General features: G+C 73.3%; 41 protein-coding genes (2 of these 41 only partly in view). 21 read left to right on the plus strand and 20 right to left on the minus strand.

Annotated elements, in window-relative coordinates; genetic code table 11:
* From LGQ04_RS11555 to LGQ04_RS11575, 5 genes are all read left to right on the plus strand, one after another.
* On the plus strand, positions 1-993 hold the 3' portion of the coding sequence (locus LGQ04_RS11555; protein WP_229243850.1) for a phosphomannomutase/phosphoglucomutase. The gene continues 474 nt to the left of window position 1, outside the view; only the last 993 of its 1,467 coding nucleotides appear in the window; its start codon lies off the left edge, out of view; the stop codon is at positions 991-993.
* Positions 990-1,178: a Trm112 family protein gene (locus LGQ04_RS11560; RefSeq protein WP_229243852.1), complete on the plus strand. Its 189-nt coding sequence runs from the start codon at positions 990-992 to the stop codon at positions 1,176-1,178. Before LGQ04_RS11555 ends, LGQ04_RS11560 begins: the two co-directional genes overlap by 4 nt.
* 58 nt (positions 1,179-1,236) lie before the next feature.
* Positions 1,237-2,151 carry a TylF/MycF/NovP-related O-methyltransferase gene (locus tag LGQ04_RS11565; RefSeq protein WP_229243853.1) on the plus strand — a complete coding sequence of 305 codons (915 nt, stop codon included), beginning with the start codon at positions 1,237-1,239 and terminating at the stop codon, positions 2,149-2,151.
* 182 nt (positions 2,152-2,333) lie between these two features.
* The gene (locus tag LGQ04_RS11570; RefSeq protein ID WP_229243854.1) at positions 2,334-4,925 is read left to right on the plus strand and encodes an N-acetylmuramoyl-L-alanine amidase; all 2,592 of its coding nucleotides are present in this window, start codon (positions 2,334-2,336) and stop codon (positions 4,923-4,925) included.
* 20 nt (positions 4,926-4,945) lie between these two features.
* On the plus strand, positions 4,946-6,694 hold the full coding sequence (locus LGQ04_RS11575; RefSeq protein ID WP_229243855.1) for a glycosyltransferase: 1,749 nt from the start codon (positions 4,946-4,948) through the stop codon (positions 6,692-6,694).
* Between the two features lie 148 nt (positions 6,695-6,842).
* Here the strand turns inward: LGQ04_RS11575 and LGQ04_RS11580 are convergent, their stop codons facing one another.
* A complete protein-coding gene (locus LGQ04_RS11580) occupies positions 6,843-8,030 on the minus strand; it encodes a carboxypeptidase-like regulatory domain-containing protein (protein ID WP_229243856.1) in 1,188 nt (395 codons plus the stop codon).
* Positions 8,031-8,215: 185 nt separating this feature from the next.
* Between LGQ04_RS11580 and LGQ04_RS11585 the strand changes: the two genes are divergently transcribed.
* Positions 8,216-9,493, plus strand: a complete 1,278-nt coding sequence (locus tag LGQ04_RS11585; RefSeq protein WP_229243857.1) for a CDP-glycerol glycerophosphotransferase family protein — start codon at positions 8,216-8,218, stop codon at positions 9,491-9,493.
* Here the strand turns inward: LGQ04_RS11585 and LGQ04_RS11590 are convergent.
* Both LGQ04_RS11590 and LGQ04_RS11595 read right to left on the minus strand, forming a co-directional pair.
* On the minus strand, positions 9,483-11,069 hold the full coding sequence (locus tag LGQ04_RS11590; protein ID WP_229243858.1) for a SpoIID/LytB domain-containing protein: 1,587 nt from the start codon (positions 11,067-11,069) through the stop codon (positions 9,483-9,485). The genes LGQ04_RS11585 and LGQ04_RS11590 overlap by 11 nt on opposite strands.
* 48 nt (positions 11,070-11,117) lie before the next feature.
* Positions 11,118-12,281, minus strand: coding sequence for an acyltransferase family protein (locus LGQ04_RS11595; RefSeq protein ID WP_229243859.1), 1,164 nt, complete (start codon positions 12,279-12,281; stop codon positions 11,118-11,120).
* A gap of 152 nt (positions 12,282-12,433) precedes the next feature.
* On the opposite strand from LGQ04_RS11595, the gene LGQ04_RS11600 reads away from it, so the two are divergent.
* Entirely contained in the window at positions 12,434-13,183 is a 750-nt protein-coding gene (locus tag LGQ04_RS11600; protein WP_229243860.1) for a hypothetical protein, read from the plus strand.
* An 83-nt stretch (positions 13,184-13,266) separates the two neighbouring features.
* On the opposite strand, the gene LGQ04_RS11605 is transcribed toward LGQ04_RS11600, so the two are convergent.
* The 5 genes from LGQ04_RS11605 to LGQ04_RS11625 are packed head-to-tail and all read right to left on the minus strand — an operon-like array spanning position 13,267 to position 20,715.
* Positions 13,267-14,853, minus strand: coding sequence for a glycosyltransferase (locus LGQ04_RS11605; protein WP_229243861.1), 1,587 nt, complete (start codon positions 14,851-14,853; stop codon positions 13,267-13,269).
* A gap of 43 nt (positions 14,854-14,896) precedes the next feature.
* The gene (locus tag LGQ04_RS11610) at positions 14,897-16,666 is read right to left on the minus strand and encodes a CDP-glycerol glycerophosphotransferase family protein (RefSeq protein ID WP_229243862.1); all 1,770 of its coding nucleotides are present in this window, start codon (positions 16,664-16,666) and stop codon (positions 14,897-14,899) included.
* 26 nt (positions 16,667-16,692) lie between these two features.
* A complete protein-coding gene (locus LGQ04_RS11615) occupies positions 16,693-17,403 on the minus strand; it encodes an SDR family NAD(P)-dependent oxidoreductase (protein WP_229243863.1) in 711 nt (236 codons plus the stop codon).
* Positions 17,396-18,085 carry an IspD/TarI family cytidylyltransferase gene (locus LGQ04_RS11620; protein WP_229243864.1) on the minus strand — a complete coding sequence of 230 codons (690 nt, stop codon included), beginning with the start codon at positions 18,083-18,085 and terminating at the stop codon, positions 17,396-17,398. The genes LGQ04_RS11615 and LGQ04_RS11620 overlap by 8 nt, the downstream gene beginning before the upstream one ends.
* 35 nt (positions 18,086-18,120) lie before the next feature.
* Entirely contained in the window at positions 18,121-20,715 is a 2,595-nt protein-coding gene (locus LGQ04_RS11625) for a glycosyltransferase family protein (protein ID WP_229243865.1), read from the minus strand.
* A gap of 349 nt (positions 20,716-21,064) precedes the next feature.
* On the opposite strand from LGQ04_RS11625, the gene LGQ04_RS11630 reads away from it, so the two are divergent.
* From LGQ04_RS11630 to LGQ04_RS11640, 3 genes are all read left to right on the plus strand, one after another.
* A complete protein-coding gene (locus tag LGQ04_RS11630) occupies positions 21,065-21,991 on the plus strand; it encodes an ABC transporter permease (RefSeq protein WP_229243866.1) in 927 nt (308 codons plus the stop codon).
* A complete protein-coding gene (locus LGQ04_RS11635) occupies positions 21,984-22,868 on the plus strand; it encodes an ABC transporter ATP-binding protein (protein WP_229243867.1) in 885 nt (294 codons plus the stop codon). The genes LGQ04_RS11630 and LGQ04_RS11635 overlap by 8 nt, the downstream gene beginning before the upstream one ends.
* A gap of 147 nt (positions 22,869-23,015) precedes the next feature.
* Positions 23,016-24,662, plus strand: a complete 1,647-nt coding sequence (locus LGQ04_RS11640; RefSeq protein WP_229243868.1) for a stealth family protein — start codon at positions 23,016-23,018, stop codon at positions 24,660-24,662.
* Positions 24,663-24,668: 6 nt separating this feature from the next.
* Here LGQ04_RS11640 and LGQ04_RS11645 read toward each other — a convergent pair whose 3' ends face one another.
* Entirely contained in the window at positions 24,669-25,472 is an 804-nt protein-coding gene (locus LGQ04_RS11645; RefSeq protein WP_229243869.1) for an acyltransferase, read from the minus strand.
* A gap of 141 nt (positions 25,473-25,613) precedes the next feature.
* Between LGQ04_RS11645 and LGQ04_RS11650 the strand changes: the two genes are divergently transcribed.
* From LGQ04_RS11650 to LGQ04_RS11660, 3 genes are read left to right on the plus strand one after another with little or no spacing between them, the layout of a single operon-like run.
* Positions 25,614-28,331, plus strand: a complete 2,718-nt coding sequence (locus LGQ04_RS11650; RefSeq protein ID WP_229243870.1) for a bifunctional glycosyltransferase/CDP-glycerol:glycerophosphate glycerophosphotransferase — start codon at positions 25,614-25,616, stop codon at positions 28,329-28,331.
* On the plus strand, positions 28,312-29,967 hold the full coding sequence (locus LGQ04_RS11655) for a stealth family protein (protein WP_229243871.1): 1,656 nt from the start codon (positions 28,312-28,314) through the stop codon (positions 29,965-29,967). Before LGQ04_RS11650 ends, LGQ04_RS11655 begins: the two co-directional genes overlap by 20 nt.
* A gap of 8 nt (positions 29,968-29,975) precedes the next feature.
* Positions 29,976-30,434 carry a hypothetical protein gene (locus LGQ04_RS11660; protein WP_229243872.1) on the plus strand — a complete coding sequence of 153 codons (459 nt, stop codon included), beginning with the start codon at positions 29,976-29,978 and terminating at the stop codon, positions 30,432-30,434.
* Here the strand turns inward: LGQ04_RS11660 and LGQ04_RS11665 are convergent.
* From LGQ04_RS11665 to LGQ04_RS11680, 4 genes are all read right to left on the minus strand, one after another.
* Positions 30,425-32,896, minus strand: coding sequence for a glycosyltransferase family A protein (locus tag LGQ04_RS11665; protein WP_229243873.1), 2,472 nt, complete (start codon positions 32,894-32,896; stop codon positions 30,425-30,427). The genes LGQ04_RS11660 and LGQ04_RS11665 overlap by 10 nt on opposite strands.
* 63 nt (positions 32,897-32,959) lie before the next feature.
* Positions 32,960-34,408 (minus strand): DUF6395 domain-containing protein, encoded by a 1,449-nt coding sequence (locus LGQ04_RS11670; RefSeq protein ID WP_229243874.1) that lies wholly within the window; start codon positions 34,406-34,408, stop codon positions 32,960-32,962.
* Positions 34,409-34,513: 105 nt separating this feature from the next.
* A complete protein-coding gene (locus tag LGQ04_RS11675) occupies positions 34,514-35,773 on the minus strand; it encodes a nucleotide sugar dehydrogenase (protein ID WP_229243875.1) in 1,260 nt (419 codons plus the stop codon).
* A gap of 174 nt (positions 35,774-35,947) precedes the next feature.
* Positions 35,948-36,991: an ATP-grasp fold amidoligase family protein gene (locus LGQ04_RS11680; RefSeq protein WP_229243876.1), complete on the minus strand. Its 1,044-nt coding sequence runs from the start codon at positions 36,989-36,991 to the stop codon at positions 35,948-35,950.
* Positions 36,992-37,170: 179 nt separating this feature from the next.
* On the opposite strand from LGQ04_RS11680, the gene LGQ04_RS11685 reads away from it, so the two are divergent.
* Positions 37,171-38,655 carry a polysaccharide pyruvyl transferase family protein gene (locus LGQ04_RS11685; RefSeq protein WP_229243877.1) on the plus strand — a complete coding sequence of 495 codons (1,485 nt, stop codon included), beginning with the start codon at positions 37,171-37,173 and terminating at the stop codon, positions 38,653-38,655.
* Between the two features lies 1 nt (position 38,656).
* Here LGQ04_RS11685 and LGQ04_RS11690 read toward each other — a convergent pair whose 3' ends face one another.
* On the minus strand, positions 38,657-40,576 hold the full coding sequence (locus tag LGQ04_RS11690) for a glycosyltransferase family 2 protein (RefSeq protein ID WP_229243878.1): 1,920 nt from the start codon (positions 40,574-40,576) through the stop codon (positions 38,657-38,659).
* Positions 40,577-40,621: 45 nt separating this feature from the next.
* A complete protein-coding gene (locus LGQ04_RS11695) occupies positions 40,622-42,583 on the minus strand; it encodes a hypothetical protein (RefSeq protein WP_229243879.1) in 1,962 nt (653 codons plus the stop codon).
* Positions 42,584-42,887: 304 nt separating this feature from the next.
* On the opposite strand from LGQ04_RS11695, the gene LGQ04_RS11700 reads away from it, so the two are divergent.
* Positions 42,888-44,849 (plus strand): sunset domain-containing protein, encoded by a 1,962-nt coding sequence (locus LGQ04_RS11700; RefSeq protein ID WP_229243880.1) that lies wholly within the window; start codon positions 42,888-42,890, stop codon positions 44,847-44,849.
* Positions 44,850-44,936: 87 nt separating this feature from the next.
* On the opposite strand, the gene LGQ04_RS11705 is transcribed toward LGQ04_RS11700, so the two are convergent.
* The 3 genes from LGQ04_RS11705 to LGQ04_RS11715 all read right to left on the minus strand — a co-directional run bounded on the left by LGQ04_RS11705 (position 44,937) and on the right by LGQ04_RS11715 (position 48,127).
* Complete coding sequence (locus tag LGQ04_RS11705) at positions 44,937-45,878, minus strand: glycine betaine ABC transporter substrate-binding protein (protein WP_229243881.1); 942 nt, start codon at positions 45,876-45,878, stop codon at positions 44,937-44,939.
* A 93-nt stretch (positions 45,879-45,971) separates the two neighbouring features.
* Positions 45,972-46,841: an ABC transporter permease gene (locus tag LGQ04_RS11710; protein ID WP_229243882.1), complete on the minus strand. Its 870-nt coding sequence runs from the start codon at positions 46,839-46,841 to the stop codon at positions 45,972-45,974.
* A complete protein-coding gene (locus LGQ04_RS11715) occupies positions 46,838-48,127 on the minus strand; it encodes a quaternary amine ABC transporter ATP-binding protein (protein ID WP_229243883.1) in 1,290 nt (429 codons plus the stop codon). Before LGQ04_RS11715 ends, LGQ04_RS11710 begins: the two co-directional genes overlap by 4 nt.
* A gap of 464 nt (positions 48,128-48,591) precedes the next feature.
* Here LGQ04_RS11715 and ahcY point away from each other — a divergent pair, with 464 nt between their 5' ends.
* The 5 genes from ahcY to LGQ04_RS11740 all read left to right on the plus strand — a co-directional run bounded on the left by ahcY (position 48,592) and on the right by LGQ04_RS11740 (position 54,974).
* Positions 48,592-50,163: an adenosylhomocysteinase gene (gene ahcY / locus LGQ04_RS11720; protein ID WP_229243884.1), complete on the plus strand. Its 1,572-nt coding sequence runs from the start codon at positions 48,592-48,594 to the stop codon at positions 50,161-50,163.
* 71 nt (positions 50,164-50,234) lie between these two features.
* The gene (locus LGQ04_RS11725; protein WP_229243885.1) at positions 50,235-51,293 is read left to right on the plus strand and encodes a hypothetical protein; all 1,059 of its coding nucleotides are present in this window, start codon (positions 50,235-50,237) and stop codon (positions 51,291-51,293) included.
* A gap of 77 nt (positions 51,294-51,370) precedes the next feature.
* A complete protein-coding gene (locus LGQ04_RS11730) occupies positions 51,371-52,861 on the plus strand; it encodes a sensor histidine kinase (protein WP_229243886.1) in 1,491 nt (496 codons plus the stop codon).
* A gap of 26 nt (positions 52,862-52,887) precedes the next feature.
* Positions 52,888-53,547: a response regulator transcription factor gene (locus tag LGQ04_RS11735; RefSeq protein ID WP_229243887.1), complete on the plus strand. Its 660-nt coding sequence runs from the start codon at positions 52,888-52,890 to the stop codon at positions 53,545-53,547.
* Positions 53,548-53,693: 146 nt separating this feature from the next.
* Positions 53,694-54,974, plus strand: a complete 1,281-nt coding sequence (locus tag LGQ04_RS11740) for an acyltransferase family protein (RefSeq protein WP_229243888.1) — start codon at positions 53,694-53,696, stop codon at positions 54,972-54,974.
* Here the strand turns inward: LGQ04_RS11740 and LGQ04_RS11745 are convergent.
* Positions 54,886-55,704: an RDD family protein gene (locus tag LGQ04_RS11745; protein WP_229243889.1), complete on the minus strand. Its 819-nt coding sequence runs from the start codon at positions 55,702-55,704 to the stop codon at positions 54,886-54,888. The genes LGQ04_RS11740 and LGQ04_RS11745 overlap by 89 nt on opposite strands.
* 93 nt (positions 55,705-55,797) lie before the next feature.
* Between LGQ04_RS11745 and LGQ04_RS11750 the strand changes: the two genes are divergently transcribed.
* Positions 55,798-56,787 (plus strand): stage II sporulation protein M, encoded by a 990-nt coding sequence (locus LGQ04_RS11750; RefSeq protein ID WP_229243890.1) that lies wholly within the window; start codon positions 55,798-55,800, stop codon positions 56,785-56,787.
* A gap of 94 nt (positions 56,788-56,881) precedes the next feature.
* On the opposite strand, the gene LGQ04_RS11755 is transcribed toward LGQ04_RS11750, so the two are convergent.
* On the minus strand, positions 56,882-57,671 hold the 3' portion of the coding sequence (locus LGQ04_RS11755) for a winged helix DNA-binding domain-containing protein (RefSeq protein WP_229243891.1). The gene runs 512 nt beyond the window's last position; 790 of the gene's 1,302 nt are visible here — the last part of the coding sequence; its start codon lies off the right edge, out of view — the gene reads right to left on this strand; it ends in the stop codon at positions 56,882-56,884.

Consider the following 57,671-nt stretch of genomic DNA (forward strand, 5'->3'; position numbering starts at 1 on the left):
ACCGACACGGACACGCTCACCGACTACGCCGCCTTCCTGCGCGGACTCGTGGACCTCGCCGCGGTCCGGCCGCTGCGCGTCGTCGTCGACGCGGGCAACGGGATGGCCGGGCTCACCGCCCCCGCCGTCCTCGGCACCGCCGCGGGCCTCCCCGCGCTCCCCCTCGACGTCGTCCCTCTCTACTTCGAGCTCGACGGCACCTTCCCGAACCACGAGGCGAACCCTCTCGACCCGAAGAACCTCGAGGATCTCCGTGCGGCGGTCGTCGAGCACGACGCCGACCTCGGTCTGGCGTTCGACGGCGACGCCGACCGGTGCTTCGTCGTCGACGAGCACGGCGACCCGGTCTCGCCGTCGGCGATCACCGCGCTCGTCGGGCTGCGCGAGGTCGAGAAGGAGAAGGCAGCGGGCCGCACGCCCACGGTCATCCATAACCTCATCACGTCGCGCTCCGTGCCCGACTTCCTCGACGCCGCCGGGGCGAGGACGGTCCGCACACGAGTCGGACACTCGTTCATCAAGGCGCAGATGGCCGAGCACGACGCCGTGTTCGGCGGCGAGCACAGCGCCCACTACTACTTCCGCGACTTCTTCTTCGCCGACACCGGGATGCTCGCGGCGCTGCACGTCCTCGCCGCGCTCGGGTCGCAGCCCCACCCCCTCTCGGCGCTCGCGGAGATGTACGAGCCGTACGTCGCGTCCGGGGAGGTCAACTCGACCGTCGGCGACGTCGCGGCGGCCCGCGCGCGCGTCGTCGACGCCTACGTGGCCCAGCAGGGCGCCGGCCCGGTCGAGGTGGACGAGCTCGACGGGCTGACGGTCTCGCACTGGGCCTCCCACCCGCAGTGGTGGTTCAACCTGCGCGCGTCGAACACCGAGCCGCTGTTGCGGCTCAACGTCGAGGCCGCGGACCAGGACATCATGGAGAAGGTGCGCGACGACGTCCTGTCGCTCGTGCGCGAGACGGGCACCCCGACCGAGGAGCGAGCATGAGCCTGCAGATCGACCCCTGGGTGCGTGAGGCCCTGCGCTGCCCGGTCACCGGGGCCACGCTCGTCGACGGCACCGACCCCCAGGGCGAGCCGGAGCTGCGCTCGACGGATCCCGAGCGGCCGATGGCCTACCCCGTGCGAGACGGCGTGCCGGTGCTGCTCGAGGACGACGCGCGCCCGCTCTGAGCGACGTCTCCCGGCGAGGCGGCGCGACGTCGGGGGTGCGAGGTGGTTGGCTGGGGCGATGGGAGCCGCCGGCCAGTTCCGTCGCCTAGTCACCGCACCATCGCGTCTCCTGGCCCTGCGGCGGGAGGTCCCCGAGCTGCGGCGAGAGCTGGCGGCCGAGCGCGACCGGGCCGAGGACCTGCGGCGCCGGGTCCGCGCGGCCCGGACGCGCATCCAGCAGAAGGACGCGACGATCGCGACGCAGCGGCTCGAGATCGAGAGGCTGCGCGCACGCGCGCACGAGGCCGAGACGACCATGGCGACGGACACCCTTCCTGATGCGGTGGTCGAGCGGATCGGCGCGGTGATCCGGGAGAACCTCAGCTATCTCAAAGGGCCACAGCTCGCGGCGCTCGCGCGCGCGGCGCTCGACGCCGAGGCGCAAGAGATCCCAGGCCTGTTCATCGAGGCAGGAACCGCTCGTGGTGGCTCCGCCATCGTCCTGGCGGCCGCGAAGTCGCCGGAGCGCAGGCTCGCGGTCTACGACGTCTTCGGGATGATTCCGCCCCCGAGCGACGCCGACGGCGAGGACGTCCATCGGCGCTACGAGAAGATCGCGTCCGGGGGAGCGCGCGGCGTGGGCGGCGAGACGTACTACGGCTACAGGGACGACCTGTACGGCGAGGTGACCGAGAGCTTCGCGCGGCACGGGTACCCGGTGGGCAGGTCCAACGTCGAACTCGTCCAGGGATACTTCGAGGACACCATCCGGCTCGACGAGCCGGTCGCCCTCGCGCACCTCGACGGGGACTGGTACGAGTCGACGAGGACGTGCCTCGAGCGGATCGTGCCGCACCTCGTGACAGGTGGACGCCTGGTCGTCGACGACTACTTCGCCTGGTCGGGCTGCCGCACCGCGGTCGACGAGTACTTCGCCGGTCGTGCGGGCTTCCGACGCGAGCTGCACGGGCGTCTGCACATCGTCAGGACCTGATCGGCCGGGTCGGGCGCCGCGCGGACTGATCAGGGGCGATGGGGAAGCCGCGTGCGCGTCAAGGTGCCCCGGGCTACCGTGGCCGGGTGCGTAGAGCGGCGCGAGGCGCGGTCGTCCTTGTCCTGGCGACCGGGATGGGGGTCCTCCCGGTCGTCTCGTTCCCGGTGCCCGAGGCCCGTGCGGTGCCACCCGACGTCCGGGCCGTCGAGATCGACGACGTGGTCGAGGAGGCGGTCGAAGACCCCACCGCGCTCGAGCCGGCCGTCGTCGGCGGGCTCGACGTCGAGGACGCGGCACAGCCCGAGGAGCGACCGACCCGCTCGGGAGCTGCGGCCGAGAGCACGGGCACACCGAGCGGTACGGGGTCTCCGGACGGCGTGGACGCGGACGAGAGCGCCGAGGAGACGGACGGGGACGGAACGGCGGACCCCGGCGAGGTGACCGTCGACGGTGCGGAGGGCCGGGTCGCTGGGCTCACGGCGCTCACCGCGACCGAGCCGTTCCTCGTCGCGGGCGTCACGTGGGACGACGAGGCTGACAGCGCGGATGTCGTCGAGGTCGCGGTGCGTGTGCTCGCGGACGGTTCGTGGTCCGACTGGACTCCGCTCGAGGTCGAGGACCTCGGGATGGCGGGGGAGAGGCCGGGGACCGCGCCCGTCGTGACCGGAGGCTCCGAAGGCATCCAGGCCCGCGTCGTCACCGAGAGCGGGGACACGCCCGACGGCGCCCGTATCGACCTCGTGGACCCCGGCACGTCCGCGGCTGACGGGAGAGCGACGGGTCGACCCGCTGCGAGCGCTGACGCGGCGACGGGTGACGAGCTGCGGCCGGCGATCGTCACGCGCGCGCAATGGGGGGCGGACGAGAGCAGGGGGAGCGCCTGGCCCGACGTCTCGGCACAGCTCAAGGCCATGTTCGTGCACCACACGGCGGGCACCAACAGCTACTCGAAGGCGCAGGCGCCGGCGATCGTCCGGGGCATCTACGCGTATCACACGGGGTCGCGGGACTGGCCCGACATCGGCTACCAGTTCCTCGTCGACAAGTACGGGACGATCTACCAGGGTCGGCGCGACGCCCTGCAGGACCTGCCGGTCGGCGCCCAGGTCGGCGGCTTCAACACCGAGACGATCGGCGTCTCGGCGATGGGCAACTACGAGACGGCGCGGCCCAGCAGCGGGCTCGTCACCTCGATCGAGCGGGTCCTCGCGTGGCAGGCGTTCCGTCACGGTCTCGATGCCACGGGCTCCGTCACGCTCACCGGCGGCGGGTCGTCGTCGCGGTACCAGCCAGGCTCCCGGGTCTCGGTGCGCGTGATCTCCGGCCACCGGGACACGAGTTACACGACGTGCCCGGGCCAGTACCTCTACGCGAAACTGTCCTCGATCCGCTCGAACGTCAAGAGCAGGGTCGCGTCGGCGACGACGTCGTACGGGCCGGCGAGGCCGACGACGTGGGCGGTCCAGCCGGGCGCCACACCCGCCACGCTCGGACCAGCGCAGCTCCCCTATACGGCGGCGTACGAGTGGTCGTCCGTCCCGGGCGCGGTGGGGTACAAGGTCTACCAGCGCAACGCGCCGCACGGCGCGGCATCGCCGGACTCCCGCTCGTGGAAGACGCTGCGGACGGTGACCGGGACGCGCACCTCCATCAGCACTCCAGCCGGGTACACGCGCAGCGTCGCGGTGCGCCCCGTCGACTCCGCCGGTCGGCTCGGCACCCTGACCCAGGTGCGCACCTCGACGCGACCCATCGGCCTGACGTCCATGACTTTCAGCCCGTCCTACGCCAAGGTCTCGGACTCCGCGTACCTGTGGGACGCCGCGATGCGATCCACCTCGAGCACCGCCGCCGTCACCGTCCGCGGCGTACGTCAAGCACGCCAGGTCGTCATCATCGGTCCGACGGGACCGGGGAAGGGACGTCTGCAGGTCGTCGTCGGCGGTCGGGTCGTCGGCACCGTCTCGATGGCGTCGTCGACCATCTCGAAGCAGGGGCAGCGCGTCGTGACCCTTCCTGGTAGCACGTCGGGCACCGTCACGATCCGCTCGATGGACGCGGGCAAGGACGTGCGCATCAGCGCGCTGTCCTTCCCCCGAACCGAGCCCGCCGCCGCCACGCCCGGGAAGCCCCGGGTCAATCAGCTCTCGACGGCCTACAGCCCCATCAGCATGGGGACGTCGACGCCGCTCCGCTGGGCGGCCTCCCCGGGAGCCGTGCGCTACGACGTCTACGTGCGCGCGGCGTCGTACCGCACCGGGCTGCCGGACTCCTGGACCAAGCTCACCTCCACCACTCGGACGACGCACACCGCACGGTCCGCGACACCGGGCGGCCTCTACGTGTACGGCGTGCGGGCCGTCGGGCGCTCCGGAACGAGCCCGCTCGCGACCTTCTACTCGGTGGCGCGGCCGTTGCCCTCCACCGACTGGGAGCTCTCCACGGGCTCGCGGGCCTGGACGAGGGTCGACAGCTCCCGCTACGTCCGCGGGTACGTGTACCGGACCGAGGCCCGGGGAGCGACGTTGACCGTCCCCGACGCCGTCGAGGTGCGCCGGGTGCGGGTGATCGGCAAGGTCGGACCAGGCGGCGGTGCCGTCGACGTGTACGTCGGCGGGACCCGGTACGGCCGCATCGACCTCTCGGCGTCGAGCACCGTCGACCGCCGCAGCGTCGACCTCTACCTGCCGCGCCTCGTCTCCGGGGACGTCGAGCTCCGTACGGTCTCGACAGGCGTGGTCAGGATCTCCGCCGTCGCACTCGGCCACCGCTGACGAGCGGCTACGATCGCCGGATGCCCGACCTGCAACGCCTCGCCCTGCCGCGCCCAGGCTCACCGGAGGGTCGTCTCCCGGCCTACCTGCGCGGCGGGATGCCGGTCGACGGCGTCGTGCGAGTGTCCGCCGGCGGGGTCCTCGACCTCGGCACGTGGTTGAACGCCGCGCCTGTCGGGTGGTGGAGGGAGCTGCTGGGCATCTCGACGGTCCGGCTCGAGGTTCGAGGGTCGGGGCGACTGACGGTGCGGGGCGGCCGAGGCGCCAGAGCCGTCGTGATCGCCGAGGCGTCGTTCGAGGGCGGGCACGTCGTCGTCGTGCCGACGCACGGTGTGGACTGGGCGTGGATCGAGGTCGAGGCGCCGGACCGCGGCGACGGCCTGGTGGACACCGTGACCTGGTCCACCGAGGGCGGCGAGCCGTCGTCACCCGCCACCGTGGTCGTACCGACCTTCCGCCGGGAGGCCGACTGTCGGGACCAGCTCGCCCGGCTCACCGCGCCCGAGGCTGTCGGCACCGTCGGCCGCGTGGTCGTCGTCGACCAGGGCGGGACCCTCGCCGCGTCGGACGGTGCGCGTGAGGTCATCGAGGCCGCGGGGGATCGCGTCGTGCTGCTCGAGCAGGCGAACCTCGGCGGGTCCGGCGGCTACGGGCGGGGGATGGTCGAGTCCCTGCGATGGCCCGACGACCCGGTGCTGCTCCTCGACGACGACGCCGAGATCGACCTCGAGGTCCTGCGGCGACTTCTCGTCGTCTCGGAACTGGCGCCCGCGCCGACCGTGCTCGGTACCGGCCTGCTCTCCGCCGAGCACCCCACCCGGTTGGAGGCGCTGTCGGAGGGCGTCGCGCCGCGTTCCTTCCGTTGGGGTCCGCTCGACGGCCTCGGGGACGCCGGGGCCGACCTGGCTGACGGTGGGCCGCCGTCGTGGACCTTCACGCACCCGCGGGACCGGGCGCAGTACACCGGGTGGTGGGGGACGCTCCTCCCGGCCGGGGCGGTGGCACGGGTCGGTCTGCCGGCGCCGTACTTCCTCAAGTGGGACGACGCCGAGTGGGGCCTGCGTGCGCAACGCCGAGGCCTCTCGAGCGCGACGCTGCCCGGTACGGCGGTATGGCACCCGACGTGGGCCGCCAAGGGAACCATCTCCTCCTGGTCCGCGTGGCCGCTCCATCGCAACCGTCTTGCCACCGCCGCCGCCTACGGCGCTGGGCGAGGTGTTCTCGTCGACTCGCTGCTCCACCAGGTGAAGCACGTGCTGGCGCTTCGGTACGACACTGCCGAGCTGTGGAACGCGGCGCTCGGTGAGGTGGTCGGCGGCCCGGGCTGGCTCGGCGGCGATCTCACCACCGTCCGGCCACGAGCGCAGGCCGTGCTCGACGCACGTCCTGCGGCGCCGCGTGTCTCCGGGGCGCCTGCCGCTACCGGCTCTCTGCCTCTTCCCCGCGCGCTGTTCCGTTCAGCCACTGGTGTGGTGCGCCGGGCACGGGTGCGCGGCACAGCAGGCTCGGTTCTGGTCGACGACCTGGCGGTGCTGACCTGGCGGACCACGCTCGGCAGGGACCTCGTCGAGCTCCCCGGGGGAGGGAGGCTCGTGCGCGACCCTCGGCGCGCGCGCTCTCTCCTGCGCGCGACGTGGCGGCTGCACCGCTCCGCGTGGTCGCGCTGGTCAGTGCTGCGCGCCGCCTACGCGGACGCCCTCCCGGAAGCGTCCTCGCGACCCGCGTGGGCCGCCAGGTTCGGCGGACGCCAGGACGTGTCTCCCGAGTGACTGGTCGCGCCGCGAGTCCGTGCCTGCTCGCGCCGGCACCCGATGCGTACAGTGGGCTGGTCGGCGCTCGACGGTGCGAGGACCGAGCGCTGCCAGCGGAGCTCCGCGTCGTCGTGGCGGCGCGTCCTCGGAGACACGCCCCTCCTCGTCAGTACGGCGCGGCGTAGAAGACCACTGCGCTCGTCGGCCGCACGCGCTGCGCGACGACCCTCTCGTTCGTGAACCCGCCGCTGTACGTGGTGTTCCCCTCGATCGTCACGATCGAGCTCCCGGAGCGGACCTCGACGATGTAGCCGGTGTGCGTGGGAGAGCGGACGCCGTCGTTCGGGTTGAAGTCGAAGAAGGCGAGGCGCCCCACGGCCGGGGTCGAGCGTGTCATGCCCCGGGACTTCACAGCGCTGACGAGACCCGTGAACGTCGTGGCCTTCGGCACCGCCGAACCGTTCCCGGACGCGGCCGAGGCCCAGCTCTGGAAGACCCCGCACCAGGCATTGCGGGCGCCGACCCACGTGTTGTACTTGTTGACCCGCCAGGTCGGTTCCTCGTAGCCGACCTGGGACTTCGCGACCGCGGCATGCTCGGTCCACTTGCCGCTGCCGTAGGCGATCGTCACCGTCGGCGAGGTGGAGCTGTAGTAGAGCGTCCCGCCGACGAAGCGCTGGATGCACCCGGACTCCAGCAGGCTGCAGCGGATGTCTTGCAGGGGTCGTCCGAGCGGCCCCTTCAGCCCCCCGGCGTTCTTGTACGCCGTGAGCATCTTGCCCTGGACGAGCCAGGTGCGTTGCGACCCGGTGTCGCCGCGTCGCACGAGCAGCCCGCCGCTGTAGTACTGCCAGGCGGTCGATCCGGAGGTTGCCATGTGGCTCGTCGCCCTGCCGATGACCGGGGCGAGCTGCTGGGCCCGATAGCCGAGCGACCGCGTCCCGGAGGGGAGCAGCCGCACGGTCTTCGCTGCCCCGTAGACCTGGACGACCTTCGAGTTCCCCTTGATCACGGCACGGTAGTGGTAGCTGCGGCCGGGCCGGTTCGGGTAGAGGCCGACGCCGCTCGCGCCGGTGGTTCGGTAGGCGAACGTGGACCACGAACCTCCCGACGGCCTCCTCTGGAGCGCCACGGTGACACCGTCGACGGGCTTCCCGCGCGAGTCCGTGACGGTGCCCTTCACCCAGACCGCCTCTCCTCCGAGCACCCGGGTCGTCGAGACCCAGGTGGAGATCCGGTACCGGGTCGCCGCGTCGGCCTCCGGGGCCCCCAGAGGGACGAGCCCGACCGCGAGGACCAGCGCCACGAGGGCCGTGAGGAGGACGTGCGGCGCACGACGGTGGGTCAACGTCATCGACAGGCTCCCTCGTTCGTCCGTGGACATCGCCGCACGGTTCCGGACACGGTAGACGCATGTCGCGTCGCTCGCGCGTCGATGGCGGCACGAGCGCACCGTCCTGGCCGCGCCGCGCGTCGTCGCCGTGCTCCGTTCACCTAGACTGCACCAGACGGCGCCGCGCAGGCGCAGGAAGGACGGACATGGCGAAGGCACGCGGGACGAGCGTGCGGCGCACGGTGCGCTCGCTGGGGGGCAGAGTCATCCGCCGGTTCGGGCTCCTGCCGGGTGGGATCCCCGACGGGCTCGGGGACGACGACCGGTTGCTGGGCACCACCCTGGAGCAGCAGGTTGTCGTCTTCTTCGCCGACACGGTCGACGGTCTGTACCAGCTGCGTCAGTGGTACGGGCCTTTGCGCGCGCTCGACGAGCGCCGCGGCGTTCTCGTCGTGACGAGTGACTCGCGCACCGGGCGCGCCGTCCGCGCCGAGTCCGGCCTCGACGTCGTGACCGTGGCCCACTACGCGACCCTCGACGACCTCTTCGGGCGCGGCGACGTGCGGCTCGCGCTCTACGTGAACCACAACCCGCTGAACTTCTCCATGCTGCGGTTCGGGTCGATGGCCCACGTGTCGCTCCTGCACGGCGACTCGGACAAGGTCGTCTCGGTCTCGAACCAGGCGAAGGCCTACGACCTGTCGTTCGTCGCCGGCCAGGCCGCGATCGACCGGCTCGGGACGTACCTGCACCACTTCGACGCCGTCGCACGCTGTGTCCCGGTCGGCCGCCCGCAGCTCGACGAGGAACCCCTCGTCGTCGGTGCGCGCCCGGACGCCGGCGCGCGCACGGCCGTGCTCTACGCGCCGACGTGGGAGGGCGCGCAGCCCTCGGCCGCGTACGGGTCTGTCGGGGTGCTCGGCACCACGCTCGTCCGCGCGCTCCTCGCCGACGATCGCTTCCGCGTCCTGTACCGCCCGCACCCGCTCTCCGGCGTGCGCCTCCCGGCGTACGGCGAGGCGGACGCCCAGATCCGCGAGCTCGTGGCGCAGGCGGCGGCGGCCGACCCGGCCGCGGGCCACCGCGTATCGACCGACGAGAGCCTCGCGGCGGCCTTCGACGCCGCAGACCTCCTCGTCTCCGACGTCTCCGCGGTCGCGATGGACTGGCTCCCCACGCGCCGTCCGCTCGTCGTCACCGACGCGCGCCACGCGGGTGTGCGGACCGCCTCGACGCGCATGCTCGAGACGGTCCCGCGCCTGTCGCCCGACGACGTGGCGGGTGCGCCCGACGTCCTGCACGCCGAGGTCGCGGACGACCCCGGGCGCGCAGGACGCGAGGCGATGGTCGAGTACTACCTCGGCGACACGACGCCCGGCGCCGCGACCGACCGCTTCCTCGAGGCGTGCGACGAGACCGTCGCCTGGCAGTCGGAGGCGCTGGGCCTGCCCGTGCCGCCCGCGAGGTCCCGCGTCACCCCGTGACCGAGGTGACCCACGCGGCAGGCAGGTTGCCCTGCGTGGTCGCGGCGCCCAGGCGCGAGCGCAGGCTGTCGGCCTTGCCCGTGACGGTCTTCTTCACGCCTGCGGACGACGTCGCGGTGAGCGCCGCCATCGTGCCGCCCGTGTATTTCTTCGAGACGGTGATGGTCTTGACGTCGGGCAGGCCGAAGAACGTCCGGGCCTTCGCCTGGCTGAGCGTCCGCGTCCAGGCCACGTACGAGTTGCCCGGTGCCCGCGCGCTCCACGGGTCGGCGACGCTGCGCTCGTAGGGGATCGCCGAGGACCACACGTTCTCGCTCGACTCCGTCCGGCCGCCGGACGACGAGTAGTAGTGCGCGGCCACGGGCTCGCCGCCGTAGGTGAGGACCTTCGCGGACGTGCGCGAGCTCACCGTCGCGTCGACGCCCTTGACCCAGATCCTGCCCCACTGCTGGTTCGTGCCCTCGCTCTGCTTCTTCCAGCCGGTGTAGTGCTGGTCGCGCACGTCGTCGACGACGTGGCACGCGCACGCGCTCTTCCACGGCTTCGTCAGGGCGTAGCTGCGCGCGACGATCGCCTGCGCGGCGAGTGCCGAGAGCCCGTTCGTGCCCCACGAGGAAGGCATCTCCGCGATGCCGTAGAGGTACTCGGTGTTGAGCAGGACGTCGTTGACGATGTTGACCTTCCCCGTGCGCGGCCGCATCGTGAAGCGTCCGTTCTGGTAGCTGCCGTGAGCGCCGCCGACCGTCGCCACCGCCTTCGGGCCGGTCGTGTAGTAGTAGCGCGTACCGCTCCAGTGCAGGCGAAGCAGGGTGTCGCTGTACGTCGTGCCGCCGACCGTCGCGCTGATCCGCGTGCTCGTCGTGCGCAGCGTGAGGGTTGTGGCGCTCGTACCGCTCGCGAGGGTCGCGCCCGCCGCGCTGCGAAGGCGCCAGCTGCCCCCGCTCACGCGCACGGTCGTCGAGGTCTTCTCGTCCGAGTAGGTGCCGGGCGTGTAGCCGTACGGCTCCGGGCCGAAGACCTGTACGGCGACCGTCTCGGGGGTGGTGCGGTACGCGACCTTCGCACCGGTGTAGTAGCTCGGCAGGATCGTGGACGAGCTGCGCCCGGCGAGCGCCTGAGCATACGCGCCGTACTGCGGCATCCCGACCCCGTGCCCGAACCCCGAGCCCTTGATCGTGAAGCTCGACGGGACGGCCTGCACGGTGACCTTGAACGTCGAGCTCACCGCGCTCGCGTTGTAGTTGACGATCCGGTACGTCGTCGTGCCCTTCGGGTAGATCGTCCGCGACCCGACCCCGTTCGTGATGCCGATGTCGGCTGCGTCGGTCCATCTTCCCGACACGACCTTCTGGAGCCTCACGGTTGCCGCCGGGACCTTCACCCCGTCCTTGGTGTACGTGGCGCGGACCACCGTCGAACCGCCGGGCGCGACGGACGTCGGACCGGTGATCGTCCCGGTCACCGCGGGAGTCGCCGCCTGTGCGGGCGCTCCCGTGAGGACGAGGGGCAGGGCGAGGAGGACCGTCCCGACGCCCGCAGCGAGACGTCGTCCCCAGAGCACGTTGAGTCGCCGCATGGGTCCAGCCTGCGCCGTGCCGACCGCCCTGGCAACGGGAGGACCCGGTCAGTCCCGCGTCCGCTCCGGTGCCGGCGCGGCGTCCCGCCGTCCGGGCGGAGCGTCCTGGTCCGAGACGGGCGCCGGTCCGGGGTTCCTCGCGACGACGTGCGCGGGGCGAGTGAGCCCGGCCTTCACGGCTCGGCGGAGACGTTCGTGGAAGCGCTTCTCGACGAGGTAGTGGATGGCGGCCGCGAGCGCGAGGCTCACCACAACGGCGAGCGCAAGAACCACGTAGGCGGGGAGCGAGTCGTACGCGACGTCGATGACGAAGAAGCCGAACTGCCCGTGCACGAGGTACAGCGGGTAGGTGAGCGCGCCGAGGACCGTGAGCCAGCGCCACTCGATCCCGGCGAGCGGGCCAGCGCTGACCGCCCAGATGGCCAGGACCATCACGAGGAGGATGAGCGCGGTCACGGTCGGGGACACCGGCTGCCCCACCAGCTCGGTGGCACGCCCCGCGTACGCGGTGACATGGACGAGGCACAGCACCAGGTTGAACGCGACGCCGAGCCAGACCACGAGGTCGCCCCCGTCGCGGTAGACGAGGAAGAGCATCATGCCGAGCGCGAAGTAGGGCGCGTACGTCGGGATGAGGAGCGACGTGAGCAGGGCCTGGTTCGTCACGTCCGCGAGCTCGGCGAGCAGCGGCCAGAGAACCGCGAACGCGATGACACGACGCCGGGTGATGCCGACGAGGATGAACGCTCCGACGAGCAGGTAGAACTTCAGTTCCGGCCACAGCGTCCAGAAAGCACCCTGGGCGTTCGGGACGTCGAAGGCCTCCTGGATCATGGTGAAGTTGAGCAGCGCCTCGCGCGGGCTGAGCTGGCGTCCTGACGTCCAGAAGTACTGCAGGACGAGGGTGACGACCACCGCGGTCCAGTAGGCGGGAAACAGCCGCGAGACGCGGGACGCCGCGAAGTCCTCGACCTTGCGCCCGTAGGCCGTCATGAGGATGACGAACCCGCTGATGATGAAGAAGAACTCGACCCCGAGGAAGCCGTACCGCGTCACCTGGTTGAGCGTGGGGAAGACCGTGCTCGGCTCCGTCCCCCAGTAGGGTGTGCTGATGCCCGTGAAGTGATAGCCGACGACGAGGGCGGCCGCGAGGAAGCGGAGGCCGTCGAGTCCGCGCAGCCGCGAGGCCGGACGAGCGGGTGGTGGGGTCACCGGAGCACTCTAGCGCGCGGGTGCTCGAGGCCGTTCGGCGGGCGACTGCGTCGAAACCTGAGGTGCGGTGTAGATTTCGCGCACGCGTGCCGACGACGGTGCGCCGCGGGAGGAGCGCATCGTCTGTCTCCCGCCGTCCTCTGGGAGGTCCAGTGTTCAAGGTTCTTTGTCGGGGTGCGTGCACCGCAGCCGCCGCCACGGTCGCCGCGCTCGCGATCGGCGCGTCCGTCCCGGCTGTCGCCGCGGCGGCGCCGAGCACCCCGTCCGTCGTCGTTGCCGCTGCGGCGCCGGCCAAGCCCACGGGCCTCAAGCACGTGCAGATCACGTCTGGCCAGACCGCGACGTTCTCCGTGAAGAAGGTCAGTGGTCTGACGTACACCTGGCAGTACCGCCCGTACGGCGAGACGCAGTGGCGAACCCTCGCCGGCAAGACCGGGTCGTCGATCTCGATCAAGGGGACTTCCGCGCGCGACGCATGGCAGGTCCGTGCCGTGGCACGCAACGGCTCCGGTCAGACCACCCCGTCCGGGTGGGCCTTCCTCCTCGTGCACTCGACGATCACGGACCCGTACGCGGTCGGGACACCCGCGTGGTTGACCCGGTGGACCACCGGCATGCTGGACACGACGTACGGCTCCTCGACCGTCGTCGGCTCGGGCGTCGCCCTGCGGGATCCGGCGGATGCCGACCCGTTCTCGAACCTGCGCTTCGCGTTCCGCGACGCGTCGGGCGCCTGGAGCACCGCGACGGTGAAGAAGACTGCCGTCGACACCGCGTCCGGGACGATCGAGTACACGCTCACGGCCAAGCCCTCCGCCGCGGCGCGGGCCTCCGCGGTCGGCGACGTGTGGAAGGTGCGCGACGCGAGCACCAACGAGTACGAGTACTTCGCCACGGAGTGACGTCGTTCCACCCCTGCGGCGGGTCGACCCGTCGCAGGGGTGGGCGAGGGCAGGGAGGCCGGCCGGCCCGCACCGGCGACGCCTCAACGTCGCGCCGCGAGGCGCTCCCTCGACTCGTCGATCACGGCCTTCCAGGTGGCGAACACCTCGGCGTTCGAGTACCGCCCCAGGATCGTCCGCCGGCCCTCCTCGCCCATCACCTGCGACCGGTCGGGGTTCTGGAGGACCTCGACGATGCGGTCCGCGAGCAGGGAACGCTCGCCGAACGGAACCACGAATCCCGTTCTGCCGTCGTCCACGAGGTCCTTCGGGCCGTACTTGCACGCGTAGGAGACCACGGGGGTACCCACGCGGTAAGCCTCCAGGAAGTTCACGGGCAGTCCCTCGTACAACGAGGTGCACAGGACAGCCGCAGACGCAGCCATCTCTGCCGAGGCGTTCGTCGCGTACCCCCTGTACCGCACGGAACCGCCCATCCCTGTCTCCTTGATGTGCTCCTCGAGGGCCTCGGTGAGGCGGCCGGCGCCGAAGATGTCGAGCGTGGCATCGGGGACGCGCGCGACCACCTCGCGAAAGACGTCGACGGCCTCGAGCACGTTCTTCTGCGCCACCATCCGGGCGAACATCGTGACCCGCAGCGGGTCGCGCGAGGCCGTGACCACGGCCTTCTCGTCGACCGAGTTCGGGACCACGCGGATCACGTCGCGGGCCGGGTACTCGGAGGCGATGTCCGTCGCCTGCTCCTGGGTGAGCACCACGAGAGCGTCCATCTCGGCGCTTCGCGCGAAGATGCCGCCGTAGTCGGTGCGTACGGGGGCGCCCGGGTGGAAAGGAGCCTTGTAGTGGTTGTTGTGGACCATGAAGAGGGTCGCAGCGGCCCGACGGGGGATGCGGAAGACCTTGCCGGCGCTGCCCGGCCCGTCGCAGATGAAGACCGCGTCGCCCGGCACGGACTCCGCGAGCTGCGTGAGCCAGTCGGCGAGCCATCCGGTCTGGCCCCCGACCTGACGGTCCGTGCGCCGGCCACGCTCGTCGGTCTCGTGCGCGGTGGCGGGCTTCCCCGTGGTGCGGTGGTAGGTGCGCACGAAGTACGGGTGTCCGGTGACTGTGAGGAAGCGTTCTTCGATGAGCTGCTCCGACCCGGGGACCACGTCGCACTCCCGGAGCGCACTGCCGTCACGGTCGTAGTGCACGACCCGGTCCGCCCCCGGGCCGTCCGTGTGCCACCGCACCCAGGAGACCGTCCCGTCGTCCCGTCGTGCTCGCGACATCACCACCGTCTCCCGGGTGTCGACGAAGTGCTCATGCCCTGTCGCGGGGTCGGTCCGGCTCCGCGATCCGCGCGGCGCGCGGACCTTCGTGGCCACCCGGTCTCGCACACGTCCGCGGAACCTCGCCGTGCGGTGCGAGGCACGACGCTCCTTGAAGGCGTTGAGCACCCGGACCCGTGGGTCGAGCCAGCCCATCTCCAGGTACTCCGCGTTGCGCAGTGCGTGATCAGGGTCGTGCTGCAGTGTCACGACGGTCGTCGGGATGCCGTGCTCGACGAACATTCGGGCGCGGTTGAGCATCGCCGCGGTCATGCCGCCCTTGCCCAGGATGCCGACGACCATGAAGACATGGAGCTGTTCCTGGTCGTCCGCACGAGCGCCTGCCGCGCCGGGATGCATCACGGTCGGTATACCTCCGAGATCTGCTGGATGAGTTGCTGGGTCAGAATTCGTCGGCGGTGCGCTCGTCGACCGCGACGGGCATGTCGAGATCGGTGGGGCCGAGGGTGTCCGACGACGGGGCGGCGGCCGCCCTCGGGCCCGCGGCGACGAGTACACGGATCGCGGTGTGGAACGTCTGCTCGTACCCCTCGTAGGGCAGGTCGCCCAGGTAATAGGTACGCAGCTCCTTGCGCGTCTCGGCGAGCGGGTCGTCCCCGACGGCGCTGCGGACCGCGGCGCCGATGGTCGACGGGTCGCTGCCGTGGGCGAGGTAGCCGGCGCGCGCGAGGGGGAACTCGGCGAGGAACTCCGCGGTCGAGCCCGGCTGCATCTTGAGGATGACGAACGGCTTCTCGGAGAAGAGGAAGTCCGCGGGCACCGACGAGACGTCCGTGACGAGCACGTCGGCCTCGTTGAAGCACTCCTGCAGAGTGCGGCCAGCCGACGCCGCCTCGCCGAACACGTGGGCACGCCCGGAGGACGCGGCGTCGGTCGCGAGAAGCTCCTCGATCTCGGAGATCTGCTGCGCCGAGGACGGTTGGCCCGCCGAGTACGGGTGGGGTCGGAAGGTGACCGTGAGGCCGTGGTCGATCAGCGCGCGCACGATCTCGGTGCCCACGGGGAGCGAGCCGTAGTTGGCGTCAGCCTGGAACCCTGTCCACGTCGGCGCGTAGAGCGCGGTGGTGGCAGGACGTCGGACGACGGGGCGCTCGATGCCGACGACCTGCGGTCGGCCGACGATCTCGAACTTGTCGAGCGGGATCCGCACGCCGTGGTTCGCATAGCGGTCGATCCCTGCCTGGCCTGCGACGAAGATCTTGTCGAACATCGCGGTGACGGGGTTGTAGCTCGCGGGCTTGTCGCTGTCACCGTGCAGGAGCTGCACGTGGGTCATGTCCTGGTACCGCACGTTGTGCGTGTTCTTCGCACCGTTGTTCACGTACAACGCGACGCGGAAGCTCGGCACGTGCAACGCGTCGAGCTCGGCGAGCGAGGGGGACGCGACGACGGGTAGCGACGTCGTGCGCGCCGCAGCCTCGGCGAGGGCGTGCTCCCGCGCGACGACGACGGTCCTGGCGTCGATCCGCTCGAGCACGGAAGCCCACGCGGCGAGCTGGTACTCGGTTCCACCCGGGCCCGTGATGTAGAGCATCACCTGTGGGGCGTACGCCTCGAGGGCAGCCCGCAGCTCGCGCTCACGCCGGGCCCGGACGCGCGGCGCGGTGAGGACGGAGACGGCTTCCGCGCCGGCGACGACGAGGATGGCGACGAGCAGCAGGACGAGCACCGGAGCCGGTAGCCACGGCGTTCCCGCGAGGAGCGCTGCTGCCGCCAGGGAGAAGGCGACCTGCCATGGGCCGAGCCGCGCGCTGCGGGGCATCGCTGGGCCACCCGGGACGCCTCGGACGAGACGTCCGACCTGGCGCCAGGACCGTGCGACGACCGCCTCGACCGCGACGGTGAGCGCGACCAGAGCCCCGGCGACGACCGCAGGCCAGTCGCCGGGGTCTCGTGCCGCGAGGACGGTGACCGCGGCCGCCAGGAGGATCCGCGCCGCACCGTACGTCCCGAGCAGCCCCGGCGTCGGCCGGGCGATCCGGGTTCGGAGCACCCAGGCGATCGAGAGCACTCCCGCCACGACCAGCGCGCCGGCCCACGCGTCGGGCGTCGCGGTCGCCGCGACGACGAGAGCCGTCGCGGCGACCAGGTTGACGAGCACGGTACGAAGAGTCGGCCAGATCGTGCGGACCGTGTCGACAAGAGCGTTCATGGGGCGTTCCCTCGCGAAGGCGCGGACTACTGACGGACGACCAGGTTTCGTGAGTCGACGTAGCGCCCGACGGGGGAGGCAAGCATCTCGATCACCGCCGCGACGTGCTCCGGCTGCATGATCGTGCTCGGATCCTCCTCGGGCGCGAGCACCCGACGCAGCGCGGTCGCCGTGCGACCGGGCGAGATGCACACGACCCGGGTGCCGTAGATGGCGAGCTCCTCGCGCATGACCTCGCTCATGTTGATCATCGCCGCCTTGGACGCCGAGTAGGTCAGCCAGCCCGACCTGCCGTTCATCCCGGCCGTCGAGGCGATGTTCACCACGAGGTCGAACTGGTTGCCCCCGTGCAGCAGCTCCTGGACGAGGGTGAACGGCGCATAGAGGTTGACCGCCATCGTGCGCTCGAAGTCGGAGAAGTCGACCTGCTGGAGCGGCACGGGCTTGGTGTACCCGGCGTTGTTGACGAGGACGTCCACGTTGCCGTGGTCACGGACGATCTCGCCCACGAGCGCGATGATCGCCTCACGATCGGCGAGGTCGATCTCGTAGGGCACGAGCATGACGTCGCGGGGGTTGTCGGCACGCAGGTCGTCCAGCGCCGCGGTGAACTCGGTAGAGGCCCTCGCGAGCATGAGCACCGTCGTGACCTGGGCGTCGCCGTTCGCCATGAAGCGGCGCACGGTCTCGAGGCCGATGCCCTTCGACGCGCCGGTCACCAGGAGTGTCTTACTCATTCCAGTCGTCTTCCCCACCTGTCAGGAGGTACGTCGCAAGGCGGACGTCGGTCGGTGTCGTCACCTTGATGTTCCGGTCGCTGCCCTCCACGAATCGCACGTCATGACCCGCGACCGCCACGAGGGTCGCGTCCTCCGTGAACTCCTTCTGCTCGCGCCGGGCGAACGCGTGCGCGTCCTCGAGGTCGGCGCGGGAGAACCTCTGGGGGAGCTGGACGTTGCGCAGCGTGGAACGCTCGAGGTACCCCGTCACGCGCTGCGACGCCGGGTCCACGGGGGCCACGGTGAAGGGGATCGGGAGCATGAGCGACACGTTGCGGTGCTCGGACGCGACCAGACGGGCGAAGTCCGCGGTCTCCACGAGCGGTCGGGCCGACTCGTGAATGACGACGTCGCCGTTCGTGACGTGCTCGAGCATGCGCGCGACCGAGTCGTGACGGCTGCTGCCAGCGGGGACGTAGGTCACCGGCGTCTTGATCGCGTAGTCGGTCACGACCTTCTCGACCTCGTCGCGCCACCCCTCGGGGTAGTTGAGGACGATCTGATCGATCTCGGGCACCGCGTCGGCGGCGACGAGGGAGTAGACGAGGATGGGGATGCCGTTGACCTTGATCAGCTGCTTCGGCTGTCCGGCCGCGACGCGGGCGCCCACACCCCCGTTCAGCAGGAGCAGGGAGTACACGGTGTCGTACCTCCGTGGGTCTCGAGGGGGAGTGGTCAGCCCTGGTGGGCGAGCCAGTGGTCGCGGCCGGGCACGAAGTCCGCAGACCACGGCTTCGTCGAGTCCGCCCAGTGCCAGAGCAGCGGGGACTCGACGTGCTCGCGGCCCGGCACGTGCGCCCAGGCGGCGTCGATCACGGCGCGCGACGGCCCGGCGAGCAGGTGCAGCGCCGCGCGGTCGTCGAGCCGGTACGTGCGCATGGCGGGGATGAGCTCGTCCGCGACGTGGTTCTCGCGCAGGCGTGCGAGGTCGAGGACCATGACGTCCGTGTCGAACGCGTCGAAGTCGAACACGTGCCGCGAGTGGATCACGCGGTAGAACTCGTACGCCGTCGCGGGCTCCGGGTCCAGCGCGCGGGCGGCACCGTACAGCACGGCAAATCCGCTCGACGACCTCCCGGACGCGTCGCGTGCCGCGAGCAGGGAGTCGCCGAGGTCCGTCGCGGCGAGCGTCGCGACGTCGCCGACGACTGCGGCCGCGACAGGCAGCAGGACCGCGCGGTCGACGGGGACGAGCTCGGCGAGGAGCACGCGGTCGACCGCCCGCCCGTCGGACAGGCCGAGCGGGGTGGTGTCGAGCGCGGTCGTGTCGACCCACGTGACCGTCGCGCCCTCGACATCGAGACCGGAGGGGCGTGCGCCGCGGGCGACGACCCAGGCGCGCACCGGCGCCGACGTGCCCGCCACGACGGAGCGGAGCACCGGGGCGACCCGGGCGACCTCCGACGCGGTCGGCGTGAGGACGACGTCGACCGCGCCCTCGGCCGCCGCCGGCACGGCGGGACGGAACGGCAGCGCGAGGTCGTGCGCGGCGGTGCCGTGCGGCTCGAGCGGGGACGTCCTCGCGTGGCGCGCCTCGGCAGCGGCGACCTCGTCGGCGACGGTCTCGCTCCACAGCGCGTAGACGTCCTCGCGGGACCGACCCTCGAAGATCGCGGCGAGGACCGGCTGGAGGCGGTCGCGCATGCGGGACCTGATCGCGTCGAAGTCCGGCTGGGAGAGGCGGAAGAGGCCGTTGAACCGGACGTCCGCGTTGTTCTTCGGCTGGAAGTCGACGGCGAGCCCGAGCGAGCGGGTCGGCAGGTAGCAGTGAAGGCGCGTCGTGACGACGTCCGTGTAGTTGCGGCGGTAGCGCTCGAGCAGCGCGACCGCGTCGCGCATGTTCGCGGTGAAGTCGCGCTTCTTCACCTCGCCGTACGACTGCTTGACGTTCTCGTGGCCCTTGGGCACGGGGGTGCGCGCGACGTCGACGTAGACCGTGGCGGGCGCCGGCTTCGCGTCGAGGTCGGGGAAGACGGTGTTCACCGTGGTCGTCAGGCAGCCGGAGAAGAACGCCGGCACGCCGAGCGAGAGGAGGAGGTCGACGGTGGTCCAGTCGCGGCAGCCGATCGGCCCGTGGGCCTTGAGGTACTCGACGCCTTCGGGCGTGAGGAGCTCACGCTTGTTGCAGTGGAAGGAGACGAAGATCGGGTTGAGGTTGGGGTGCAGCGGGAAGTCGAACCGGTCGAGACCGAAGATCGCGTGCATGTGCCACCCGAACTCGAGCAGCCACGTGTTCTCGGGGAACGCCTGGTAGGTGGTCGAGTCGCGGTCGACGGTCACGAGCTCGACGTCCGCGGAGACGCCGCTCAGTCGAAGCTCCGGGCGCACGCGCCGCTGCATGTCCTCGACGAAGCCGACGACGTCGTCGTCGCCGTGGAAGCGGAGGTCCTGGTGGCGGACGACGTGGCCGAGCGACGCGAGCGTCTGGATCTGGTCGCCGATGTTCTGCGACGCCCGCACACGCCCGGGCTGGACGTAGTCGATCAGGCCGAAGACCACGCGACCCGGTTCCGGTGCGGGTGCGGTGAGGTTGCGCTCGACGCCGACCCACTTGCGGTCCCACTCGATCTCGGCGCGCCCGACGGGCCACACGTCGTCGCCCGCGACCGCCTGCCGCTCCTCGAGCCGCGTGTAGGCCTGGTCGGCGAGGCGGAGCTCGTCGGCGTCGAACAGGTACTTGTACAGCTCGAACCACTGGCGGGGCTCGAGGGAGTCCGCGGGGCCGGCGAGCGCGGCGCGGCCGAGCTCGACCCCGCGCGCGCGGTCGACGGAGAACAGCGAGCGCACGCGCTCGAACCACGCGTGCTCGAGCGCGAGCTCGTCGCCCGCGGCGTCGAGGTGGTGCACGGCGAGGTCGTCGAAGCCGCGCTTCTGCGCGACCACGCCCGCGGCGAGGTGCCCGACCGTCGCGGACTCCGGGTCGGCGACGAGCGCGTCGGCGAACGCCTGGGCCGCCGCGGTGCGCTTCTCGCCGAGGAGCGTGCGCGCGGTGCGGACCGACGACGCGGCGAGGCCGCGGCCGTGCCGCACGTCGTCGAACAGGGGGGTGCCGGGGCGCTTCGCGGCCCTGCGCACCTTCTCGGCGGGATCGGGGGAGGGCAGCTCCCTCGGTGCGCGCTTGCGCACGGGCCGGTCCTCGGTCGCCGCGAGGAGTCGTTCGTAGGCCTCCGACCACCGCGTCGAGCGTGCCGCGACGGCGCGCACCTGGTCCTTCGTGGCGATCGGCAGTCGGCTCGCGGCCAGTCGGCGGAGCTTGCGGAAGCGGGGCAAGCGAACACTCCTCGGTCGGTGGGTGCAGCGTCGGCGACGATGTGGTCCGCGGCTCACCGCGCGGGTGCCGCCAGGCGGACGGGGCGAGGGCGAGCGCCCTCGGGTGCCGAGTGTACGGGCAGAGGTCGGGACGGGTCGTCAGCCCGTCCGGCGTGCACGGAATCTCTACGTCGGCGTCAGGCCTGCGGCTCTTGCCGTCGACGGCGGCGGATATAGTGGCCGAGGCGCAGGCCGCCCGACTCTTCGCCTGGCCCGATGCCGACCCCGTTCCCCTTCCAGATGGGTGCAGACGTACGTGAGCGCGACCCCGTCCACGCAGGCCGACGCCGCGGTTGGCGCCCGGAGGCGGGTGCACCAGGAACCGCAGCCCCCGGAGCCGATCGAGCGCAGGTATGACGCGCGATGGGTCGAGGCGACGGTCGGCGCGAACGCGCTCGCGCCCATGGGCGTCCGGCCGCGCCTGCCCGAGTATCTGCGGCAGCTCTGGGCCCGCCGCTCGTTCATCCGCGTCCTCGCCTCGTCCAAGGCGTACGCACGCAACCAGAACAACTACCTCGGTCAGGCGTGGTCCATCCTCACCCCCGTCCTCAACGCCGCGGTCTACGTCCTCATCTTCGGCTTCATCCTGCAGGTCGCACGAGCGGGGATCGAGAACACGATCGCCTTCATCGTGGTCGGCACCTTCATGTTCCGCTTCTTCGAGTCGTCGATCACCGCGGGTGCCAAAGCGATCCGGAGCAACCTCAATCTCGTACGATCCGTCCACTTCCCGCGTGCCGTGCTGCCGATCTCCGGGGTGCTCGCCGAGCTCACCGTGCTGGGCCCGGCTCTCGTCGTCATGTGCATCATCTCCTGGGCCTCGGGGCTCCTGTCGTTCGAGGGCGACGTGCCCGTCACCTGGCGCTGGCTGCTGCTCGTCCCGGCGGTCCTCCTGCTCTGGCTCTTCAGCACCGGCTGCGCGTTCCTCGTGGCGCGCTGGGTCGCGATCACGCCCGACCTCAACAACATCATCCCGTTCGTCATGCGGTTCGCGATGTACGGGTCCGGCGTCATCTTCAGCATCGACCGGTTCGTCGGCGCCTACTCGTGGGGTTGGATCCTCGAGTACCAGCCGGTAGCCGTGTACCTCTACCTCGCGCGTTCGTCGATCCTCGACGAGCCGGCGTACCCGCCCGACCCCACGATGTGGGCGTTCGGCGCGGGCTGGGCCGTGCTGTTCCTCGTGCTCGGGTTCCTGGTGTTCTGGCGCGGTGAGGAGAGGTACGGCCGTGACTGACACGAGCGACGCAGAGATCGACTTCGAGATCGACCCCGAGGACCTCGAGGGAGGCCCTCCGGTCAGCACCGAGATCGGCGCGCCGTCCCTCCTCGTCGACGACGTCCACATCACCTACCGCGTGTTCGGTGCCAAGCGCGTCGGCCACGCGACGGGCGACGAGGGCGGATCCGTCGTGTCCCGCGTCCTGCGCCGGGGGCGCCGCCGCCCCGCGGCGGTCCGCGAGGTGAAGGCCGTCCGTGGCATCTCCTTCGTCGCGCACCACGGCGAGTCGATCGGCATCGTCGGGATCAACGGCTCGGGAAAGAGCACGCTGCTGCGCGCCATCGCCGGGCTCATCCCGCCCGCGCAGGGCGCGGTGTACGTCGCCGGGGAGCCCGCGCTGCTCGGCGTGAACGCCGTGCTCATGGGCGACCTCACCGGCGAGCGCAACATCATGATCGGCGGGCTCGCGCTGGGCCTGACCCCCAAGCAGGTCCAGGAGCGCTACGACGAGATCGTCGACTTCGCCGACATCGGCGACTTCGTCAACCTCCCGATGAAGGCCTACTCCTCCGGGATGAGCGCGCGTCTGCGGTTCGCGATCTCCGCGTCCGCCGTGCCGGACATCCTCATGATCGACGAGGCCCTCGCGACGGGCGACGCGACGTTCCGGCAGAAGAGCAAGGCGCGGATCGACGAGGTGCGCCAGGGTGCGGGCACGGTGTTCCTCGTGAGCCACTCGATCGCGACCATCGAGAGCATCTGCTCGCGCGTCCTGTGGGTGCACAAGGGCCAGCTCGTCATGGACGGTCCCGCGGACGTCGTGTGCGAGGCGTACAAGGACTTCGTCCGCAGGATCAAGCGCTATCGCCAGGACGTCGCGGCCCGCGCCTGAGGCTCGCTGCCCGCGTCGCGGGCCTGCGCGCGCCCGCGGGCTAGACTCTGACCGTCTCCTCGACGGCCGAGGAGCCACCGAGAGCGAGCCGGACCGGGGGCGACGTCGCGCAGGGTCCGGTCCGAACCGACCGACCGAGGACGACCGATGAGTGTGAGGACCGCCGTCGCGGCGCACATGACCGTCGGCGCCCGCCTGCACGCGTCGCGGCTCCTGCACGGTCAGGCCGGCTGGCAGACGACCCTGCGCGACGCGGCGCGCCGGCTCGGGCATGTCGCCGTGCCGCGCGGGTACCGACCGGTCGGACCACGACGAGTCCTCGGCCGCGTCGTGGACCGGTTCGACTCCTGGCAGGCGCGCGAGGACACGCTCCGCACCGTCCGCGCGGCGCTCGACGAGCACGCCGTCCCGTACGCGATCCTCGAGGACGCGCCCGCGCTCCTCGTCGTGCCCGCCGTGCACGAGCCCGACGTGCGCCGCGCGCTCGCGCAGGTCGCCGAGCCGGAGTGGTGCGTGCGCGTCGACGGCGCGCGCCACCGGACCCCGCTGAGGGGCTGGGCGGTGCAGGGCGGCCGCGCGTCCGCCCTCGCGGTCTTCCGGGTGCTCGTGGCGCCACGCGGGACACCGCTCGGCGGCGAGGCGGAGCGCGTCGAGATCGAGCTCTGGACGGCCGTGACCGGGACGGACGTGCCGCGGCTCGACGGCGGGACCCACGTCCCTGGGACGCTCGTCCCGCCGCGGCCCAACGGCACGGCGGCCTACGTGACCCCCCGCGCGTGGCACGGGGCGCAGCAGCGGGAGGACCGCCGGCTCGTGCCTGCGGCGCGGCTGCAGGCCGTGCGCGAGCCCGTCGACGTCGTCTACACGTGGGTCGACGGGACCGACCCGGCGTGGCAGGCCGAGCGCGACCGCGCCGAGGCGGGGCTTCCCGCCGGCGCCGTGAACCCCAACGCCCTGAGCGCGTCGCGGTTCCTCGGGCACGACGAGCTGCGGTACTCGCTGCGCTCGGTCGAGATGTACGCGAGCTGGGTGCGGCACGTCCACGTCGTCACGTGCGGGCAGGTGCCGGGCTGGCTGGACACGTCGAGCGGGCGCGTGTCCGTCGTCGACCACCGGGACATCTTCAGCGACACGAGCGCGCTGCCCGTGTTCAACTCGCACGCGATCGAGTCCCAGCTCCACCACGTGCCCGGGCTCGCCGACCGCTACCTGTACCTCAACGACGACGTGTTCTTCGGGCGACCCGTCACGCCCGAGCTCTTCTTCGAGGGGAACGGCCTGTCGCGCTTCTTCGTCTCGCGCTCGTTGCTCGACCTCGACCCGCCGAGCGTGCGCGACCTGCCGGTCCTGTCGGCCGCGAAGCACAACCGCGAGCTCGTCGAGCACCTCACGGGGCGGACCGTGACGAACAAGGTCAAGCACACGCCCCACCCGCAGCAGCGCGCGGTGCTCGAGGAGCTCGAGGCCGCGTACCCCACGATCTTCAAGCAGCTCGTCGGGTCCCGGTTCCGCGACCCCGCGGACCACTCCGTCGCGTCCGCGCTGCACCACTGGTACGCCTACGTCACGGGGCGCGCCGTCGAGGGAGCCATCGCGTACGAGTACCTCGACCTCGCGAGCGACGAGGCCGCGCTGACGCTCAACCGGATCTCGCGGTCGCGCGAGTTCGACGTGTTCTGCCTCAACGACACGAACCTCTCGCCGGAGGACCGCGAGCGGCACTCGCGCATGCTGCGGCGGATGCTGCAGGAGTACTTCCCGCTGCCGTCGGCGTTCGAGCGCCCCGGCTCCTGACCGGCGTCAGGAGCGCAGCGTGTCCCGGGCCGCCCGCGCGGCGTCGGCCAGCCGCGTGGTGAGGCTGCGCCGTCCGCTCGCGGGCGCGCGCCCGACCACGGGGGCGCCGTCGTCGTCCGTGAGGTCCCAGTACGGCGACCGGGTCACCGTCGAGGCGTCGGGCTTGTAGAACGGGCGGTGCAGGGACAGGTGCGGGCGCTCCCACGCGACGTCGCGCCGCAGGACGCGGGCCGGGACACCGGCCGCGACGACGTTGTTCGGGATCCGGCCGGTGACGAGGCTGCGGAAGCCGACGACGCTCCCGCTGCCCACGCTCGCGCCGCCGAGCGCGACGGCCTCGCGCCCCATCCACACGTGGTCGCCGATCGTGATGTCCCGCGCGGGGTTGACGCGGAGCCCGGAGCGCACGTCGAAGATCGGGTGCCCGTCGTCGCTGCGGAGCTGGTTCGCGCTCGCGAACATCACGTCGTCGCCGACGGTCACCGTCGCGCCCTCGACCGCGGAGATCAGGAGGACCGACGTCGTCGTCACGCGCTCGCCGAGGGTGACGGTCGCGTCCTGGCCCACCCGGATGGTGACCTCGATCGCGCGGCCCGTGCCGCCGCCGAGGTGCACGGTGCCGTCCGAGCAGTCGAAGCGCACGCTCAGCCGCTTGAACCGCGCGCTCGGGTCGACGACGAGCACGTTCCGCTCGCCCGCGAAGAGCACGTCCACGCGCGTCGCCGGCCCCGTGGGGTGCTCGCCCGCGAACTCGATCCGGTTCCCGAGGTCGTCCGCGTAGGGGGCGAGCTCCCTGATCGTCGTCGGCATGGACCGGGAGTCTAGCCCGACGACGCGCGCCGGCACCGGCCCGCGTCGCGCGCAGGGCGGCCTAGACTGACGGGCACCAGGGGCCGGTCGAGGCCGCGTCGTCGGGAAGGGGAACCGCATGTCCGGAGGGGGCGCCGTCGCGTGACGGGCGGAACCTTCCCACCGCGTCTCGCCGCCGTGCTCGTCACGCGGGACGACGCGGGCACCGTCGTCGAGCTGCTCGACTCGTTCGCGGCGCAAGGGCCGGAGTGGGCCGCGCTGCGCGTGGTCGTCGTGGACACCGGCTCGGCCGACGGCACGCCCGACCTCGTCGCCTCCTGGGCCGCGTCGCACCCGCAGGTCGTCGTCCTGCCGCCCGCCGCGGACGTCGCGGCGGCACGCAACGCGGCGGTCGAGCACCTGCGGGACGAGGACGCGGGACCTGCCTGGGTCACCTTCCCCGACGCGCGCGACGTCTGGGAACCGGGTTACCTCACCGCGGTGGCGCACAGCGTCTCGACCGCGCGGCCCTCCGTGGTGCTCGCGCGCCCGGTCGTCTGGGACCCGGTCGCAGGCACGCTCGAGCCCGCGCGCGGGGGAGAGGGGCCGTTCGAGGCGCGGGGTGCCGTGGTCGACCTCGACACCCGGCCCGCCCCGGTGACCGACTCCCTGCGCACTGCGTTCCTGCCCCTGGACGCGCTGGCGGCCGTGAGCTCCGACCCCCGGCTCGTGCCCGGCTTCCTCGACCAGGACGTGCTCGCGCGCGTCCTGCTCGCCGCGCCCGACCGGCGCGTGGGCCTCGCCCGCCGCGCCGTCTATCGCTTCCGCGCCCGGCTCGTCGAGGCGACCGGCGCGCGCGAGCCGTTCCGCGACCCGGCGCGGTTCACCACCGTCCTGCGCGTCGGTCACCTGCGCCTCCTCGACGACGCGCGCGCCGCGACGGGCGCGGTCCCGCGCTGGGTCCAGCTCCTCGTGCTCGACGACCTCGGCACGTGCTTGCGGCCCGACGAGACCCTCTCGGGCCAGATGAACGCCGAGATGCACCACGTCCACGAGACGTTCCACGCGCTCGTCGAGCAGGTCGTGGCGCGCGTCGACGTCGACGTGCTCGACTCGCTCGACCCCGCGACCTTCCCGCTCGACCGCCGGATCGCCCTGCGCCGCGGGTACCGCGGCGAGACGTGGCACGAGGAGCCGGTCGTCCTCGAGAAGCACGACGCGCGGCGCCGCCTCGTCCGGCTCTCCTACCGCTTCACCGGCCCGGCTCCGCGCGAGGAGCTGGTCGTCGACGGCGAGCCCGCCGCGCCGCACCACGCCACGACGCGCCAGCACGTCTACGCGGGCCGCGTGCTCCTGCGCGAGCGGATCCTGTGGGTGAGCAGCGAGGGGGGGTTCGAGCTGCGGCTCGACGGCCGCGCCGCGCCGGTCGCCCGCGTGCGGACGCCCGCGTCGCGCCGGTCCTGGCAGCCCCCGGCGCTCGCAGCGTCGTTCGCGCGCAAGGAGCAGGGTCCGGACCTCTCGGCGCCGGCGCTCCTCGCGCGCCTGCTCTCGCCCCGGTGGTGGGCGAACCGTCTCGTGCGCACGGTCGCGGGCTCGCCGCCCGTGCGCCGGCGCTACGGGGGCTCCTGGGTGCTCATCGACCGCGTCGACGCGGCGCACGACAACGCCGAGCATCTCTTCAAGCACCTGCGGCGCGAGGGGAGGGACGTCCGCGCCTGGCTCGCGCTGGAGCGCGGCACCCACGACTGGCGCCGGCTGCGCGCCGAGGGCAACCGTCGGCTGCTCGCCTACGGGTCCCTGCGGTGGAAGCTCGTGTGCCTCAACGCGACGCACGTCGTGTCGTCGCAGGCGGGGCCGTACGTCTACAACCCCGAGCTGCTCCGCCCGGTCGGCACGCCGTCGTGGCGCTTCGTGTTCCTCCAGCACGGCGTCATCGCGACCGACCTGTCGCGCTGGCTCAACCGGCGCGAGTTCGACCTGTTCCTCACGACGACGACGGACGAGTTCGCGTCGATCGCCGGCGACGAGTCGCTGTACCGCTTCACGACGCGCGAGGTCGCGCTCACGGGCCTGCCGCGGCACGACCGGCTGTTCCGGCTCGCGGCCGCGGCCGGCCCGGCGCAGCGGTGGCGCATCCTCGTCCTGCCGACGTGGCGCGAGTACCTGCTGGGGAAGATCGGGCCCAAGGGCGAGCGCGAGCTCCTCGACGACTTCGCCGGCACGACGTACGCGCAGGCCTGGACCGGGCTGCTCCGGTCGCCGCGGCTCGCCGCGCTCGCGCGCGAGCACGACGCGACGATCGCGTTCATGCCGCACCCCAACGTGCAGCCGTACCTCGACCAGCTCGACCTCCCGGACCACGTCGAGGTGCTGAGCTACGGCGGCAACGACATCCAGGAGGTCCTCGTCAGCGCGCAGGTCGTCGTCACCGACTTCTCCTCCATCGTGTTCGACGCCGCGTACGTCGGCCGCCCGATCGTCTACTACCAGTTCGACCAGGCCGAGGCGTTCGGCGGCACCCACACCGTGCGGCAGGGGTACTTCTCCTATGAGCAGGACGGGTTCGGTCCCGTGGTCGCGACGCTGGACGGCGCGCTGGACGCCCTGGAGGACATCGCCCGCGCGGGCTTCGAGCCGTCGCCCGAGCACGCGGCCCGCATGGAGCGCACCTTCCCGGTGCGCGACGACGGGTCGTGCGCGCGCGTCGTGGACGCGATCGCCGCGATCGACCGTCCGGAGCCGCTCCGCGCGGCCGTGACGGCGCCAGTGGCGCCGCCGAACCGCCCGACGCCCGGACCGGCGCACGGTCCCCGGACCGGCGGGCACCGCCCCGCCCCGACCCCAGGAGGTGCCCCGGCCGATGCCGTCGTCATGGACTGACACCGCGCGCCGCGCAGCGCGCCGGCTGCTGCGGCGCGGGCCGGCAGCGCCGGCCGCGCCGGCGCCGCCGTCGGAGACCGCGCGCCGCCTGGCCGCGCGCGAGGGCCTGGAGCTCTCCGTGTACCAGGGCGGCACCGTGCTCACCGCGCTCGACGACGACGCCACGCCGTGGCGGATGCCCGCCCGCGCGGCCGACGCGGTCGCGGCGGCGCTGGACGCCGCGGCGGTGCCGGCCTTCACCACCCAGCCGGCCTGGTCGCGCACCACGCAGTGGGGCGTGCGGCGGGCGGACCTCCCGGCCGTCGCGCGCGCGCTGCGCGACGTGCTCGGTCCCGACGGCTTCTACGTCGCCTCCGACGGCCTCGACGGGTCCCCGCGCCTCCTCGCCGACGGGATCGCCGACGACGAGCTCGCGGCGCTGCGCCGGCTCTCCCTCTTCCGCTACGTGCGGTGCACCGCGACCCGGCGCCTCTTCGGCCCCGCGCAGGGCACGACGCTCGTCGTGTGGGACGAGGAGGACGGGACGCTGCGCGCTGCGGCGCGCTCCGGCGTCGTGCAGGAGGTCGAGGCGAGCGCCGCGCTCGAGCTGGTCCCGGCGCCGCGGTGGGACGGCGTGGCGCAGCCGCGGCTCGCGGTCACCGAGCGGCCCGACGCGCACGAGATCGACTTCCCCGTGGACGCGGTCTACCTGTGGGTCGACGACTCCGACCCGCGCTGGCGGGCCCGCCGGGACGCGGCGCGCGCCGAGGCGGGCGCGCCCCCTGTCGACGCCCCCGGCGACGAGACGCTGGCCGCGCACCGCTTCCGCGACCGCGGCGAGCTGCGCGCGTCGATGCGCTCGCTCGAGACGAACGCGCCGTGGATCCGCCGGATCTACCTGGTCACCGACGACCAGCGACCGGACTGGCTCGACGCCGACCACGGGCGCGTGCAGGTCGTCGACCACCGCGAGGTGTTCGCCGACCCCGGACTTCTCCCGAGCTACAACTCGCACGCGATCAGCGCGCAGGCGCACCGCATCCCCGGCCTGTCGGACCACTACCTGCTCATGAACGACGACGTGATGATCAACAGGCCCGTCACGCCGTACGACTTCTTCACGCCGGAGGGCCACCTGCGCATCAGCTTCTCGCGCGTCGTGCGGCCGAACGTGCCCCGCGAGCGGCAGACCGCGCTCGAGCAGGCGCGCACGAGCACCGCCGAGCTCCTCGAGCGCGACCACGGGCGCCGTGTCACGGCCCTCTTCGGGCACGTCCCGGTGCCGCAGCGCCGCGACCTCGCGCGCGAGCTCGAGGCGCGCTACCCCGAGGAGATCGCGCGCACCGTCGCGCACCGCTTCCGCTCGCCCGACGACGTGGTCGTCAGCTCGTGGCTGCACCTGTACACGGCGCTGTTCACCGGCCGCGGGGTGCGCTCCGACCTGTCGTTCGGCTACTTCAACACGGGCGACCCCGACGTGCGCGCCCGCATGGACGCGATGACCGGCGTCCGGAACTTCGACGTGATCTGCCTCAACGACGTCCCCCCGGCCGACGGTGGCGAGGAGGCCGACCCCGGCTGGATCGTGTCCTGGCTCGAGAACCTCTACCCGTTCCGAGCCCCGTTCGAGCTCGACGACCCGTCCCGCGTCCCCTAGGAGCCCTGGTGCGCAAGCCGACCCTCACCGACGCCCTCACCGCCCTCTCGGCCCTCGCGGCGGTGGGAGCCGCCGTCGCCTTCGCCGCGTCGTCGGGCACCCTCGCGGGGGTCCTCCTCGCGACCGCCCTCGCGCTCGCCGTGCTGCTCGTGCGCAGCGTCGCGCGCGACCTCGGCCGCCAGCACGCGCGCACGACGTCGAGCGTCGCCGAGATCGCGTCGGGGCTGCGCCGCGTCGAGCGGACGACGCTGGACGGCCTCGCGAAGGGCGAGGCGGTCGTGCGGTCGAACCGATGGGTGGTCCGGAACGTGGTCGCCCAGGGCGACCGGGTCGAGGAGCGCACCGACGCCATGGCGCGCCGGATCCTCGCGGAGCTCGTCGCCGCCTCGGACCGGTCCGATGCTGAGGCATCCGGCGTGCCGGAGCAGACCGGCGGGGAGACCTCCGCCGCAGCTCCTCAGCGATAGCCCTCGAGAAGGTCGCCCGCGGTACCGGTCGACCGGCGGACGGCGAGGTCGCGGGACCGCCGGCGGAGGGTCCGGTAGAGCCCCGCGTCGGCTCCGAGCCGGAGGACGACTTCCCGCACGTCGGCGCTGGGGCAGTACAGCGCGGCGTCGCCGAAGTCGTCCTCCAGCCTCGGGTCGAGCACGGCGACGCACCCGTGGAGCATCGCCTCGACGACGGTCCGCTCGGCCTCGACCGTGCCCGCCGCGTCAGGGAAGCAGAGAACCACGTCGAGGCTCCGGAAGAACTCGCGAGCCGTGAGCTCGCTGGCGTCGAACACGGCCCACTGCGGCGGTACATGGCCCAGCTCGTGCCGAAGAACGTCGCGCGGGCCGAGGAGCCGCACGTCGAGGGCGTCGTCGGCAGGGAAGACCTCGTGGAGCCGACGCCCGCTCGGGATCGTGCCGTCCTCCTCCTCGCTGACCCACCCGACCACCAGGCGGTGGCCGTCACGTCCGGCGCGGTCGCGCCTCTCGACGACGTCGGGCACGGAGAGGACGCGCGGGTACCTCGCCTCGGAGACGTCGGGCGCTGCACCGTCCTGCACGACCTCCGCCCGTGCCGCAGGGCTCACCGGCCACCAGCAGGGCGTCACGCCGAAGAGTCGGGAAGCGGTGCGGTCGCAGTCCGCGACCGACCACCCCAGCGTGCCGTCCGCGCGTGCGGCCCCGTCCGCGACCATGACGACGCGGTCGGTGGTGAGCCCGACGGGACGGGCCGAGGGGAACTGGAGGACCTCCGGCTGGCGGACGACGACGGTCGGGACGTGGTCGTTCTCCTCGAGGGACAGCATCGTCACGGCTCCAGAGGCGACCAGGCGCCGGACGGCTCGCGCCGTGGGTCGCCGCACCGGTCCGTGCGGCCGCAGCGTGGGGACGTCGACGAGCCCGACCGAGACGCCAGCACGTGCCAGCGCCTCCGCCTCGGCGATCCCGTGCCGGTGGGCCGAGGTGTTGCCGCTCCAGTCGGCGAGCATCGCGATGTCGACGCGGCGCGGCTCCACGGCCCCCCGGAGGAACGGGCGAGGCGCCGTCAGGGGGCGCCGGTGGGGTGTGGCCGACATCCGAGGCGATGCGCCACGGACGATCTGCTGGTGCCAGGCGAGCATCGACGCGCGGTACTCCGTGCGGCCCGGGTGCATCCAGCCCGGACGGAAGTCGCCGCGGGAGAGGGAGTCCGGCTCGAGCCGGACGAAGGCGAGCTGTTCGGCGAGCTGAAGGCGCCGCCCGGGACGCCACGCCTCGAGGCGACGGTCGAACTCGCTGTCCGCGCTCTTGCGCACCCAGTCGAACCCCCCGACCTCGTCGAGCACCGACCGTCGGAACAGGTGCGACGACGCGTTGCTGCGCGTGGTCGAGAAGCCGAGGTACTGGAACTCGAGCGCGCTGGAGCACCGGATCGAGGTGCTCAGGGTCCGCAGCAGGCCGGGGTCGTCGCGGAGAGGTACGACCTGCCGCTCGAGCCTGGCCGGGTGCGCCCAGTCGTCGGCGTCGTGGAAGGTGATGAACTCTCCTCGCGCCTCGGCCATCGCGCGGTTGCGCGCCGCGTAGGTGCCCCGGTTGACGGGCTGCGTGAGGAGGCGGACCCGCTCGTCGATCGCGAGCGCCTCGCCGAACACGGCCGCGAACTCGGGCCCGGACGCGTCGTCGACGAGGAGGATCTCCAGGTCGCCCCAGGTCTGGTCGGCGATCGACCGGACCGCCGCGAGCAGCTCGAACCCGGGCCGGAACGCAGCGACGACAACGCTGACCAGAGGCCCTGAGACGCCCCCTCCGGGCGCCGTCGGGCTCAGCCGGTCGAACGGGGTGGGACCCGTGTCGCGGAGGCGGACCGGGTCGGCCCCGCTCGACACGAGCGCCGCGTTGAGCGCCCGGAGCCAGTCCTGCGACCCGACACCACGCTCGTGGCCGAGGAGATCGATCTCGAGGAACGTCCGATCGTGCCGCGGCACGCGTGCGAGGAGCTCCTGGTCCGCACGGAGCTCGGTTCTGCGGCCCGCGGCCCACAGGAGCTGCGCGGAGGCGAGGAGGTCACGGCGGGTCCACTCCGTCAGCGGCAGGACACGACGCGCGGCGGCGTACAGGTCGACGGCGTCGGCGACGTCCGAGGCCCCGTGGTTCTGCAGGCCGACGACACGCGCCAACCCGCACAGCGCCCTGCCCCCCGCGAGCGTCGGTGGCGCCGTCCGGGCATGGTCCCCGGTGGCCGCGGCGCGACGAGCACGGGCCAGCACGGCGGCATAGCCGTCACGCGGGTCCACCATGCGCGCGAGCACCTCGCGGACGGCCGGTGACTGAGTCAGCAGCGCCGCCCGGACGGCCCTGGCGACGCCGTCGTCCGCGCCGCGATCGAGGAAGCCGTGGGCGGCGTCGGCCGCGACCCGAGGGTCGACGTGCCAGCCCGTCGGCGCTGCGTCGGTCGTCATGTCTCGTCGGTCCTGCGTTCGGTGGTCGGTGCGGTGGGAGGCGGTCGGCGTCGCGTCTCGCGGTCAGCCGTGCCCGCGGACGCGGCGGACGACGGCGCGGGCTCGGCGCAGGGCGCCGCGGACCCACCGACGGTGGACGCGCGTCCGTGGGGCCCGCGCGACCGGTGCCGCGGCAGGGGCCGGCGTCGCCGTCGGCGCCTTCGGCTTCTGCTGGGGCTCGGGGCGGAGCTCCGCCAGACGCTCGGACAAGTTCACGACCGAGCGGTGCACGACCTCGGACCGCAGGGCAGGCACGAGGTCCCACGACGCGAACGCGGCGCGGTCGGCCGGAGTCATCGGGTCGAGGAAGGTCCCGATCGACGCGACCGTCTCGTCACGGAAGTGCCCCGGGATGACGGCCGCGGACGGCTCGTACCAGCGCGAGCACCAGTCGACCTCGACGACCGGCTCGGTGAGCCGACGACGCAGAGCGTCCCACGCCGCCGAGGCGCCCGTGACCTCGAGCCGGGGTGCGAGCCATCGGTAGACGTTCTCGTGCTTGATCGGCGAGCCGAGCAGGATGGTGTCGGTCCCGGGTGCGCGGAGCAGGTGCTCGACCTCCGCGGCAGGCACGGTGCGACCCTTGATCGCCGCGTCCAGGAGGGACTTGCGCAGGCACTTCGCACAGCTGAGGCACGGTTGTCCCTTCGGTCCGCGGATGCACGACTGCCCGACACCCGCGAGACGCGACCGGGACTCGACGAGAGTGGTCCCGACCTCGCTGACGCCGGCCACCGGCGCGCCGAACTCCAGCCCCGCGCCGAGCAGGAGCGCCGACCACCGGGTGTAGATGGCGCGGTCGGTCAGCTCGACGAAGGACGCGTGACCCACCCGGTACCCGGACTCCGCCACCATGCCCCACGACACGGACCCGAGGCCCAGGTGGTCGGCGAGGAGCACCGCCGGGACGCCGTTCGCCCAGTCGACGGGGAAGCCGACGGGACGGCGGACGTGCTCGAGGTTGGACCGGACGCGGTAGGTCTCGTACCCGAGCGCCTCGACCATGTCGCATGCGGCCAGCGCGCTGTCCTTGACGTAGAGGCGGGACGGGCGCTGCCCGGTCCCCGCGACCCGGTCGAGGAACACGGCGACCGTGTCCGTCGGCATGACAGCCAGTGCCGCCGTCGAGTCGACCCCGCCGCTGAAGGCGAGCCCGGGGCGGGGCCCCGCGGCGCGCGCAGTGACGGTCGACGAGCTCTGCGTCGTCTCGACGTCGAAGGGGAGCGCGGCTCGGCATGCTGCGGCGAACTGCTCGGAGAGGGGGACGTCGAGGACGAGGCGACGCCCGACGAAGGGCACGAGCACGAGGATCGTCGCGAGCGCCTGGAGGTCGGGGTGCGGCTCGTCCACGCCCTCGGGAAGGTCCACGAAGACGACGCCGCCGTTCCATCGCTCCTCGTGGTCCTCGGCCTCAGGCCGGGCGTCGACGAGGAACCTCCGGTCGGCGGGCGAGAAGGAGACGTCGGCCCGCATCGGTGCCCTCTCTGCTCGTGCACGGCCCCGGGTGGTCCCGTCGTGCTGCGCGTGCGTCGTCTGATGGGTGTCGCGTCCGGTCGGTGACAGCCGGACGTCAGGTGGTCAGAGCCGGACAGCCCGTTCGTCCGTCGTCGCGCCGCGGGTGTCGAAGAAGCGCTGCGCGGCGTCGGCGAGCGCGTCGACGTCGTAGGCGCTGTGGTTCTGGACGAGCACGACGAGGTCCGCGGCGGCGACGGCCTCGTCGAGGTCGGGCACGCGGTCGACGGCGCGGTCGTCGAGCCGCCAGCTCTCGATGTGGGGGTCGTGGAACGCGAGGTCGGCGCCCTGGGCGAGCAGCGCGTGCGCGAGCGGGACGGCGGGCGACTCGCGCTGGTCGGCGATGTCGGGCTTGTACGTGACGCCGAGCAGGAGCACGCGCGAGCCCCGCAGCGCCTTCGCGTCCTCGTTGAGGATGTCCTGGGCGCGGCGCGCGACGTACGCGGGCATGGTCGCGTTGATCTCCTGGGCGAGCTCGACGAACCGGAACGGGTAGCCCAGGCGTGAGCGGACGTTGTGGCTCAGGTAGTTCGGGTCGATGGGGATGCAGTGCCCGCCGACGCCCGGCCCGGGGTAGAAGGCATGGAAGCCGAACGGCTTCGTCCGGGCGAGGCGGATGACGTCCCACAGGTCGATGTCGAGCTCGTGGCAGAACCGCGCCATCTCGTTGACGAGCGCGATGTTGATGTGGCGGTACGTGTTCTCCAGGAGCTTGGCCGTCTCGGCCTCGCGCGCCCCGCGCGCGGGGACGACGGTGTCGACGAACCGGTCGTACAGCTCGGTCGCCCGGCGCGTCGCCTCGGCGCCGAGGCCCCCGACGACCTTGGGGGTGTTGCGCATGCCGTAGACGGGGTTGCCGGGGTCGATGCGCTCGGGCGAGAAGGCCAGGTGGAAGTCGGTGCCGCACACGAGGCCGCTCTCCTCGAGCAGCGGCTTGAGGACGTCCTCGGTCGTCCCCGGGTACGTCGTGGACTCGAGGACGACGAGGGTCCCGGGCTGCAGGATGCGCGCGGTCGTGCGCGCGGCGGCCACGACGGCGCCGAGGTCGGGCCCGCCGTCCTGGCCCAGCGGTGTGGGGACGCAGATGACGACGGCACGTGACCCGTCGACCTCTGCCTCGCTGGTCGTGGCGTGGAAACCGGTCGCGAGCATCTCCTGGACGTCGGCGTCGGAGATGTCGTCCACGTGGGAGACGCCGGCGTTGAGGCCGTCGACGACACGCTTGCTCGCGTCGAGGCCGACGACGGCCAGCCCGGCTCGGGAAGCCTCCCGCACGAGCGGGAGCCCGACGTAGCCGAGCCCGATGACAAGGAGGTCGAACGACACGGGTGCCCCCACATTCTCGCGTATCGCCGGTAGCGTCCGGTGGCGCGCGTCGACGTGCGGGGCGCAGCGCGCGTCGGACGACACCGCGGCCCGCACTCTGGTGCGCCGATCCGGATGCCGACGCTGGAACCACCGCGAGGATACCGGCAGCGCAACCCGTCGGCGGCATCTGCCTCAGCCCGGCGCTCGGGCGGCAGAGAGTCGTACGAGCGCGTCCTCCCACAGCAGGCCCATCCGCTCGTCGTGCGCACGTTCGTACCGCTGCGGCCCGCCGGGGCGCGGGGTGAACTCGCCGAACACGATCCCGTCGGGCGACTCGAAGAGGTCGATCCGCACGAAGGGCAGGCGCACGGCCGTCGAGAGCACGCGCGCGGTCTCGACGACCCCCTCCAGGTCCCGGGGCACAGGGATCGACTCGTCGTACGGCCGCGTCGTGGAGACCGGTCCGAGGTCCTCGCCGGTCGCGGTCACGTAGCGGGTCGTGACGGTCGAGCCGACCCCGTGCCGACCGACGCGGCGCAGGAGGATCTGCCCGATCTCGCCGTGGAACGCGTAGACCTTGATGTCGACGGGCAGGGCGTCGCCCGTGACGCCGGTGATCCGCTCCTCCGCGAAGAACGGGGGGACGACGTCCCGCTCGGCGTACCGCGCGAAGCGCTCGCGGACCCCCTCGGGCGTGAGGACGTCGTCGGTGCCGAGCAGCGCGAACCCGGACCCCTCGCGGCGCAGCGGCAGCACGCCGCGCGAGGAGGCCCCGCCCACGGACTTCAGCACGAGCTCGTCCGGCAGGCCCGTGAGGTCGACCTCGTCGAGCGACTCCCACCTGCGGTAGACCTGCGGGGTCCGCACGCCGAGCGAGCGCACGAGCTCCTGCGCGGCGAGCTTGTGGGTGAGGCCGGCGGGCGCGTCGTCGGGCGTCCCGGAGAGGCCCCGGACGGTGAGCCGTCGCTCCCAGCAGAGCATGCGGTGGAACGACGCCCGCGGGTACGACCCGAACACGTCGGCGAGGTCGGCGCGGAGCTCTCCGATCTCCGCGCCGGCCTCCTCGAGCCGGGCGCGCTGGGTGCGCGCCGTGCGCCGCCCGGCGTGCACGGCGCGGCGCAGCCGCACGTCCTCGTCCTCCAGCTCGGCGACGCGCCGCTCCAGCGCCGCGATCCGCTCGTCCCGCCAGCGGATCGGGGGGAGCGAGCGGGCGACCCCGCGCAGCGACCGTGCCATGGACCCACGCCCCTCGTTCTCGGCGTCCGGGCCGGGCGGGCACCCGGGCCGGTCCTGCTCCGCGCAGGACGCTCCGCGCGGGACGTGCTCGACGAGCGTAGGGCACGCGCGGGCTCCGCCCGTCGGCCGACACCCGGGAGCGCTCCGGGCCGCGAGCCGGGACCGGGTAAGGTCCTCGCATGTCACGACGCATCCTCCTGCGTGCCGCGAAGGACCCGTTCCACGCTCCCGTCGTCGAGGAGATGGTCCAGCGGGACCTCGTCGCCTCGAACACCGGCAACCTGCTGTTCAGCGACTCGGCGTACCGGATGCTCAGCACGTCCGACGTCGAGGTCGTGACGAACGGACCGCGCCTCAACGGCGACCCCTCGCAGGCCGACCGCATCAACGAGGAGTACGACGCGTTCGTCGTCCCGCTGGCCAACGCGTTCCGACCGGACTTCCTCCCGGCGCTGCGCCGCCTCACCAGGCTCATCGAGAAGCTGACGATCCCCGTGACGGTGCTCGGCGTCGGCGCGCAGACGGACCTCGACTACAGCCTCGAGGAGATGGCGCCGCTCGACGACGCGGTGCGCCGCTTCCTCACCGCGGTCCTCGACCGCTCGCCCTCGGTCGGCGTGCGCGGCGAGCTCACCGAGGCCTACGTCCGCAGCCTCGGCTTCTCGGACGTCGAGGTGATCGGCTGCCCGTCGATGTTCCTGCACGGCGCGGACCTCCAGGTGCGCCCGGTCGGCGAGCTCGGTCCGGACTCGCGGCTCGCGGTGTCGATCTCGAACTGGGTCGACGGCATCGGCGACCTCGTCATGGGGAACTACGCCCGGTACCCCGGGCTCACGTACTTCGCCCAGGAGACGCGCGACCTGCGGCTCATGTACTGGCGCGACGTCGCCGAGGCCGCAGCTGCGACGAACGACGTGCCCGACGTGCTCACGCACCCCCTCTTCGCGGAGGGCAGGACGGTCTTCCACCTGGGCACGGCGCCCTGGATCGAGGACCTGCGCGGCTACGACGCCGCGTTCGGCACGCGTATCCACGGCAACGTCGCCGCGCTGCTCGCGGGCACCCCGGGTTTCGTGCTGTGCCACGACTCGCGCACGCTCGAGCTCAGCCGGTACTTCGAGATCCCGCACGCGCGCATGACGGACGTCGCGCCCGGCACCGACGTCGCGGACCTCCTGCGCGACGCCGACTACGGGCCGCTCGTCGCGGGGCACGCGGAGCGGCTCGGCCGCATGACCGGGTACCTCGCCAAGCACGGCTTCGACACGGTCTTCTCGCCCGGCCAGGACGGCGGGGCGGCGTTCGACGAGCGCGTCGCGTCGATCGCGCACCCCGGCCCGGCCGAGGTGTGGGACGGGACGGCCGACGACGGGCTCGGGTACCGCGTCGCGTGGCTCAAGGACGCGGACACGCGCACGAAGGAGCGGCTCGCGGAGCAGAACCGCAAGGTCGCGCAGCTCACGAAGACGGTCCGCACGCTCGAGAAGTCCGCGGCGCGCACCGACGCGCTCGAGAAGGAGCTCGAGCGGCTGCGCACGCGCACCGCCTCGCTCGAGAAGTCGGTGAAGCAGGTCAAGGCCGTGCAGGCGGTCCCGCTCGCGACGCGCGTGCGCCGGGGCGTCTCGACGCGCGCCCGGCGCGTGCTCCGGCTCGACCGGGACTGAGTCAGCGGCGCCCGCGCACCACGCGGGCGCCCGGCCCCCAGCGGACCACGGACACGCCCGGGTCGAGGTCGTGCGTGCCGAAGCGCAGGCGCAGGGGCCGCATCCCGACGAACACCGGCAGGTCGACCTCCAGGCGCGCGCCGCCCTCGTCGCCCACGAGGGCTGCGCCCACCTCCACCTCCTCCGGGCTGCGGCGGCGCAGCCGGGACTGCGCCGCGCGCAGCGCCGCGCCGCCGATCCCGCCGACGCGTGGGTCGCGCTCGGGCGGGGGCAGGAGCCAGGCGCTCGCGGGCGAGCGCGTGCGGCCGGCGACCTCGACGCCGTCGAGCGGGACGACGAGACGCGTCGGGCCGGTGAGCCGGGCGTCCGACCAGCGGGGCGTCGCCTGCCCGACGACGGTCCTCGCCGTCTGCCCGACGTCGACGGTCAGGCGTCCCCGCGTGTTGGCGACCGGAACGACGCACGTGCCGTCGAGCAGGGCGGGTGACAGGCGCAGCGCCGCGCCGACGGGGCGGGTCCAGGACGCGCCCTCGAACGTCGTCTCGGCGTGGACGTCCCACAGGCCCGGTTCGAGCGGGCGCCCTCCGGCGAGCGTGCGGACGTCCGCCGCGGTGCTCCACTCGAGCGCGAGGCTCGCCTCGTCGCCGCCCTCGTCGACGAGGCGCGGGACGGTCGTGGTCGGAACCTCCCACGCGACGCGCGACGCGCGGTGCTGGACGACGAGGCGCACACGCGCGCCGTCGAGGGCGGCCGCGGTCTCGTCGGCCCGGCCGCGCAGGGCCTGCTCGACGGCGCGGGGCAGCGTGCGGCGCGGCACACCGTCGGTCACGCGGAACCGCGGCCCGGGAAAGTCGGGGCCGTGCCACGCGCTCGTCCCCCGCAGCACGAGGTCGCCGTCCGTCCATCGGCTGGAGACGCACGTCGCGACCGCGTCCCAGCCGGCGTCGTGCCGGGCGAGGTCGCGCAGGGCCGTGCCCGCGCCGCTGCGGACCAGGCGCGCCGTCCGCCGGGAGCGGACGTCCAAGAGCGGGTCGAGGCGCTCCGGGAGGAACGAGCCGACCACGTCGCGCACGGTGCGCACCACGGCGTCGCCACGTGACCGTGGGCGCTCGACGAGCTGCTCGTCGAGCCAGCTCAGGGCGCGTACGCGCACCTTGTCGGCCAGGATCGCGTCGCGCAGCCCCGCGAGCTCCGCGGCGTCGAGCCGCGCGCGCACGTGCTCGAGCACGACCCGGACGTAGTGCCAGTACTCGGCGCTGTCGTCGGAGAAGTCGGTCGACCCGGTCGCGCCGCCGCGCCGCACCCAGTGGTAGACCGGCACCGACCCGAGCACGCCGACCCGCCGGGCGTGGCGGAGCACGTCGACGGCGAAGAGGTTGTCCTCCCACAGGTGGTGCGCCCGCTCCGGGAAGCGGATCCCGTGCTCGCGCAGGAACGCGGTGCGGAAGAGCTTGTGGGGCGTCATGGGCGACAGGACGTCGGCGGGGAAGCCGTCCCGCTCGTGCACGGCGTCCGTTCCGTAGGTCGCGAGGCCCCAGGTCGCGCGGTTGGTGCGGACCTCCTTGGGGTTGAGCGCGTCGAGCGCGTGCTCGGTCGCGAAGGCGTGTGCGGCACGCAGCCCGTCAGGGAAGAGCGCGTCGTCGTGGTCCGCGAAGAGCACGTACTCGCCCTCGGCCAGGTCGACCCCGACGTTGCGTGGACGGCTCGGCCACCCCGACGGCTCGATGCGCTCGACGCGCACGTTCGGCCGCGCCGCGGCGATCGCCCGCAGCCGGTCGGGGGTGTCGTCGGGCGAGCCGTCGTCGACGAAGAGCGTCTCGAACTCGTCGGCGGACAGCGTCTGGGCGTCGAGCGACGCGACGAGCCCGTCGAGCCCGGGGCCGGACCGGTACGTCGGGACGATGACCGTGACCTTGCGCACGACCACCATCCTGACCCGGCCCGGGCGCCCGGGCACGGCCGACACTCAGACGACGGTGAGCCTCACCACCGCGCTCGTGGCCCGCGCGACGTTCGCGGACGAGCCCGCGTACACGGCCTTGACCGAGCGCGTGCCGGTCGTCGCGTACCGCGGCAGCGCCACGGTGAACGTCCCGCGGTGGGCCGCGGTGAGCTTCACGGTCTTGATCCGCGTCGAGCCCACGTAGACGCTCGTGTTCCCCGTCGGGTTGGTGACGCCCGGGACGGAGACCTTCACGGTCGCCTTCGCCGAGGTCCCCGCGGGCACGCGGGTCGGGGAGACGCTCAGGGCGACCGTGGACCGCGCCGGGGACACGGTGACCGACGTCGCGCCGGAGACGGTGCGCAGCGCGACGTCCGGGTCGGCCGGCGTGAAGACGGCCTTGAACGCGTGCGTGCCGGCTCCGAGCGTGCGGGGCAGGGCGAGCGAGACCGTGCCCGCCGAGGTCCCGCTCGTCGGGACCGTCACGGCGCCGAGGCGCGTGGTGCCCTCCTTGAACGTGATCGTGCCCGCCGGGATCGTCCCGTCGACCGCGCCGAGGGTCGCGCGCAGCGTCGCGACCGACGAGCTGCGGTAGGTCTGCGTGGACTTGCTCGCCGTGAGGGTGACCGGGGGAGCGGCCCGCACGACCACCCGGACGTCGGCGACCGGCGCGACGCCCGTGCCGACGGCGCTCGCGGTGAGGGTGAGCGCTCCGGTCGAGGTCGTGAAGCTGCGGCCGGCCGGGAGGAACGAGGTGCGTCCGGAGGGTGTGCCCTGCGGCAGGAGGACCTGCTCGTTCTTGAAGGCGTCCGCCGAGTCGGCGGGGGCGAGCCGCACGACGCGGACGCCGTCGCCGAACCGCAGCGGCAGGCCCTGCGACGTGAGGTCGACCGCGTGGCCGGGCCAGGGCGCGGACGACTGGCGGAACTCGACGTAGTAGCGCGAGCGCGAGACGGGGTCGACGACGCTGATCGCCTGGGTCCCCGTAGGGGACCCGAGCGGCGAGAGCCGGACCGTGCGGGTGCCGTAGCCCGGCGACGTCAGGTGGTCCTTGTGCACGCCGAGCCGCGTGCGGCCGGGGGAGGAGAGGGCCGGCACGCCGACGTTCGGCGCGAGCGCGGTGCCCATGACGTCGTACGAGTCGACGTACGAGTAGTTGAAGCAGTCCGACGGGAACCGCGTGAGGTTCGGGTCGGGGCGGTTGCCGTCGCACCACACGGTGCCCGCGTGCTGGAGGCCCAGGTTGTGGCCGAGCTCGTGCGCGAGCGTGTGGGCACCGTCGGAGAGCTGGGCCGCGGTCCGCCCGCCGTACAGGCCGAAGACGATCCCGCCGTGGCTCGTGCTCGCCGTCGGGGGCACGGACCCGAGGCCGAGCGTGCCGGCGCACGTCGTCTCGCCGAGGTCGCTCCCGCGGTAGGGGGCGAGGACGACGAAGTGCTCGCGCTGCGCGGGGCCCGCGGTCTCGCTCTCGATCCAGTCCGTGCCGTAGCGCGACGCGCCCGCGCGGTCCCAGATGTCGAGGATGTCGTCGACGGTGGCGCAGCGCGCCCCCGCGTACCGGAAGCGGGTGAGGCTCGCGACGGTCGTGCTCACGGCGCCGTCCGACTGGTCGATCCAGTAGTCGTGCACCTCGTCGGTGAGAGCCGTCGCCTGCGCGTCGGTGATCCAGCCGCCGCTCGGCTTGCCGGTGCCGTCGGCCCAGCCCGGGTCCAGCAGGACGACGTGCAGCGCGTGCACCGTCGGATCGGCGAGGGAGCGGAGGGCCGAGCGACGCTCCGACTGCGGGGACTCGTACGCGAACGCCTCGTGGTCGACGACGACGTCAGGCCCGGGTGCGGGGGTCGGTGCCGAGAGGGTCGTGGCGCCCGTGGCGGGCGAGACGAGCCCTGTCACGACGAGCGCGGCCGTCACGAGCGACGCGAACGTCGTGCGTCGACGGCTGCCGGTCGGGCGCCCTCGGCGGGCAGGTCGGACGTGTGGGTGCACGGGTCCCCCTTGGCGACGGGTCCCGGGACGGGACGGTGCGACGAACGGTAGTGCACCCGAGGGCTCCGGTGCCTCCAGGAGGGAGCGGCGGCCGGGACCGCGGTGCGGAGGGCGGCGGGTGAATTCTTGATCGCCCACCGCGGACCGACACCTCGCTGACCGTTGCGAACGCGCGCGAGCGCGCGCGGGAGCGTGCTCGGGGGCGTCGAAGGAAGGTCACCGGGATGAACTCCAGACGCCGGGGGTGCCCTACCCTTCGGTTGCGTCGATCACGGTGGTCGCACGCGTCGACCCTGGAGCCGACATGACCGTCTTCCACTCCTCCGCCCGCTTCACCGCGCTCGTCGCGGCGTCGATCGCCGGCTCGGTCGTGCTGGCCCCGCTCGTGGCCGTCCCGGCGTCCGCGACCGTCGCGACCCTCACCGTCGCCGCCGCGGGCCCCGCCGCGACGGTTGACGAGCCGCGCGCCGTGGTCGCGCCCGACGCCCCGCCCGCGCTCGACGGCGTCGCGCGCGTCGGCGGGTCCGTGAGCGTCGCCACGGGAGCGTGGCTCCCGGACGACGTCGCCCTGACGGTCGCGTGGTTCGCGGACGGGACGAGGATCCAGGACTCGGACGTCTCGCTCGTCCTCGCCCCGGAGCTTGCGGGCGCCGTCCTGCACGCCGAGGTCACCGGCGCGCTCGCGGACGAGGGGTCGGTCCCCGTGACGGTCGCGTCGGAGACTGTCGTCGTGGAGCCCGGCGAGATCGTCGGCAGCGCCCCGACGGTGACTGGGGCCGCCGTCGTCGGGACGACCCTGCGCGCCGACGCCGCGTGGTCGCCGGGGACGGTGACATACCGCTGGACGCGCGACGGCGCCCCGGTCGACGGCGCAACCTCCCCCGAGTACACCGTGACCGCCGCCGACCTCGGCGCGCGCCTCGCGGTGACCGTCACCGCGCAGGCCGACGGCTACGCCACCCGCGTCGAGAGCTCGGCCGTGACGGCGCCCGTCACCGGTGTCCTGTCCGGCGCTCTGCCCCTCGTCACGGGGGTCGCGTCGGTCGGTTCGACGCTCACGGCCCAGCCCGGGTCGTGGTCCGTCTCCGCTGCACTCGGCTACCAGTGGACCCGCGACGGCGTCGCGATCGACGGCGCCACCGCGCGCACCTACGTCCCCGTGCCGGGTGACTTGGGGACGCAGATCGCGGTCGTCGTCACCGGTAGCGCGGCGCACCACCCCGACCTCGTCCGCACGAGCACGGCCGTCACGATCGTCGCGGGGACGTTCTCGGCACCCGCGCCGAGGATCTCGGGGACAGCGCAGGTGGGCAAGAAGGTCACGGCGTTGTCGGGGACGTGGTCGCCGACCGCATCGCTGGCGTACCAGTGGAAGGTGGACGGCAGGGCGATCACGGGGGCGACGTCGTCCTCGTACACGCTGCCGGCGAGCGTGCACGGCAGGAAGATCACGGTCACGGTGACCGGGACCGCGGACGGCTACGCGACGTCCAGCGTGGCGAGCGCCGCGGTGACCGTCGCAGCGGGGGCGTTCTCGGCGCCGGCGCCGGCGGTCTCGGGGACGGTCCAGGTCGGCAGGCGGCTGACGGCGTCCGCGGGCACGTGGTCGCCGAAGGCGTCGTTGGCGTACCAGTGGCGGGCGAACGGGGCGGCGATCAAGGGCGCGACGTCGTCGTCCTACACGCTGCCCGCGAGCGCGCACGGCAAGAGGATCACCGTCACGGTGACCGGTCGGGCGACGGGCTACGCGACGAAGAGCGTGACGAGCCGGGCGACCGCCACCGTCGTGAAGCCGTTCAGCCGGACGGCCACCCCGAGGATCACCGGCACCGCCCAGGTCGGCAAGACCCTCACGGTGTCCCCGGGGACATGGTCGCCGAAGCCGTCGTTCTCCTACCAGTGGAAGGTCAACGGGCGCGCGGTCTCGGGCGCGACGTCGTCCACGTACAGGGTCCGGACCGCCGACAAGGGCAAGCGCATCACCGTGACGGTCACCGCCCGGCGCTCCTCGTATGTGACCGCCTCGCGCACGAGCGCGGCGACCGCGGCGGTGAAGGCCGCCCCGCGGCCGAGCCGGACGACTCCGGTCAACAACGGGTGGGACTGCCCGTCCTGGGCCCCGATCAAGGGGAACCGCTCGAGCAGCGGCGACTGGATCTACCACGTCCCGGGCGGTCGGTGGTACGACCGGACGAAGCCCGAGGAGTGCTTCGGCTCGACCGCCGCCGCGAGGGCTGCGGGCTATCGCCCCTCGAAGAACGGCTGATCCCCGGCACGTGCAGCAGGACGGCGGTGGGCCGGCACCCGAACGGGTACCGGCCCGCCGCTGTGCGTCCTGGCGTCGCGCTGCGGGTCAGACGCCCGCGGCATCCTTGAGGTCGTCGACGAACGTCGGGTTCGCCTCGAGCCACGCGTCGACGGCGGCGCTCTCGTCGGCGTACTCGTCGGAGTTGAACATCATGTTCTCGAGCGAGAACAGCTGCTCGTCGTCCAGCTCGAACGCGCCGACGAGCTGGGTGAGCGTCGGGTAGCGGTCCTCGAAGTCCTTCGTGCCCCAGACGTGGATCTCCTCGGCCTCGCCGAGCGCCCCGTCGGGGTCCTCCAGGTCGCGGACGGGGAACTCGTCGTAGGCCCAGTGGGGGCGCCACAGGGTGACGGCGACGTTCTCGCCGGCGTCGGTCTTGCCCTTGAGCTCGGCGAGCATCGCGGGGGTGGACGAGATGGAGTAGTCCATGCCCTCCAGGCCGTAGGTCGGGATGACCTCCTCCTGGGTGATCTTCGTCAGTCCGGCGCCCGCCTCGATGCCCACGAGCTTGTTGTCGTACTCGTCGGCCATGGCGGCGAGGTCCTCGAGGGACTGGGCGGGGGAGTCCTCGTTCACCGCGATGGTGAGCTTGGCGTCGTCGTACCAGTGGCCGAGGTCGGTGACCTCGTCGCCGTACTCCTCCTCGTAGGAGGCGTGGGTGTAGGGCAGCCAGACGTCGAACGTGATGTCGAAGTCGCCGCCGGCGAGGCCGGTGTAGATGACGCCGACGTCGGCGGTCTGCATCTCGACGTCGTAGCCCTCCTCCTCGAGGACGGCCTGCCACAGGTGGGAGACGGCGATGCCCTCGTCCCAGCCGGAGGGGACGCCGATGGAGACCGAGGTCTCGTCCTCGCCGGTCGAGGCGGTGTCGTCGGAGCCGGTGCCGGAGTCGGAGCCGCAGGCGGTGAGGCCCAGGCCGAGGACGGCGGCGGTGGCGACGGCAGCGGTGCGGCGTCGGGTGGTGGTGCGGGTGGTGCGTGCGGGGGACATGCGTTCCTTCCTCGGGCCCGTGGGGGCCCTGGGTGGGGGTTCTTCTGCCCGACGGCGGGGGCCGGGCGGGTGCGGGCTCGGCGGCCCGGTCGGTCAGTCGCGCGTGGCGGCGAGCGCCTGGGAGACGGGGGCGCGGTCCCCGAGGGCGGAGGTCACGCGGTCGAGGTACATCGCGAGGATGACGACGGCGAAGCCCGCCTCGAAGCCGAGGGCGACGTCGACGCGCTGCAGGGCGGCGACGACGTCCTCCCCGAGGCCGCCGGAGCCGACGAGGCCCGCGAGGACGACCATGGACAGGGCGAGCATGATGACCTGGTTGACGCCCGCCATGATGGTCGGCAGGGCGAGGGGGAGCTGGATCTGGCGCAGGATGCGACCGGGGGTGGAGCCGAACGCCTGCCCGGCCTCGACCACCTCCTTGTCGACCTGACGGATGCCGAGCTCGGTGAACCGGACGCCGGGGGCGAGGGCGAACACGATGGTCGCGATGATCCCGGGGACGGGTCCGGTGAGGAAGATGACGACGGTCGGGATGAGGTACACGAACGCCGGCATCGTCTGCATGAAGTCGAGCACGGGGCGCACGACGCGCGAGACGGTGTCGTTGCGCGCGGCCCAGATGCCGAGCGGGATCGCGATGACGAGCGCGATGAGCGTCGCGACGAGGACGAGCGCGAGGGTCTCCATCGCGGCGTCCCACATGGTGACGCCGGCGATGACGACGAACCCGGCGAGCGACCCGACGGCGAGCTTCCAGCCCTTCGCGAGGAACGCGATCCCGGCGAGGACGAGCGCGACGACCCAGAACGGCGGGCTGAGCAGGATCGTCTCGAGGCCGTCGTAGACGCTCTCGAGGACGTCCTTGATGATGTCGAACACGACCCGGAACGTGTCGGTCATCCAGTCGATGAACGACTCGATCCACTGGCCGAGGGGGATGCGGGGGACGAAGGTGTCGTTCATGCCGCACCTCCGGCGGTCGTGGGCTCGGGTTCGACGGGGGCGTCGTGCACGGCGTCCGCGGTGCGGTCGGCGTCGGTGGCGCCGCCGAGGTCGATCTCGCCGGTGCGCGGCTGCTCGCCGGGCACCATGGCCTCGAGGAGGGTGACGCGCGGGACGACGCCGACGAGGCGGTCCTGCTCGTCGGTGACGGCGACGGGCAGCGGCGACTCGGCGGCGGGCGCGAAGATCTCCGCGAGGGGGGTGTCGGGGGAGACGGGCGCGACGCCGTCGTGCACGAGGCCGTCGAGCGTCTCCTTGCCGGCCTTGATCGCGGCGACGGCGTCGGCGTCGCGCACGACGCCCTGGAGGCGGCGCTGGCGGTCGACGACGTACGCGGCGGAGACCTGCGCCTCGCGCATGGTGCGGCTGGCCTGGCGGGGGCCGCCGCCCATCGGGACGACGACGGCGGGGCGGACCATCACGGAGGACGCGGTGAGGACGCGGGTGCGGTCCACGTCGGCGACGAACTGGGCGACGTAGTCGTTCGCGGGGTCGGACAGAATCTGCTCGGCGGTGCCGATCTGCACGATCCGGCCGTCGCGCATGACGGCGATGCGGTCGCCGAGGTGCATGGCCTCGTTGAGGTCGTGGGTGATGAAGACGATGGTCTTGCCGAGGGTCTGCTGGAGCTCGAGGAGCTGTTCCTGCATCTCGCGGCGGATGAGCGGGTCGAGGGCGCTGAACGCCTCGTCCATGAGCAGGACGTCGGTGTCGGCGGCGAGCGCGCGGGCGAGGCCGACGCGCTGGCGCATGCCGCCCGAGAGCTGGGACGGCAGGGAGTCCTGCCAGCCGCCGAGGCCGACGAGGTCGAGCGCCTGCTGCGCCTTCTCGCGCCGCTCGGCCTTGCCCATGCCCTGGATCTCCAGGGGGTAGGCGGCGTTGTCGAGGACGGTGCGGTGCGGCAGGAGTGCGAAGTGCTGGAACACCATGGAGACGTGCTTGCGGCGCAGGGCGCGCATCTGCTTGGCGTCGGCGGTCGCGAGGTCGGTGCCGCCGAGGCGCACGTGCCCGGAGGTGGGCTTCCACAGGCCGTTGAGCATGCGGATGAGCGTGGACTTGCCGGAGCCGGACAGCCCCATGACGACGAAGATCTCGCCCTGCTCGACCTCGAAGCTCGCGTCGATGACCGCGGCGGTGCCGAGCGCGGTGACGTCGGCGCGGGACGCGCCCTGCTCGAGGCGGCGGACGGCCTCGGTGGGTCTGCGGCCGAAGACCTTGTAGACGTTCTCCACTGAGAGTGCTGGCATGGTGGGGTTCGGACCTCTCCTGTGCGACGTGTCGACGCACGCTCCGTCGCCGTGCGCAGGCGCACCTGTCCGTGGAGCCGTGGGCGGGTGCCCGGCAGGGGACGGTGCGGCGGCAGTGCGCTCGGCGAGGCAGAGCCCAGCGGGGGCCCGGCGTCGACCCCAGCACCCTGCCCCAAACCGAGGGAGAATGCGACCCGATCCTTTGCCGAAAGGGCAGGATTCGGTCTGGTGCTCGGACGAGAATCCCGCTGTGCGCTGGGAAAACGCCAGGTCGCGCATCGTTACCGGACCGTGACGTTGCGCGACGGGTCAAGATTTTGCTAAACGCGCGCGTGCGAGCGCGTCGCAGGAAGGGACTCCGCCCGGACAGGGCGACCGGGTAGCCTGGTGGGCGCGACCGTCCGGGTCCGCACCCCCAGCACCGCGCACACGGGAGCCCCCAGCGCACGAGTCCGAGGAGAACCATGTCCACGACCGCGCACGCCCCCGCACCCGCCTTCGACGAGGCGCCCGGCCGCTACAAGGTGCGCGACCTGTCGCTCGCCGAGGCGGGCCGCCACCAGATCCGCCTCGCCGAGCACGAGATGCCCGGGCTCATGGCGCTGCGCGCCGAGTACGGCGCCTCCCAGCCTCTCGCGGGCGCACGCGTCGCCGGGTCGCTGCACATGACCGTCCAGACGGCCGTGCTCATCGAGACGCTCGTCGCGCTCGGCGCCGAGGTCCGCTGGGCGAGCTGCAACATCTTCTCCACGCAGGACGAGGCGGCCGCGGCGATCGCCGTCGGCCCCGACGGCACGCCCGAGGACCCGCGCGGCGTCCCCGTGTTCGCGTGGAAGGGCGAGAGCCTCGAGGAGTACTGGGACTGCACCGAGCAGATCCTCGTGTGGCCGTCGGCCGACGGCACGGTCGCCGGGCCGAACATGATCCTCGACGACGGCGGCGACGCGACGATGCTCGTGCACCTCGGGCTGCAGTACGAGCGGGCCGGGGTCGTGCCGCCGGACACGCTGCCGGGCGAGCCCGACCACACGCACGAGATGAACGTCGTGCGGGCCGTGCTGCGCCGCGCGCTCGACGCCGACCCGCTGCGCTGGACCACGGTCGCGCAGGGCATCCACGGCGTCACCGAGGAGACGACGACGGGCGTGCACCGCCTCTACCAGCTCGCCGAGGCGGGCGAGCTGCTGTTCCCGGCGATCAACGTCAACGACTCGGTGACGAAGTCGAAGTTCGACAACAAGTACGGCATCCGCCACTCGCTGCCCGACGGCATCAACCGCGCCACCGACGTCCTCATGGGCGGCAAGGTCGCGTTCGTCGCGGGCTACGGCGACGTGGGCAAGGGCGCCGCGGAGGCGTTCCGCGGCCAGGGCGCGCGCGTCATCGTCTCCGAGGTCGACCCGATCTGCGCCCTGCAGGCCGCGATGGACGGCTACCAGGTCGCCCGCATCGAGGACGTGCTGGACGAGGCCGACTTCTTCATCACGACGACGGGCAACAAGGACGTCGTCATGGCCGCGCACATGGCCGCGATGAAGGACAAGGCCGTCGTCGGCAACATCGGCCACTTCGACAACGAGATCGACATGGCGGGCCTCGCCGACCTGCCGGGCGTCGTGCGCACCGAGATCAAGCCGCAGGTCCACGAGTGGACGTTCCCGGCCGGCACCGGCGCCGACGGGGTCGAGCGCCCCGAGCGCTCCGTCATCGTGCTCTCCGAGGGGCGCCTGCTCAACCTCGGCAACGCGACCGGCCACCCGTCGTTCGTCATGAGCAACTCGTTCTCCAACCAGGTGATCGGGCAGATCGAGCTGTACCGCGACGCCGTCGACACCGGTGCCGCGTCGGCCGAGGACGGCTCCGCCCGCCGGTACGACCGCCAGGTGTACCGCCTGCCCAAGGTCCTCGACGAGAAGGTCGCTCGCCTGCACCTCGACGCCCTCGGCGTGCGCCTCACCGAGCTCACGCCGTCCCAGGCCGACTACCTCGGCGTCCCGGTCGAGGGGCCCTTCAAGCCGGAGCACTACCGCTACTGACGCCCGCCGCGCCCCGTCGCCCGGCCTGTGGGAGCGTACTGGCACGAGTCGGGCGACGAGGGGTGACGGGTGTGAGCGGTCGGGTGGTGCGGTGGACGGCCTGCGGGCTCCTGCTCCTGCTGAGCGGCGTCCTGGCGGTCGCCTCGCTCGTCGCGCGCTACGCGCACGGCACGATCCTCGACACCGACCGCTATGTCGCGATCGTGCAACCCCTGGCCGAGGAGGAGTCCGTCCGGACGCAGGTGGTCGACACCGTCACCGATCAGGTGATGGCCCGCCTCGACGTCGAGGCCATGACGTCGACCGTCCTCGACGGTCTCGCGGCCCGCATCGACCCCGAGGCGCGGCCCCGCCTGTCGGACGCGGCGACGCAGCGCGCCGACGACGCGGCCGCCGCCCTCGCGCCGGTGATCTACGGGCAGGTCGAGCAGCTCGTGCACCAGGTCGTCGAGCGGGTCGTCGACTCCGACGCCTTCGCCGAGATCTGGGAGGGCGTGAACCGGGCCGGTCACCGCGCCGTGGTGTACGTCGCGACGGGGGAGGGGGACGTCGTGCGCGCCTCGGAGGACGGCGTGGTCCGCGTGAGCCTGGGCCCGGTCGTCGAGGAGGTGCGGGCGACGCTCGCCGAGCGCGGGTTCTCGTTCGCCGAGCGCATCCCCGAGGTCGACCCGGAGATCGTCCTCGGTCACTTTCCGCAGGTGACGGTCGTGCAGGTCGGGTTCGAGTGGCTCGCCCGCGCTGCCGCGTGGCTCCCGTGGGTCGTCGTGGCGCTCGCGGCGCTGGCCGTGTGGGCCGCACCCGCCCGACGCCGCGGGGTCGCCCTCGTGGCGGGGACGTGGGCGGCCGCGGGGCTGCTCCTCGTGGCCGCGATCGCCGTCGGGCGCTCCGCCTACCTCGACGCGCTCCCCGCGTCGGCGCAGGAGAACGCCACGGGCGTCGTCTACGACCGGCTGCTCGGGCCCCTGCGCGCGGACGGCGTGGCCCTCGCGGTCGTCGGCGTCGTCCTGCTCGCGGCCGTCGTCGCGTGGGCCGTGTGGTCGGGCGGCCGACGGGCGGCGCCGGCCGGTGGCGAGCCCGAGGGTTCGGACGGGCCGGGGGAGGCCGAGCCGGAGGCCGCGTCCCGCGCGTGAGCGCGGGGGCTGTCCCCCGTGCGGTCCGGCGGACGCCACCCTGGTGCCCGGCCCGCCGTCGTCGGAACACTGGCAGCATGACCACCGTGAGCCCGCACGAGCAGGGCGTCGCCCCGACCGAGGGCACGACCCCGGTACCACCTCCCGCCGCCACCACCCCCGGCGGCGGGCTCGGCGCGGGCGCGCGGGGCGCCGTCGGGCGGGCGGACCCGCGCGTCGTCGTCCACCGCGGGGCCGTGCCGTTCCTGCGGGCGCCGTTCGCGGGGACCACCTGGCGCGGGTACGGGTACCTGTGGCTCGCGCTGCTGCTCGCCCCGTTCGCCTTCACCTACGCGGTGTTCACGGTGTCGTTCACCGCCGGGGTCCTCGTCACGGTCGTCGGGCTGGTCGTGTCCGCCGGGCTGGTGCTCGGCGGGCGCGGCTGGGCCGCGATGTACCGGGGCATGGCCCGTTCGTTGCTCGACGTCGACGTGCTCGCCCCGGCGCCCTACCACCGCCCGCAGGGGTTCTGGCGCACGCTGTGGTCGGGCCTGGCCGACGGTCCCGGCTGGCGCGCCCTGCTGTTCCTCGCCGTGTCGCTGCCGCTCGCGATCCTGTCCTTCACGGTGAGCACCGTGTTCCTCGCCGTCGGGCTCGGCGGCATGACGCACTGGTTCTGGTCGCGCTGGCTCCCGGTGCAGCAGGCGAGCGACGGCACGTGGCACCGTGGCGCGTCGTTCGGCACGGACTGGTTCGTCGACACCCCCGTGCGTCACCTCCTGCTCGTCGCCGCCGGCGCGCTCCTCGTGTGGCTGTGGCCGCACGTCACGCACGGCTTCCTGCTGCTGTTCCGCGCGCTCACCGTGACGCTCCTCGGCCCGACGCTCGCGAGCCTGCGCGTCGCCGACCTCGAGGAGTCGCGCGGGCGTACCGTCGAGGACGCCGACGCCAAGCTGCGCCGCATCGAGCGGGACCTGCACGACGGCACGCAGGCACGCCTCGTCGCCGTCGCCATGCAGCTCGGCGAGGCGAAGGAGCAGCTCGCGCAGGGCGACGACCCGGGCGACGCGCTCGCGCTCGTGGACCAGGCGCACGCCTCCACGAAGGAGGCGCTCGTGGAGCTGCGCGAGCTCGCGCGCGGCATCCACCCTCCGGCGCTCGACGACGGGCTCGCCGTCGCGCTCGAGACGCTCGCCGCACGCTCGCCGCTGCGCGTGACGGTCGACGTGGACCCCGCGGTCGAGGCGACCGGGAGGCTCGCGCCCGCGGTCGAGTCCATCGCGTACTTCTGCGTCGCCGAGCTCGTGACGAACGCCGTGAAGCACGCCCGCGCGACCGGCGTGTACGTCCTCGTCGAGCGGCAGGACGCCGCCGGCGGGCGCGGGTCGCGCGGCGGGAGCGTGCGCCTGCGGGTGCGCGACGACGGCCAGGGCGGCGCGCACGTCGTGCAGCCGGGCCAGGACGGACGGCGCACGGGCCTCGCCGGTCTCGCGGAGCGGGTCCGGTCGGTCGACGGCTCGATGGAGCTGTCGAGCCCCGTGGGCGGCCCGACCGTCGTCACGGTGCTCCTGCCCGCGCGCACGAGATGATGGGCGTCCCCGACGGAAGGACCCCGATGCGGATCGTCGTCGCCGAGGACTCGGCCATCCTGCGCGACGGCCTCGTCGCGCTCGTAACCCGGCGCGGGCACGACGTGGTCGCCGCCGTGCCCGACGGCGACGCGCTCGTCGCCGCGGTGGCGCGGCTCGCCGCCGAGGACGCGCTGCCGGACGTCGCCGTCGTCGACATCCGCATGCCCCCGACGTCCACCGACGAGGGGCTGCGCGCCGCGCTCGCGCTGCGGGCCGCGCACCCCGGTCTCGGCGTGCTCCTGTTCTCCCAGTACGTCGAGACGCGCTACGCGAGCGAGCTGCTCACCGGTGGGGCGCAGGGCGTCGGCTACCTGCTCAAGGACCGCGTGGCCGACGTCGGCGAGTTCGTCGACGCCCTGACGCGCGTCGCCGACGGGAAGACGGTCCTCGACCCCGAGGTCGTGAGCCAGCTCATGGGCGCCTCGCGGTCCGACGACGGTCTCGCACGCCTCACGCCGCGCGAGACCGAGGTGCTGGAGCTCATGGCGCAGGGCCGGTCGAACTCGGCGATCGCGCAGACGCTGTTCCTCTCCTACGGGGCGGTCGAGAAGAACGTCACGGCGATCTTCGGCAAGCTCGGGCTCCCGCAGGACGCCGGCGACCACCGCCGCGTCCTCGCCGTGCTGCGCTACCTCAAGGTCTGACAGCTCGCCCCGGGGGACGTCCCCCCTTCGAGCTCGGCGGAACGCCGCGCACGGCCCGGGGGAGGGTCCCGTTCCGGGCCGCGCGGCCCCTCGGAAGGCTGGTGAGCGCCGGACCGCACCGGCTCCCGCCGACCGAGGAGCGCCCCGTGAGCACCGATCTCGCCCGACCACCCCGCGACACCTTCGTCGACGCCGTGCGGGCCGTCGCCACGCTGTGCGTCGTCACGGTCCACTGGCTCATGGCCGACGCGACGTGGGACGGCCGCACCCTCGCCCTCGGCAACGCGCTCGCCCACGGCCACGGCTGGGCCGCCACCTGGGTGCTCCAGGTGCTCGGGCTGCTGTTCTTCGCCGCGGGCGCGTCCGCCGCCTACGGGACCCACCGCGTGCCCGACGCCGTCCGGGTGCGCGGGCACCGCCTCGTCGCCCGGCGCCTGGCCCGCCTCGCGCGGCCCGTGGGCGTGTTCGTCGGGGCCTGGGCCGTCACGCTCGGCGTCCTCCACGCGGTCGGGCTGCCCGACGGCGCGCTGCTCGCCCTCGTACGACTCGCCCCGCAGCTCCTGTGGTTCCTCGGCGTCTACGTCGTGCTCGTCGCCCTCACGCCGCTCCTGCGCCGCGCCCTGCACGCCGCCGGCTGGTGGGTCGTCGCCGGCCTGACCGCCGTCCCGCTCGCGGTCGAGGCGCTGCGGTTCGGCGCCGGGCTGGAGCGGCTCGCGCTCGTCGACGTCGTCCTCGTGTGGGCCGTGCCGTACGCGATCGGCGTGCTGTACGCCGACGCCCGGGCCGGCCTGCGGGTCGTGCGCCGCGGGCGCGTCGTCCCCGTGGCCGCCCTGCCGTCGCGCCCCGTGCTCACGGGCGCCGGCGTCGCCGCCCTCGCCGTCGCGGCGCTGCTCGTCGCCGTCGGGCCCTACCCGGCGTCGCTCGTCGGGATGCCGGGCGCCGCGATCTCCAACCTCGGACCGCCCACCGCCCCGGCGCTCCTGCACGCCGTCGGGCTGGTCGTGCTCGCGCTCTGCGCCCGGGAGGTGCTCGTGCGCTGGGCCGAGGGGACCGGCCGGGCCGTCGTCGGCGCGCTCGCGGCACGCTCCCTCACGCTCTACCTGTGGCACGTCACGGCGATGGTCGCCGTCGTCGCGGTCGTGCTCGTCGTCCTCGGCACCCCGCTGCCCGTGCCGGGAAGCGCGGACTGGTGGGCGAGCCGCCCCCTGTGGTTCGGCGCGTTCGCGCTCGTCCTCGCCGGGATCGTGCGGCTCGTGGGACGCGCCGAGGGACCCGCGGCGTCGGCCGTGCCCCGGGTCCCCCGGGTGCACCGCGTGCCGAGGGTGCGCCGTCGTGCGCTCAGCGCGACGGGTCGGGCACCGAGTAGGGCAGGCGGTGCAGCGTCTCGGCCTGCTCGGCCGCCAGCACCTGCGCACGCCGCGCGGTGACCCAGTCCCGGTCGCGCCGCTCCGAGAGGACGGCGAGGAGGAACAGCTCCGGGTGGGTGCCGGGCGGCGGCCCGGGCGCGACGAACCGCTCGACCTGACCGGCGAGCTGCCGGCCGAGGCGCTCGCGGGACGCCGGGTGCAGGCGGTCCGCCCGGGAGAGGAACTGGCGGGCCGCCAGCGCCAGGCCGTCCGGGAGGCGTCGCATGTCCGCGTGCCCCGCCCAGGCCGCCAGGTGCGGCGGCATGACGAGGGGTGCGAGCGTGGGACGCCCGCCACGCACCCGGATCGCGTACGTCCCCGCGGCCATGTCGCCGAGGCGCTTGCCCTTGTCGTTCGTCAGGGACGCGATGAGCGCCACCGACCCGAGCGTGAGCCACAGCTCGCCCACGCCCACCAGCGCCCGCAGGAACGCGTGCCGGAAGCGGACGGGGCCGCCGTCGTCCCGCACCACGCGGATGCCGAGCGCGAGCTTGCCGAGCGAGCGTCCCCGCGAGAGCGTCTCGACCGTCGTCGGCACCACGACCATGACGACGACCATGATGACGATGACGGCCGCCGTCGCGAGGTCCGGCTCCACCACGGACATGGTGCCCGCGGTGACGAGCAGGAACGCCCACAGCAGGGCGCCGATCGTCACCACGTCGATGATCGCGCCGAGCGCGCGCGAGATGAAGGACGCCGGCCGCGCGTCGAGCACCACGCCCTCGCCGATCAGGATGCCGTCGCGCACGTCGCCCCTCTCCGTGACGCCCGCCGCGCCGCGCCGGACGGCACGGGCGGTCGCCCCGCCGGGCGACGCGTCTCGTGTGGCAGGGTATCGGTCGTGGACCTCGACGCCTTCACCGACGTGCACCGCGCGCAGTGGGACCGCCTGGACGCCCTCACGCGGCGGCGCACCCTCGACGGGGCGGAGGCCGACGAGCTGGTCCGCCTGTACCAGGCGGTCGCCACGCACCTGTCGACCGTGCGCTCCGTCGCGCCGGACCCCGTGGTCATCACCCGCCTGTCCGACCTCCTGGGACGCGCCCGCACCCGCATCGCCGGGGCGCACGACCCGGCGTGGCGCGACGTCGTGCGCTTCCTCGTCGTCACGCTCCCCGCGGCCCTGTACCGGATCCGGTGGTGGTCCGTCGGCGTCACCGTCGCGTTCCTCGTCGTCGCCGTCGTCGCCGGGGTCTGGGTCGCGACGACCCCGCAGGGCCTCGCCGCGATGGGACCGCCCAGCGTCCGCGAGAACTACGTCAACGAGGCCTTCGCGTCCTACTACGACCCCGGGATCGACTTCGCCGCCGTCGTGTGGACCAACAACGCGTGGATCGCGGCCCAGTGCGTCGGGCTGGGCATCACGGGCGTCTACCCGGCGTTCGTGCTCGCCATGAACGCCGTGAACGTCGGCGCGACGGGCGGCATGATGGCGGCCTACGGCGAGCTCGACGTGTTCCTCACCCTCATCGCGCCGCACGGCCTGCTCGAGCTCATGTCGATCTTCGTCGCCGGGGCCGCCGGGCTGCGGATCTTCTGGGCGTGGGTCGACCCGGGCCCGCTGCCGCGGTCGCGCGCCCTCGCCCAGGAGGGCCGGGCCCTCGTCACCGTCGCGATCGGTCTCGCCCTCGCCCTCGCCGTCTCGGGCGTCATCGAGGGCTTCGTCACCGGGTCCGCGCTGCCCTGGTGGCTGAAGATCGTCATCGGTGCGGTCGCGCTCGCGGGCTTCTGGGTCTACACGATCGTCCTCGGGCGCCGCGCGGTGCGGGCGGGGGAGACGGGCGACCTCACCGCCGACCAGGCGGGGGACGTCGTCCCCGTCGCGGCCTGACGGCGACGGCCCACCGGCCGTCGCCGTCCTCGTCCGCGCTCTCGTCGCCGTTCGTCGTCGCCCCGTCGTCGCGTCCGTCGTCGTGGCCGGGCGATCATGCTCCGTCGTGCACGACGACGCGGGGCACCGCCCCGGGTGCGGCGACCGCGAGCCAGTCCTCGGCCCGGGCGACGACCTCGTCGCGCACCGCGGCGTCGGCGAGCCGGACCGCGGGTGCCGGGGTCGTCCCCGGCTCGGGTGCCGCCGCCGGGTGGAGGGGGCGCACGTCGACCTGCGGGGCGCCGTCGCGTCCCGTCTGCCAGGTCCACGTCCCGGCGACGCGACCGTCGACGAGCACCGTCGCCGCGACCTGGCCGTTGACGCTCACCACCTGCTTCACGGCGACGTCGCCGAGCACGCGCGTCCGGTCGTCGTGGGCGAGCACGACGTTGTCGAAGTCGGCCGTGAGGACCACCGGGACGGGCGCGTCCCCGTCGGGGCGTGGCGCGTCCGGGAGGTCGAACAGCTCGACGGTCCGCCCTGCGGCCGCCGGGCGTCCGTCCCGCGCGCCCGCGGCGGGACGACGGCGGCCCGGGCCGGTGAACGTCACGAGCTCGGGTCGCAGCGCCTCGACCGCGGGGCGCAGTCCCGTCAGGCCCGACCACTTCTGCACGTCCGCGACGCTCGCCGGGCCGAACGCGGCGAGGTAGCGGCGCACGAGCCGGACCCGGGCGGCGAGGACCGCGTCCGGGTCGGACGCCGTGGCGACCGCGTCGAGCTCGGCGGCGTCGCGGTGCGTCGGGTCGCCGAGCCAGGCGCGCGCCGTCGTCCAGGTGGTCGTGGTGCCGGGGCCGCTCGCACCCCAGAGCCCGCGCGGCGGCACCTGGACGAGGGGCAGGAGGCAC

Origin of the sequence: Cellulosimicrobium marinum (genome assembly GCF_020551945.1) — a bacterium.
Lineage (GTDB): Bacteria > Actinomycetota > Actinomycetes > Actinomycetales > Cellulomonadaceae > Cellulosimicrobium > Cellulosimicrobium marinum.

Coding starts and splice junctions, on each gene's coding strand:
- LGQ04_RS11640 (WP_229243868.1), top strand. CDS start 23,016: ATGAGTGTGAGGACCGCCGTCGCGGCGCACATGACCGTCGGCGCCCGC.
- LGQ04_RS11705 (WP_229243881.1), bottom strand. CDS start 45,878: ATGTCCCCCGCACGCACCACCCGCACCACCACCCGACGCCGCACCGCT.
- ahcY (WP_229243884.1), top strand. CDS start 48,592: ATGTCCACGACCGCGCACGCCCCCGCACCCGCCTTCGACGAGGCGCCC.
- LGQ04_RS11665 (WP_229243873.1), bottom strand. CDS start 32,896: ATGACGACCGACGCAGCGCCGACGGGCTGGCACGTCGACCCTCGGGTC.
- LGQ04_RS11680 (WP_229243876.1), bottom strand. CDS start 36,991: ATGGCACGGTCGCTGCGCGGGGTCGCCCGCTCGCTCCCCCCGATCCGC.
- LGQ04_RS11565 (WP_229243853.1), top strand. CDS start 1,237: ATGGGAGCCGCCGGCCAGTTCCGTCGCCTAGTCACCGCACCATCGCGT.
- LGQ04_RS11585 (WP_229243857.1), top strand. CDS start 8,216: ATGGCGAAGGCACGCGGGACGAGCGTGCGGCGCACGGTGCGCTCGCTG.
- LGQ04_RS11700 (WP_229243880.1), top strand. CDS start 42,888: ATGACCGTCTTCCACTCCTCCGCCCGCTTCACCGCGCTCGTCGCGGCG.
- LGQ04_RS11610 (WP_229243862.1), bottom strand. CDS start 16,666: ATGAACGCTCTTGTCGACACGGTCCGCACGATCTGGCCGACTCTTCGT.
- LGQ04_RS11685 (WP_229243877.1), top strand. CDS start 37,171: ATGTCACGACGCATCCTCCTGCGTGCCGCGAAGGACCCGTTCCACGCT.
- LGQ04_RS11730 (WP_229243886.1), top strand. CDS start 51,371: ATGACCACCGTGAGCCCGCACGAGCAGGGCGTCGCCCCGACCGAGGGC.
- LGQ04_RS11605 (WP_229243861.1), bottom strand. CDS start 14,853: ATGCATCCCGGCGCGGCAGGCGCTCGTGCGGACGACCAGGAACAGCTC.
- LGQ04_RS11575 (WP_229243855.1), top strand. CDS start 4,946: ATGCCCGACCTGCAACGCCTCGCCCTGCCGCGCCCAGGCTCACCGGAG.
- LGQ04_RS11670 (WP_229243874.1), bottom strand. CDS start 34,408: ATGCGGGCCGACGTCTCCTTCTCGCCCGCCGACCGGAGGTTCCTCGTC.
- LGQ04_RS11645 (WP_229243869.1), bottom strand. CDS start 25,472: ATGCCGACGACGATCAGGGAGCTCGCCCCCTACGCGGACGACCTCGGG.
- LGQ04_RS11715 (WP_229243883.1), bottom strand. CDS start 48,127: ATGCCAGCACTCTCAGTGGAGAACGTCTACAAGGTCTTCGGCCGCAGA.
- LGQ04_RS11735 (WP_229243887.1), top strand. CDS start 52,888: ATGCGGATCGTCGTCGCCGAGGACTCGGCCATCCTGCGCGACGGCCTC.
- LGQ04_RS11615 (WP_229243863.1), bottom strand. CDS start 17,403: ATGAGTAAGACACTCCTGGTGACCGGCGCGTCGAAGGGCATCGGCCTC.
- LGQ04_RS11560 (WP_229243852.1), top strand. CDS start 990: ATGAGCCTGCAGATCGACCCCTGGGTGCGTGAGGCCCTGCGCTGCCCG.
- LGQ04_RS11655 (WP_229243871.1), top strand. CDS start 28,312: ATGCCGTCGTCATGGACTGACACCGCGCGCCGCGCAGCGCGCCGGCTG.
- LGQ04_RS11580 (WP_229243856.1), bottom strand. CDS start 8,030: ATGACGTTGACCCACCGTCGTGCGCCGCACGTCCTCCTCACGGCCCTC.
- LGQ04_RS11710 (WP_229243882.1), bottom strand. CDS start 46,841: ATGAACGACACCTTCGTCCCCCGCATCCCCCTCGGCCAGTGGATCGAG.
- LGQ04_RS11590 (WP_229243858.1), bottom strand. CDS start 11,069: ATGCGGCGACTCAACGTGCTCTGGGGACGACGTCTCGCTGCGGGCGTC.